The following is a 40581-nucleotide window of genomic DNA, read 5'->3' on the forward strand; positions in this document are numbered from 1 at the left end:
AAACTCCAGCCCGCTGGCACAAAACAGACTCTGTTTGGGATAAACTCCAGTCCGCTGGCGCAAAAACAGACTCTGTTTGGGACAAACTCCAGCCCGCTGACGCAAAACAGACTTTGTTTGGGGCAAACTCCAGCCCGCTGGCACAAAACAGACTCTGTTTGGGATAAACTCCAGCCCGCTGGCGCAAAACAGACTCTGTTTGGGACAAACTCCAGCCCGCTGACGCAAAACAGACTCTGTTTGAGACAAACTCCAGTCCGCTGACGCAAAAACAAATAACATGAACATAAAATCAAAGCTGAAGCACATCTTTCGCATCCCCGAAACAAAATATTCATCGAACGTAATCTTCCGATGGCTGTGGCTGGCATGGCGAGGCAACAGACTGCAAGCCACACTCAACGCAGCCATCGGAATACTCTCGGTAGCCGTGTCGCTCTTCTCCGTGTGGGCCGTGAAGAATGCAATCGACGTAGCATCCGGCGTAACCGAAGGCAACATCTACGCCGCCGTGGCAATTATGGCCGGACTGATATTGATGGACTTCGCTCTGAACATATCCTCCGTGTGGATTAGAAATATCCTCGGAATAAAAGCCCAGAACCGAATGCAACAGCAACTGCTCGACCGCATTCTGCGCTCGGAATGGCACGGGCGAGAAAGCTTCCACTCGGGCGACGTGCTCAACCGATTGGAAATCGACGTGACGAACGTCGTCAACTTCCTCACCGAGGTTATTCCAAACTCCATCTCGACACTCGCCCTGTTCGTGGGCGCATTTCTCTATCTGCTGATGATGGATTGGCGACTGGCCGTGACGATTGTGATTATGGTTCCGGTGGTAGTGATTTTCAGTAAGATTTATGTGAGGAAGATGCGCAGCCTCACCCGCGAAGTGCGCGATTCCGATTCTAAAGTGCAGAGCGTTCTTCAGGAAACAATCCAGCACCGCATGCTAATCAAAACCCTCGAAAGCAACATCGCCGCCGTGGGTAAACTCGAAGACACACAAAGCGAACTGCGAAACAAAGTGGTGAGACGAACGAAATTCTCCGTATTCTCGAATCTGATTCTCAATCTCGGCTTTTCGCTGGGCTATCTCACCGCCTTCACCTGGGCAGCCATACGCATGTCGGCCGGCACACTCACCTTCGGCGGAATGACGGCCTTTCTCCAACTCGTCAATCGCATTCAGAGTCCGGCCCGCCAACTCACCAAACTCATCCCCTCGTTTGTGTCGGTGTTCACAGCCGCCGAACGACTCATGGAACTCGAAGAAAATCCGCTCGAAGAACAGGGCGAACCAATCGAACTCTCCGGCCCTTGCGGAATACGGCTCGAAAATGTTTCGTACGCCTATCAAGACGACGAGGGCAATGTAATTCGCAATCTAACATTCAATTTTCCACCAGGTTCGTGCACCGCCATACTCGGCGAAACCGGTTCGGGAAAAACCACCCTTGTACGAATAATTCTGGCCCTGCTGAAACCGCAAAACGGACGAGCCACCATTTACAACCGAAAGAAAAACTACGAACTTAGTCCGCGCCTGCGCACCAACTTCGTTTACGTTCCGCAAGGCAACACCCTCATGAGCGGCACCATTCGCGAAAACCTTCTGCTGGGCAAAATCAACGCCACCGACGACGAACTCCAACAAGCCCTCCAAACCAGCTGCGCCGACTTTGTGTTCGCTCTTCCGCTAGGACTCGACACCCCCTGCTCCGAACAAGGCGGCGGACTCAGCGAAGGTCAGGCACAACGCATAGCCATAGCTCGCTCCCTGCTTCGCAACCGAAACATAATGCTGCTCGACGAGGTAACCTCGGCTCTCGACCCCGATACCGAACGCCAGCTGCTTCGCAATCTGCTCGCCCAACAAAACAAAACCGTGATATTCATAACCCATCGGCCCGCAGTGATTGAATACTGCGACCAAACACTCACGATTGAAAAAATATGAACCGTTGGCATCTATCCATCCGTCGCGCCGTAAATTTGCAACCGGCCCGACAATCCCCCAACTCGGCCCAAAAATTCAGAACAACATAAAACGAAGAAACATGAAGAAATTAATTCTCACAACAACTCTTGCGCTCGCAATAGCACTAGGTGCAACGGCGCAAACGGCAACCAACACGACGCAAGACCTCGACGCACGATATGCCACAAACATGCTCAAACCGGGAACCAAAGCACCCGATTTCACACTCAAAACACACGACGGAAAAGACATCAAACTAAACTCATACGCCGGGAAATATGTCGTGCTCGACTTCTGGGCCTCATGGTGCCCGGATTGCCGAAAAGATATTCCAGCAATGAAGGCTCTGTACGATGAGTTCCGCGACCAAAACGTGGCTTTCATCGGCATATCCTTCGACACCGACAAAGACGCGTGGGTGCGCACCTTCTGGGACAAATATCAAATGAACTGGACACAGGTAAGCGAACTTAAAAAGTGGAAAAAAGAAACCTTCATCGACCGACTATACCACATCGACTGGATTCCGGCGATGTATCTCATCGATCCATCGGGAAAAATAATTCTCGGCACTGTTGAAATCGAAAAGCTCAAGGCAAAACTCGAAGAAATGGGCAATCGCATCAATCCTCCCGAACCATTCACAATGACAATGCCCGAATATCCCGGCGGACAGCAGGCCATGATGGAATATCTCGCCCGGACGCTCACCTTCACAACGAACCAAAAAAAATGCAGGTTGAAATGAAATTCAACATCAGTTTTAATGTCGAAGCCGACGGCAGCGTAACCGGCGCGCGAATAGTTAGGGTTAACCGGCTCGAAGCTCATTCGCCAAAGTTCGCGAAGCTAAAACCCGCCAGGCAAAAACAAATCCTCAATGCCTGCGCCGACGATTACAAGCGCAAAGCAATAGCACTAATCAACGAAATGCCCCACTGGAATCCCGGCACCGAAAACGGCCGACCCGTTCAAACCAAAATGGCAATGCCTCTAATTTTTAAAGCAGAATAAGTTATGAAAGTAATTAAAACACTCGCCCTCCTGCTCTTCATTCTCGGCACGACAGGAACATCAGCACAAGGCGTGTATATCTATAAAAATGGAAAGAAGCAAGTTTTCCATGCCTCTGAAGTAGACAGCCTAGTGTTCTTCCAAAACGACGACAAAACCGACCCCACCGTCACTCCAGCCGAAATGCCAATGCCGGCAACGCAATTCGGAGCAAGCATAAACGACCTGATGGCCGCCGAACAGGCACGCGGATTCACCGTCGGTAAAACCGATGACACCCACCTTTCAATCACAAAAACCGAAAACGGCAAAACATATAACTGGGTTTACACCTTCGACGAAACAAAGGCCTATAAATACGCCAAATGCAACATTCCCGCCGGCAAAGAAGACGCCTTCAAAGCCACCCTGCGCGCCAACGGATATGCCTTGCAACCCGAAGCCTCGCGCAACTCCGAAATCGAGGTCTATGCAAACAAAACATCGAAAACAGTCATATTCATCGACAACAATTCGGAATATTTCTTCGGCGAATACAACGAATCGCCAGAATCGTGGACTCGCATCGCCCTCCTCAACGACGACAAAACAGGCGCATGGATGCCCTTCAACGGATATCATGCACCGCTCGAATTGCTCCAACTCTTCTCCAGGCGCCTGGGGCATTTGCTGGATAACGAAAACTCCAAACCAACCAACGGAATATACATCTACAAAACGGGCAACGAACAATGGCCCTCGATAAAATATTGGTTCGACGTACAAACCAAATCGAAGCTCGAAGAGGCATCGCTCTACGTCAACCCACAGAATATACCAACGCCGGCCGACCTAACCGCATATCTCAAAACGCTGCAATATCGGTACACCGGCATGACCGATAACGAGGGCTACACCATTTATTACAACGACTCGTTGCGCTCGGCCTGCTATGTTTTGATGACCGACAAAACCGAAGGCAAAGGCACCTTCGAACCACAAATGCACTATGCTTACTCCGACCTAACCGGAAGCATCCCACCCGCAACAGTGAACCTGCCGATGCCAATCGTTGAGTTCGGCACCAAAACACTCAACGAAATCCTCGTTGAATACCGCAAACAGCCCTACTACGTGAGCGAAGAGACAAACGAAATGGGCATCATCGTGAACACCAACTCCACAGATTTCCCGAAAATTCTGCTGATGGAAGACGCCGGCAAATATTTCGCAGCCTTCGCCATAACATTCAACCGACTCATAATACGCGCCCCCTATCTTACGGAATATCTCACCGCCAATGGCTATGAATACAGACCCAAAGCCTCGGCCCTGCCCACCTTCGTGAATAAAGAAAAGAAAGTTATGGCGCAATTCGATATTGCCGACATCTACCAACTGGGCTATTACTCCATATCCTTCCAACCAAACGAAATAGAATAACGACCAACGCCAATTCGGCCGATAAAAAAGCGGGCGTGTCAGTATTTTGACACGCCCGCTTCCTTATAATATCTTCCCCCACTCTAGGGATTATCCACCACCAGCCTACCCTTCTTAATCAGAACCCATATTTGGCCCGAAGAAGAAACCAGCCGATAATGTCGCCGGCGAGCGCCGCCCACAACCTCGCGACCGAACACAAGCGAGCCCGACGATAATCCCAACTCGCTCTCCAGCTCCGGAATAAGCGGAGCAAGCATGGCCGCATAACCATCCAGCTTACGTTCGCGAGCCGCCCGGTTCGTGCCCCGACGACGTGCAAGAAGTATCAGCCAACCGTCTATCACCGCGTTATATTCGGTTATCAATCCAGTCAATCCCGGCGTATCGGGCTCCAAATCGTCGAGCGAATCCATACGCCGAACAATCGCCCGGAGAACATTGTCAACATCGGCACGGAGCAATTTCATGTTGAACGTGCCCGGCATAACATTCTTCTTATAACGCTCGAGATAGCACCTCCCGAACTCCTCATTAGCCTTGTCGAGCCGAATCACGGCCGGCATAATCCCCGTCAGCGCCACATCAGCCGCACGCTCGTCCGACCGGAAATTTTTCACCAAACCATGAATCATCCCGCTCTCCTGACTGTAGTTTTCCACCGCCGCCCGAGGATATTTCCTCAACACATCGTTCAATCTTTCGGCTGCCGACACCATATTTTTATCGGCGTCGAGCAATTTCACTTTCACCATCATCTTCAGCGCCTTATAGGCCTTATCGCGCTCCTTGTCGAGCCGCTGCACATCCTCCGTCCCCTCTAATTTCACAGGCGGAGCGAGCGCCTTCTGCTCTGCCGCGATAGCTCGCTCAAGTTCTGGCAGCAACGGATTAATTTTCTTGATATTCGCCTCCCTCGCCATGGTCAACACGTGCCCGGCAAACTCATAATGCTCCATGTTGTGGAGCAATCCTATTCTAATATTCTTTATTCTCATATTTCTATTTATAAGGTCGAAGAGCATCTATTTACAAACTATTCTACAGATACAAAAATAAGATTTTATGTCTTTATGCAAGTGAATATCGACATAAAACTTTTCTATATGCCTTTATGCAAGTGAATATCGACATAAAACTTCTCTATATGTCTTTATGCAAGTGAATATTGACATAAAACTTCTCTATATGTCTTTATGCAAGTGAATATTGACAAAAATCACGGCTGCCGACCTTTTTCCACGTATAATCAACCTTGTTTTTAATCGTGTTGACCCGAAAAACGTCGAGAAATGATAAGACTTGGAAACAGAAGATGATAGAAACCACATCCGAAGAGGAGCCCGACATCCCGATATCACAAACTCTTCTGCCACCCAAGCCAATTCGGCCGATAGGCCGCATGTAGGGACAGACCCCGTGTCTGTCCGATACACAATGCCAATTCGGTCCGGACCGACCGCATAGCAATATTTCATCCGGTCAGGGGCGGACAGACACGGGGTCTGTCCCTACATGCGGGCTAACGGCCGAGTGGGAGTTCTCCGTCAAACCGAACTCGCGTATAGAATGGTGTGATGAGGTTTTAGAGGATTTCTTTTAGCGGGCGCATAACGAAATCGCGCTTGTACATGAGTGGGTGGGGAATTTGGAGGTCGGGCTCGCTTATTTCCAGGTTGTCGTAGAGAAGGATGTCGATGTCGATTATTCGGTCTTCGTAGCGATTAAGACTGGTTTTGTGTACGCGTCCCAGTTCGTGTTCAATTTTTTGCGTGGTTTCCAGGAGGTCGTGAGGAGCGAGGGGGGAGTCGATGCGGATGCAGGCGTTGATGAATTTGTTTGGACTTTCGTAGCCCCAGGGGGCGGTTTCATAAAACGATGATTGGCGCACAACGGCGCCAACCTTTTCGTTTATTTTTTCGATGGCCTCTCGCATGATTGCTTTGCGGTTGCCGAGGTTCGACCCTAGACCGAGATAGACTTTGTGCTGTTCGGTTGTTGATTCTTTCTGCATGTGGGTCAATCGTCTAAGATGAGAATCGAGTCGCCGAAACATCCGAATCGGTAGCCGTCTTGGACTGCCTGGTTATAGGCTTCCATGACGAGGTCGTAGCCGGCAAAGGCTGCTGTTGCCATGAGTGCGGTTGAGAATGGCTGATAGAAGTTGACGAGCATGGTGTCGGCAAGACCAAATTCGTATTTGGGGAATATGAATTTGTTTGTCCATCCATCGTACTCCTTCAACATTTTGTCGGTTCCGACTGCTGTTTCGGTTGCTTTGAGCATGCTTGCTCCAACAACACAGATGTGTTTTCCGGCTCTTTTTGCTCGGTTTACCACTTCGCAGGCTTTTGCGTTGATGTGCATTTCTTCAGAGTCCATTTTGTGTTTTGTGAGGTCTTCGACTTCTATTTCGTGGAAGTTCCCGAGTCCGCAATGGAGTGTGACGAATGCTGTTCCCATTCCGCGCAGTTCCATGATTTTCATCATTTGTTCTGAGAAGTGCAGGTTTGTTCCGGGTGCTGTGACTGCTCCTTCGTTTGCTGCGAATACGGTTTGAAAGTTGATGATGTCGTCGGCATCGGCATGTGCGAATTGCTCGTCGTCGGCTTTGGGCCGTTTGTCGATGATGTATCTCGGTAGCGGTGCTTCGCCCAGTGTGAAGAGTTCGCGTTTGAATTCTTCGTGCGAGCAGTCGTATAGGAATCGGAGTGTTCGTCCGCGCGATGTTGTGTTGTCAATCACTTCGGCCACCATTGACCCTGTGTCGTCGAAGAAGAGTTTGTTTCCGATTCTGATTTTTCGTGCGGGTTCTACGAGCACATCCCAGAGCCGCATGTCGGCGTTTAGTTCTCTAAGAAGGAACACTTCGATTTTGGCATCGGTTTTTTCTTTTGTTCCGTAGAGCCTTGCTGGAAATACTTTTGTGTCGTTGAGTACGAAAGTGTCGCCTTCGGTGAAGTAGTCGAGTGCGTCTTTGAATCTGATGTACTCTCCTTTTTTAATTCTTCCTCTGGAGTCTCTTTTGAACTTGTCGATTTTCTGTGATTTGCGGTGCAGCACCATCAATCGTGCTTCGTCGCGTCGGGTCACTTTGAATGTTTTGGTGGTTCCGTCGGCGAGTTTGTGTATTCTTTCGGATACGTGTGGGTAAAGTGCCACTTGTTCTTCGGGCAGGGTGAAATTAAATTGCGATAGTTTCATGTATTCTTATATCTCCTTTTTTATTGTTTGTTGGTTTAGCCATTCTTCGAATCGCTCGTAGCTGATGCAGTTTTCAATGCTTATGTTTCCGGAGCGTGTGCGTCGGAGGGCTGTTAGATAGGCTCCGCTTTCGAGTGCTCGCCCGATGTCGCGTGCTAGTGCCCGGATGTAGGTGCCTTTTCCGCAGACAACGCGCAATGAGAGCTGCATTGTTGTTTCGTCGAACTGGATTATTTCTATTTCGTCTATGCGAATGTTCTTTGCGCTGAGCTGAACGTCTTTTCCTTTGCGGCGATAATCGAATGCGCGCTTTCCGTTCACTTTAACGGCGCTGTAGGTTGGGGGAATTTGTTGAATGTTACCCACGAACTGGGGGATGGTTTCTTCAATAAGCTGACGGGTGATGTGCTCGGTTGGAAATGTTTCGTTAACCTCGTGCTCCATGTCGTAACTGGGGGTGGTTGCTCCGAGTTGCAGAGTTGCGACATATTCCTTGGTGTGTGCCTGGAGAGTTTCTATTTGCTTGGTCATCTTGCCTGTAACAAGCACTAGCACTCCGGTTGCAAGAGGGTCGAGCGTTCCGGCGTGGCCCATCTTAACTTTTCCGTTGTTGGCCTGAGTGCAGAGGTACCTAATGTGGGCCAAGGCTTTGAAGCTGCTCACGCTATAGGGCTTATCGATTGGAATAAGGACTCCTTCCTTGAAGTTCATATAAGTGTGGTTATCCTATCATGTTTAAGGATGCTCCCGATAGCAGCATTATGAGGATTATGCCGCCCACGATGATTCGATACCATCCGAAAGCCTTGAAACCGTATTTTGTGAGGAAGGCAACAAACCATTTCATCGCAAAAAGGGCAACAACAAACGAAACGGCGCATCCCACAAGAAGCAAAAACACATTGTGGCCGGTTGCCCATGTAGCGTCGCCTTTGAGTAGGTCGAGCACGTCGAGCAATGTTGCACCTGCCATCGTGGGAACTGCGAGAAAAAATGAAAATTCGGCCGAACGTTTGCGACTCAATCCGCTTGCCATTCCACCTACAATGGTCGCCATCGAGCGACTCACTCCGGGAATAACCGACAGGCATTGAAACAAACCTATCTTAAAGGCTCTATGCTCGTCAACCTCATTCTTTTCGTTATCCTTACTGTTGAAAAGTTTATCGCAGAAAAGCATAAATACTCCACCCACAACAAGCATCACAGCCACTACCCAAACGGAATCGAGAAGCCAATCCAGTAGTCCGCTTTTCTTTGCTGCAAAGCCTATAATTACCGCCGGAATAACGCCCACAACGAGCAACCAATAAAAACGGAACTTGTGAAGCAGAATCTGCAGCGCATTACTTCCCTCTGGAGCCGGTGACGTGTTGAGTCTGAAAAAACGTTTCCAATAAAGGAGTACTACCGAAAGAATTGCCGCAAACTGGATAATGAACGTGAAAGAATGCACAAACATATCGTTTTGCGGAACACCCAGCAAATGCTGCGTGATAATCATATGCCCGGTCGACGAAATGGGTAGTGCCTCGGTAAGTCCCTCGACAATTGAAATGATTATAGTTTGAATAAGTGTCATTTATTCCTTTGTACCCTCTTCGTTTTTCGGGCGATAAATGATTGCTCCGATTATGGAAATGAATCCGATAAAGGTCACAACGGGAGCAACACTTATTCGGCGTGCGCTGAATATTTCTGGATTAAAAGTGGTTTCGTTGGAACTGGCTCCGCTCATTAGGATAAACCCAATGACCACTACAGCCATACCGATTGCCAACAATATATAGTTGGTCTTTCCGAATGCTAAGTTCTTTTTGTCCATAAGAAAATGATTAGCCGGGATTCGGAATCAAGATTCTCCGAGACCCGGCAGATATGTATGTGTTTAAACTTAAATCTTATAAAGATCGCCTGCCTTCATTCTCAAAAATCTGTTCACCGAAAGCCAAGCGCAGAAAACAGTGATAAGTATGCCGAAAGCCAACATAACTAAAGCTGTTATGAACATCACTTCCCAATTGAGTACAACGCTGATTTCTGAGTCATAGTCGTAGAGGAAATACATTCCGATGCCAAGCGAAACAATTGCAATCATAGCCGATATGAACCCTTCACTAACAGCTTGCTTGAGAAACGGCATTCGAATGAAACTCCATGACGCACCAACCAGCTTCATTGTGTGAATGGAGAAGCGGCGAGCATAAATGCTCAGCCGAATGGTATTGTTGATGAGCGAAAATGAAATAATAGTGAGTAAACCTGCAATGACTAGCAACACGAAACCGATTTTACGCAAGGTTTGGTTCACACTTTCAACCAAGTCTTGCCTATAGGTTACATCGCTCACACCTCGTAGTCCTTTCAATTCGAGTGCAATGCGTTTAATGGAATCATTATTGGCATAGTTGGCTTTCAACCGTATCTCAATTTCGGCTGTACAAGGATTTTCACCGACAAATTCAGTCGGGTCGGCTCCTAACTCTTTAGTCACTTCATTCTTTGCTTCTTCTTTGCTTACGAAATCCAAATGGTTGATGTATTGCAATCTCTTGACATATTCACACAGCTGTACTCCCTCCTCATCGGTCACGTCTGGTTGAAGATTCATCGTGAGAGTGAGGTTTTCCTTAACATAAGAACTGAGATTTCTGCTGGTGAAAACGGTCAGAACAACCATCCCTATAAGAATAAGCACCATAGCCGTGCTTATGCACAACGTGACTAATTGAAGACTATGACGATTGCGAGCTTTATTTCGATTTCTTGTCATTATGATATAAGGTGTATTTGCTTCGAAGCGTGGCAAAGGTAAGGCTATTTAAAAGACGTCACAAAGAATTTATATTTTATTTAGGACGCCTTGCTAATCGGGCTTTTGCGATATTTATTCATCGAAAAAAACTTATTCTTGTTCTCGCCGGAGACAAATAAAGGGGATGTGACAGAATACTGTCACATCCCCTTATAATTAGAAGAAACAATATGATTTTATTTGAAATCTTCGAGGACGGATTATTCTATGACAACCAACGGTTCGTCCTCCAATACTGCCTGACCAACTTTGACAACTATCGCGGTGACCTTACCATCTTTCTCGGCCTCAATGTTATTTTGCATTTTCATCGCTTCAAGCACCACAACAGTGTCGCCAGCTTTCACCTCTTGACCAACGCTCACTTCGATGGAGGTTATCGTGCCGGGCAAAGGAGCTTTTATGGCTGCGGATGAATTAATTTCTACTGATTTTGCTTCATCGGCGGCATTGTCGGTTGTTTCGGAAACAGGCTTGCCTAATTCAACTTTCTTTGGTTGCTCAGCAGGTTTGTCGAGCTGCACTTTGAAATCTTCTCCGTTGACATTTATCTTGGCGATGTTATCGTCGCCGATTTCGTTGATTTCAACCTTATATTCTTTTCCGTCGATTATGTATTTAAACTCTTTCATTTGCTTTATGGTTTCTGGGTCATTATTTCAAACTTGGCACTCCACATTGTTTGTTTCGGCTTGATGGTGATGAATCCTGGTTCGGTGTCGTGCACGTTGTTGCCTTCGAATTCGAATAGAGCGGCGGCAATAGCTGCATATATATTTTTGTCCATAGAATATTATTTTTTATTTATTACATGGGCATGCAGCCATGCTTCTTCGCTGGCAAACTTTGTTTTTTATTTGCCAGCTGAGCCAGTCCGCGACAAATACGGAATCGAGTATTACGCGGTTCGATTACATCGTCGATATAACCGAATTGTGCAGCTTGATAGGGATTGGCGAACTTTTCCGTGTATTCTTCTTCTTTCTCGGCGAGAAACTGACGAACGTCACCACCTTCTTCCTTAACCTTTCTGGCTTCGCGGTCACACAGAACAGCCACAGCACCCGATGCTCCCATGACGGCTATTTCAGAACTTGGCCATGCAAAATTCAAATCAGAACGGAGTTGTTTGCATCCCATAACGATGTGCGAACCACCGTAGCTCTTACGTAGAGTTATAGTTATCTTGGGAACAGTGGCTTCACCGTAAGCGTAGAGCAATTGAGCTCCGTGCTGAATGACTGCATTATATTCCTGACCTGTGCCAGGTAGAAAGCCTGGGACGTCGACAAGTGACACGATTGGAATATTGAATGCATCGCAGAATCTAACGAAACGTGCACCTTTTCGGCTGGCGTTCACATCAAGTACTCCGGCATAGGATGCCGGTTGATTGGCTACGATTCCTACACTTTGTCCGTTGAAATGGGCAAAGCCGACGATGATATTTTTAGCGAACTTGGGCTGAACTTCGAAAAATTTGCCGTTATCAGTTACTGCCGAAATCACCTTATACATATCATAGGCCTGGTTGGGGTCGTCAGGTATAATCTCATTCAGCAGTTCTTCCTTACGGTCGATTGGATCGGTGCATTCCACTCTCGGGGCTTCTTCACGATTGTTCGACGGAAGATAGACAAGAAGAGCCTTTATCATTTCCATAGCCTCTTCTTCCGTTTTAGCGGTGAAGCTCGTGACTCCACTCTTCGAAGCATGTACGCTAGCTCCACCAAGATGTTCGGCATCTATATCTTCACCCGTTACGGTTTTCACGACTTTTGGACCGGTTAGGAACATATAGCTCGTTTGCTCCTTCATGACGATAAAGTCGGTGAGCGCCGGTGAATAGACTGCACCACCCGCGCATGGACCAAAAATTCCAGATATTTGTGGGATAACACCTGATGCCAGGATGTTACGCTCGAAAATCTCTCCATATCCAGCCAGAGCCGATATTCCTTCCTGAATACGTGCTCCTCCAGAGTCATTCATACATATGATAGGTGCACCATTTGTCATGGCCATATCCATTATCTTACATATTTTTTCGGCCATAGTTTCTGACAACGAGCCACCGTTCACAGTGAAATCTTGAGCATATACATAAACAAGTCGACCATCGACCGTAGCTGAGCCCGCCACAACTCCGTCGCCGAAGAACTGCTTTTTCTCCATTCCGAAATTATGGCAACGGTGTATTTTAAACATATCATATTCCTCGAAACTTCCTTTATCAACAAGCATGTCTATGCGCTCACGGGCTGTATATTTTCCGCGTGCATGCTGTTTTTCGATGGCTTTCTCTCCGCCGCCTAGGCGTGCCTGTTCGCGTTTAGCCACAAGTGCCTTAATCTTTTCTGTTTGTTTACTCATAAGTTTGATTATTTGCTTTTAATTGTAATCAATATGTACAATTTCGAATCCTTTTATTGATGGAATTGTCGTATGCAAAAGTAATAAGAAATGCCGAATATATCTTCAAAATGATTTCTTACTCAGCTGAAAAGGATCTTACAACGACACGTTTCTAGCTCTTCTTGGCCACTTTTAAAACGGGTTATTTTGAGATTGTATTGATTCTCTTCATCTGTAGATGAAGTTCTGTAAAAACTAAGACTATCGCCTTGATGTGATTCGCTAGTATAAGCAATTTCGAAACGTTTTATTTGATGTTCTCTGTACCAATCTACATCCCACAAATTAAGCACATGCTCGATGTATTTGATTGAATTAATGTGCCCATTTATATCTACGTCGTTATAGTGGGTTTCAATGGTCCTAACCAACTCAGCATTATCATCAATCTTTACACGCGATGGTTTGACAATCGGACAAGGATAGTCCTTGTCGACATATTCGTTTATTAATCCTTCACGAACGGAAAGAATATCGCTCGGCTGTCTGGTTTCTGTGTCGATCATAGCCCAAATACTTTTCCCGTAACCAAAGATTCTTCCGTCGTTATTGGTTATCTTGAAATTCCGACTAGTGAAATAGCGCATAGCGCTATCAATCCATGTCTCGACAATAAACTTTTCATACGCTTTGGGAATTTGATTTAGTTCAATGACTAAACGACTTAATACCCATGTTCTGTGAATAGTATTCAAATATGCCATACCGTAACCTCTATCACTGCTATGGAAATCGGCTGCGTTCAGTAGATGATTACCAAGATGTCCAATGAAGAGGTTATTATTGAGGTCACAATGAAAAGGTTCTGCAAGGAAGTTGTATCTCCCAATTTTAGATAGCTTCTCCATTTATGCTATTGTTTCTTTCTAGTTGATTTTTTGTGTAACTATATGTTTCAAAAAGAGTAATTAAAAAATCCCCGGTGTTGTTAAAACACCGGGGACGTTCAATTATTCTTTTAAATTCTTATTTACTTTTTTCTGACTAACTTGATTTATCGAACGTAAACAACTGCAAGACGGTTCGAAGTATTACCTTGAACACCCTTACCTACAGCTTCGTCAACAATCACACCACGAGTCTTAAGGTAGTCGGCAACAACATTTGCACGATTCTCAGACAGTCTCTGGTTAATTTCAGCACCACCTTCAGGTGAAGCAGTACCAACGATCTGTACATGGCTACCTTCTTTAACACCGTTAAGAGCTGCTTTAGCTTCTTTGGTGAGATCGAATTTACCTTGAGCAAATGTTACGAATACTAGGTCTGAGACGTTGATTTGCTTAACTGGAGCTGCAACTTCCTTGACAACTTCCTTAGTAATAACTTCAGGCTTACGGTTACGAAGCTCATTAATCTGTGCATTCAAAGCATCGATTTCAGCTTGATCACGCGGAACAACGATTGTAAAGTTATGAGTACCATTAGAGTTCTTGAACTTGTAAATGATACCGGCGTTCAACTGAACAAAAGAATTGTGGATGTTGTAAGCAGGCTGATCATTGTTCGTGTAGGATTTGAAGCCATAACGTGCGCTGAAAATATAGTTACCATCATCAGCAGCAGCTTGTCCAAGGAAAGCATAGTTGATAGAAGGTTCAACATAAACCTGCCATTCTTTCTCCTTACCGAGATTGAACTGGAAGTCAATACCAACCTTAGAAGTCATGCGATTTGCAGGCTCATAAGCTTTATTCATAAAGTACCGGTCTGCATAACGAGAATTCATCGCATGTTTACCAGTAGCACGGAATGTATGAGCCCAACCTAAGCCGTAAACAGCGCTAACTTCGAACATACGAGGTTCTCCTTGGTAACCACCAAACCAATTACTGAAGTTTATAGTAGCCAACAATTGAGTGTTGACAGCACGAACAAAAGTACCGGTAGAAGCCCAAGGCTTGTTTGAGAAATAAGCATTTCCTTCAACTGCCAGACCGAATACAGGAGTGAAGTAACGACCAACACGAACACCAGCGTTCGGGTTAAGGTCGCTCATCCATTTATGACCGGTTGTTTTTGTTGCAACTCCGCCGTTTATACCAACGTAGAAGTTATCAAAAGTCTTGCTCTCTGAAACAGTCTGGGCTGAAACAGAAGCTGTCATAGAAGCGACAGCCAACATTAAAACTAACTTTTTCATGTCTCTCTGAATTAAGAATTAATATTTAAAAGATATAATTTTACAATCTATTTACGGCTGCAAAGTAAGGGAAAATAACTTGTACTGCCAAATTCTATCGACAAAATGTTTTTCTTCTGATATTCCATAATACTGATAGCGATATGCTTTTAATTTCCAGAATGATAGTCGTTTAATTTTATTCGTATATATAAGGTTATATTTTTTAGATGATCTCGGTAAACTCTATTCCCCACTGTCACAAAAGGCTCTACAAAACTATTAATGGGGAGCTTTGTTTGCATGTCGTAGAGAAGTCATTTTGTGGAAGGAGAATCGAGAATGGAATATTTACTATTATTGCTCACATACTCGGGGACAATATTTTTCATCATGCGAACGATGGCCATATCATCATATTGCTTACTAAGAAAGATGAGATCTTTGATTTGGCGATTCACAGTTTCATAGTCGTACTCGCGCACCTGGGCTATCCTTATTTTATCGTGAAAACTAGGTAGTGTATTTTCGGTTGTGCTTAGAACTTCTTCGTAGAGCTTTTCACCAGCTCGTAGTCCGGTATATTCTATCTTAACATGTTCGGCGCCCGAGAGTTTTATCATTCGTTTGGCGAGGTCGGCAATTTTGACCGGTTTTCCCATATCGAAAACGAATATTTCTCCGCCTTTGCCGTGTGTTCCTGCTTCAAGAACTAGTTTGCAGGCTTCGGGTATAAGCATGAAAAAGCGAATTATATGTGGATCGGTTACGGTGACTGGACCGCCAGCACGTATTTGCCGTTCAAAGAGAGGAATGACTGAGCCGTTCGAACCCAGAACGTTTCCGAATCGGGTGGTGACAAATTGGGTATAGTCTGGTGATTGAGTCTGGAGTTTTCGGTTGAGGCTCTGGCAATAGATTTCGCATATACGTTTGGAGCAACCCATAACATTAGTAGGATTGACAGCTTTATCGGTTGAAATCATGACGAATTTCTTGACACCATATTTCACACTCAAGTCAGCTATAATCTTTGTTCCGCCAATATTGTTCTGTATACTTTCTGATGGGTTATCTTCCATCATCGGCACGTGCTTGTAAGCTGCAGCGTGGAAGACGTATTCTGGCCTATAGTTTTTAAAAATTTTTTCCATTCGTTCCTGATTCGCTATATTGGCTACAATAGTTTCCACCTTGATATCGGGCCAGCGAAAGTGCATCATCAGGCGTATATCATGCTGTGGTGTTTCGGCTTGGTCTATAAGAATAAGTTGAGCCGGTTTGTAAATAGCTATTTGCCGAACCATTTCAGAACCTATGGAGCCGGCCGAGCCGGTTATCATGATTTGTCGGCCAGATAGAAGTCGGCCAATAGATTCGAGGTCTACCTTTATTTCGTCGCGCGGCAGGAGGTCTTCAATACTTATTTCTTTTAGTTGAACAAGCATATCGTCGTCGGCTTTCCATTCTTTTGTTTGGGCTGTCATGAATATGTGTATGCCAGCGTTAATTAGTATATCCTGCAAACGATTATCAGCACGGAATCGTTCGTTTTGCAATGGTGACACGAGTACAGCCTGTATGCCAAGATGTCGTAGATTTTCTTCGAACTTATCGTCGACGATATACACTCTTTCGCCCATAAGAATACGTCCTTGCAGTGAAGCGTCGTGGGCGATGAATCCTTTAAGGCGAAATCGGCTAGGCTTTTCGTTTCGTATATTCTTGGCCAGGCCTATTCCGCCCTCTTTGACGCCGTAAACGAGAGTCCGCATACCTTTGTTGACGTTGAACATCATGTCATAAATCGATTTCACTACTACTCTAAATGCAATCATTCCAATGGTTGCAATGAGATACATCAGAACAATTTGTCGGCCTTCAAGTCTAACGAATCTAAAGTCCCAGTCGTAGATGAGATAGTGCATCACTTCAGCTATGATAAGCGAGAGCAGCATTGCGAAGCTCACTCTCTGCAGATCGATAAACGATGAGTAACGGATTATGCCGGCATAAGTGTGGAAAACCTTAAAGCCGATAAAATTGAATATCATGTAAACCAATATGGTTTTCGAAAGGATGCCCAAGTTGCCCAACGTGACAGCTCCATGATAGTAGAGCCAAAACACGAATATTCCGGAGAGATAGCAAATTAAACAATCAACCGCTAGAACTGCCCAATATGGCAAAGCATTTCTTGAGAAATACCAATTGAAAATCTTTTCTAATGCTTTCATTCTTTAGTTATTCAATTAAGATTTCGTCTCTTGTCCGATAGAAATTTATGCAAATTTAAGGACAGTAGTCCGTATCTTTGCAGTAAAACAAGGATAAAATGAAAAAATATTTTTTGCTCGCCATCATCTTGCTATGCACCATGAACAGCCAGGCGCAGATTGTGAATGAGCGTAACAAAGAGCGTATAAAACAAACCATTAAAGAAGGATTCGAAGACGTCAAAGAAGCCATAAAACAAAACAACAGCTTGCCCGACGAGCACGAGCAGTGGGATACATATGTTGTACCTAAAGTAGGACTGAATGTTTCGAATATGCCAGGACTAAAAGGAGATCCGAAGCTAGGCCCAGTTCTCGGAGTATTGGTCGAGATGTTTATCACAAAGAATTTAGCCATGGGCGTGGAGGTAGAATACACCCAGCAAGGAACAAGTGGAGTTTATGGTGGTTCGGGTAAAGGCCCGTATTCCTACAGCCTGCAATATTTCAACACTAGCTATCTTGTGAGATGGTATCCCCGGCGGTTCAGCAGATGGAGTCTATACACCGGACTTAAAACCTCGCAACTACTCAGCTCGAACGTCCGACTGAAAGATGAAGCAAAAACTAACATGAAAGATAAAACCAGAAACGGCGACTTCTTCATTCCGCTCGGTATGAGCTATGAATGGCAGAAATGGCAGATTGACATGCGCTACTGCATCTCCATGCTGCGACTCCGAAAGGGCGATACTAACTCTGAACCGTCGCTCGGAGCAGCCAGAAACAACATGTTCCAAGTAACGATAGGATACAGATTTCAGGTACTGTGAAATAGCGCATAAATACGAACTATTCAATTTGAAAAAATACAATGAAGCACTCTATTCTAACCCTCTTACTTTGCCTAGCAACCATCGCATCTGCAGCACAAGAGAAGAAAACAATGAAACTTGTCAACAGCAACGGTATGGAAGCCGTAATAACCAACTACGGTGCGCGACTTATGCGCCTCACTGCCCACAATTGGAACGGGCGCCTCGAACCTATAGTAAAAGGCTATGCACAACCCGAAGACTACGAACAAAATCCTACTCTCGGAGCAACCATCTTTGGTTTTGGCGAAACGAAAAACCATGAACTGGCCCGAAAAATATGGGAAGTAACAGCAGCCGATAACCAAACAATTTCGATGAGATGCAGCATCGACAAAGGCGAAACAACCGTCACCGTGGTTTATACGCTAACCGACCAAAACGCCCTTGATATCGATTACCGGATAACATGCAAACACCCCACCGAACTCAGAATAACCAACGGAATCGTTTTCAACCTAACAGGCGACTGCAATCGTTCGATTCTTAAAGAACATCTCTGGCTCGACTCGCGACACATAAACACCTCCGACCCATCCGGCCGCCCTACCGGTAAGCTAGAAAGCGTCAAACACACCGCGATGAATTTCATCCACCCACACGAACTAGGCGAACGAATCGGATGGCTCGACAACGGATATCATCACGCCTTCCAGCTCAAACATCCCGACGACATACGTCGCCCCGCCGCAATCCTCTTCGACGCCCAGAGCGGCCGCGCCATGACCGTCTATACCAGTGAGCCCACATTGCGCATAAACTCTCACGGCCCAGCCAGCACCGGAATATCCTTTCAACCACTTTCCTGCGGCTATAAAGCCGGAGATACACCCGTCGAAACAACCCTCTTGCCCGGACTGGTTTTCCACAGTGCAACCGTATTCTTATTCACAACCGACCCACCCGTTATCATGAAGCCAGCGCAGGAGAACTCACAGCCAACTCAATAAACTCTAATTAGTTCTAATTTTTTCGCCGATGGAAATGTCGCAAACTAATTTTGCAACATTATGAAAAGAATACTTCCCTCCATATTATTCCTCGTTTTCAGCGCTTCGGTTTATTCGCAAAACACAACCGACACTGTAATAAAGCCCATCGAATCGCGAACCCTACAAGGACCACGCGAGGCCACCGAAGCTGAAAAAGAATATGCCAAACGATTGGCTGAAGACCGCGAGCAACAGGCACAAATTGCAAACAACTTGCCACCGGTCGACATCAACTCGCAAACCGTTACTCCCACCATTTCACGATTTGCCAATCCATATTATTATCCTTATTCATGGTGGTCTCTCCATCAGGGACTCAACGTAAATATATCGGCTTCGGTTTTTGCCAATCTAGGCGATAGCCCTGTTTCCGGAGCTGGATTCGCACAGGACGTATCCTTAATGTACGTAAGCAACCTTTCGTCCAAAGCAACCCTAGCTGTGGGCGGATATCTAAACAATACGACCTTCGGCGGCGAGAACTACACCGTAGCCGGAGTAAATGCCCTATTTGCCTACCGATTCAACGAAAACTGGAGCGCATATGCTTTCGTACAGAAAGCATTCAACTCAAATAATGTTGCCCCATGGTTCGGCGGCTACGGCATATACGCCTATACTCCTTACTCGCCATATAACGCTTACGGTTTAGGCAACCGAGTTGATACCCGTTTCATGGATCGCATCGGCGGCGGTGTAACCTATCAATGGGGAGAGGATAAGCAAAACGTAATATCACTCAATGTAGAGTTCGACCGCCTTCCCAACCGGCGCGACGACCCATGGCGTCGATAAGCATTGCCATCAAGACGATTCTTAATTCCAAATCTCTTGTTTTAAATTAATAATTAAAGACCTGCACGCTCAAAGAATAGATGCGCGCAGGTCTTTATCCATATGGACACATAGTTTTACGACTAAAAATACGTGAGTTCGATTTAAGAATCTGCTTCAGCCTACGAGGACCCACCAATGTATAGTAAACAGCGGAACGCTCGAGTGGGAGTCTCTACTAAACCGAACTCGCGTAAAAATAAAAAAGCCCGACACCGAGTATAGCGTCAGGCCTTTTTGATAGAAGAGTAAAATTATGTAAGTGGCCCTATGAACTTTCTTTATTTGTGTGTCATAGCGCTAGATTAAATACTGACTCGAGATGCTCTCGTTGCGAACAACTCGATTTATCGTTTCGGCGAACATGTCGGCTACCGAAATTTGTTTAACCTTAGAACATCTGTCGGTGTAGGGAATAGAATCGGTGAATACTATCTCTTCTAACGATGAGGCTTCAACGCGTTCGGTTGCTGGACCGCTCATCACGCAGTGCGATGCACAGGCGCGAATGCTTTTAGCTCCGGCGGCCTTCATGATGTCGGCAGCTTTGGTTATGGTTCCGGCGGTGTCGACCATGTCGTCTACTATCACGACGTTCTTGTCTTTCACATCACCAATGATTTGCATGCTGTCGACAACGTTGGCCCTTACGCGTGTTTTGTTGCAGAGAACTAGGGGACATCCGAGGTATTTCGCGTATGTGTTGGCGCGTTTCGAGCCGCCTACGTCAGGACTTGCAATTACCAAATCTTTCAGTCTAAGGCTTTGCAGATATGGCAGCAGCACTCCGCTTGCATAAAGATGGTCAACGGGCACGTCGAAGAATCCTTGAATCTGGTCGGCGTGTAAATCCATCGCCATAATTCGGTTCACTCCAGCCACGCTTAGCAGGTCGGCCACTAGTTTAGCTCCTATGCTAACGCGCGGTTTGTCTTTTCTGTCTTGTCTGGCCCATCCAAAATAAGGCATAACGGCTATTATGTTTCGTGCCGATGCTCTTTTAGCCGCGTCAATCATGAGTAGGAGTTCCATGAGATTGTCGGAATTTGGGAATGTGCTTTGAACAAGGAATACGTCTTTGCCTCGGATGCTTTGTTCGTAGGATACTACGAATTCGCCGTCTGAAAATCGTGTCACTGCAAGATTGCCAAGAGGGCATTCCAAACTGGCACAGATTTTCTCTGCAAGATATCTTGTTTTTGTGCCGGAAAACACTAGAAAGGAGTTGCTGTCGCTCATTTTTTCTTAAAAATTTTATGCTTGTTTTTGTGCCGGCAAAGGTATAGATTCTGTATTATATGTTGACAATTAAAGGTGGAATATACTTCATCTGCATAGAGTTATAATTACATTTGCAAACATGAAGATTAATCCCGAAACTTATTCAGAGCTAGCGTGTCCGACCTATATCTTGAACGAAACAAAACTGCGTCGGAATCTCGAAATAATTAGTCGCGTGAGCCGTTTGGCTGACGTTGAAATAATCCTCGCTTTCAAGGCTTATGCGCTTTGGAGAACCTTTCCGATTTTTCGCGAATATATCGGTGCAACTACAGCGTCGTCGTTGAACGAAGCGCGATTGGGCTTCGAGGAATTCGGGGCGCCCACGCATACGTTTTCGCCGGCCTACGAGGATAGCGAAATCGAGGAGATTGCGCGTTGCTCGTCGCACATAGTATTTAATTCGATGAGCCAATACGAGCGTTTTCGCGAACAGGTTCGGCAGGCAAACAGAGATATAAGCATCGGGCTACGGTTGAACCCGGAATATTCTGAAGTGGCCACGCTGCTGTATAATCCATGCGCTCCAGGAACGCGATTCGGAATTGCTTCCGATAAGCTTCCGAAAAAACTTCCCGACGATGTGAAAGGCTTCCACATTCATTGTCATTGCGAGAGCGGGAGCGACGTGTTTGCCAGAACTCTCAAGCATTTCGAGGCGCGATTCAGCCCGTGGCTCGAGCAAGTTGAATGGATGAACTTCGGCGGCGGGCATCTCATGACCCGAAAAGATTATGACATTCAGAATCTGATAGACATTCTGACAGGTTTCCGCCAACGATACCCGCACCTCAAAATAATAATGGAACCCGGGAGCGCTTTCGCCTGGCAAACTGGCGAGTTAGTGAGCCAGATTGTCGATATCGTGGAGCACGACGGAATAAAAACGGCAATTCTCAACGTGAGTTTCACCTGTCATATGCCCGACTGCCTTGAGATGCCTTATCAGCCCGAGGTTCGTCGTGCCAAAATCGTCGACGATACCAACGCTCGCTCTCCGCGGGTTTATCGACTCGGCGGAAACAGTTGTCTAAGCGGCGACTGGATGGGCTATTGGCAATTCGACCACGATTTACAGGTGGGCGAAAACATCATCTTCGAAGATATGCTGCACTACACCACCGTGAAAACAAATATGTTCAATGGCATACCACATCCCGACATAGCTCTGCTGCATGCCGACGGAGAACTCGAAACGCTACGGCGATTCACCTATGAAGATTATCGCTCGCGAATGGACTGATGGCATGTAGTTTGTAAAATGTTCTGAAAAGAAAAGGAGAATAAAACAATGGCATTCATAGATTATTACAAGATATTGGGTGTAGACAAAAACATACCCCAGAAAGATGTACGAGCCGCATATCGCAAGCGGGCAAAACAATTCCATCCCGACCTCAACCCGAGTGACCCCAAGGCAAAAGCCAAATTCCAGGCGCTCAACGAAGCCTATGAAGTGATTTCCGACCCGGCAAAGCGAGCCAAATACGATAAGTATGGTGAGAAATGGCAAAGCGCCGATGCTTTCGGGGGCGCGGCACAAGGATTTGGTTCAGGCGGAACATATCAATGGAACGGCGGAGGAGCCAATCCTTTCGAAGGATTCGACTTTAGCGGATTCGGCTCGGGAGGAGGCGGATTCAGCAGCTTCTTCCGCGACCTGTTCGGAGGCGGAACGAAACGGCACACAGCCCAGACCGACGACTACGGCGGTTTTAAACGGCAAAACACCGGACAAATGGAGGCGAACGTCGGTATAGACATCTACACCGCAATGCTAGGAGGAGAAGTGATTATCCAACTCGCAAGCGGACAGAAAGTGAAACTCAAAGTGAAACCCCTCACGCAGGGCGGCTCCAAAGTACGATTACGCGGAAAGGGTTACGACAGGGGCGACGGAACATTTGGCGACCTCATAATAACATACAACGTGAAACTGCCCACGCATCTTTCCGAACGACAAAAGGAACTGCTCTTGCAGATGCGCAACGCCGAATAAAAACACATCCCTAATTATAACGTATTATGAAAAGGTGTATAATCATCGGAGCATCTTCCGGATTGGGAAGAGGACTCGCAGAACTGTTGCTCAGCGACGGTTGGATGCTCGGAATTGCCGCCCGACGAACAGAACGGCTAGAAGAAATTCAAAACAAATCGCCACAGCAGGTTATCGCCCAGAAACTAGACGTTACAAAGCCCGAGGCGACACAACAACTCAGGCAACTCATCGAGAAATTAGGCGGTATGGACCTCTTCATCTACTCCGTCGGAATAGGTAAACGCAACCCCGACCTGGAAGAAGAAACCGAAATGGCAACCATGACTACAAACGTTATGGGATTCACACGCACCATCGGCGAGGCCTATCGCTATTTTGCCGCCCAAGGAAGCGGACACATTGTTAGCATCTCATCGGTTGCCGGAACGAAAGGCCTCGGCACCGTCCCGGCCTATTCGGCCAGTAAGGCTCTGCAAAAAACCTACATCGAAGCTCTTGAGCAACTGGCTAACAAACGCGGACTCCGAATTTCGTTCACCGACATTCGTCCCGGTTTCGTGAGTACCGAGATTTTGGTTGGCGACGACTATCCAATGCTGATGACCATTCCTCATGCCACCCGCTGCATTTGGAAAGCCATTCGCCGGAAGCGTCATGTTGCCATAATAGATTGGCGCTGGAATATATTCACCCGCCTTTGGGCCCTTATTCCGCGCTGCATATGGCGTCGTATCAAGCTTTAGAATCATCAGCCCGCTCCTTTGAAATCGAAACACACCCCCCTCCCCTAATTTTCCAATCCTCGGTGCCCATTTATTCAGCACCGAGGATTTTTTCTTATAAGTCCAAGTATCTTTTTAGCGATGGCACAACCGGATTAGTCTAAGTAAATGGCCATGGTATATATGAACAAAGCGGTTATATCCACCCGTTCGTTCACTTTTAGCATTACCTAGCTGAAAAGGATATATGTTATTCTGAACTGTCAAAACCATCTCTCGGAGGAAATTGATGCAGAGTGAGGGTCATGCAATGTTCTCCCGGATAAAATCGACGCAAAATGAGGGTCACGCAACGCTCCCCCGGAGAAAATTGATGCAGAGTGAGGGTCACACAACGCTCTCGCAGATAAAATCGATGCAGAGTGAGGGTCACACAACGCTCTCCCGGAGAAAATCGATGCAGAGTGAGGGTCATGCAATGCTCTCCCGGAGGAAATTGATGCAGAGTGAGGGTCACGCAATGCTCTCCCGGAGAAAATTGATGCAGAGTGAGGGTCACGCAACGCTCCCCCGGATAAAATCGACACAGAGTGAGGGTCATGCAATGCTCTCCCGGATAATATTATGCCGTCCTTGTCGGACGGGAGGGCGGACAGACACGGGGTCTGTCCCTACATGCGGCCTATCGGCCGAGTCCCATAACATTTCTCCTACCTATCCGTCTGTTTTTTACACCAATTCGGGCGGAACGTCCGCATGTAGGGACAGACCCCGTGTCTGTCCGCCTCTCTGCCAATTCGGTCTACCGACCGTATAACATATTTCGCACCTGCTATGTGGTCTGGTATTTGTCGGGCGGAGGGCGGAAAGCAAATCGCCCCTCGGGGTCTGTCCCTACATGCGGCCTGTCGGCCGAGTGGAAGATTCTTTTAAACCGAACTCACATATCCTTCAATATCGGGATGTGACCTAAACAAAGAAAGGGCCCGACAAAAATGCCGGACCCAGACTAACTAATGAAAAACAACTTGTACTTATTTACTTGGGATTTCTTCGAGAGTTTGAACAAGCAGGTTCCAGAAAGGTTCTGCAGAGGAAATTTCAAAACGCTCGGTGGTTGTGTGCGGACTGCGAATGGTGGGCCCTAGGCTAACAACGTCCATACCGGGATATTTGCCCAGGATTATGGAGCATTCCAAACCTGCGTGGTCTACCTGAACAATGGCGTCTTCGCCGTTTTGCTCTTTGTAGATTTTCTTAAGCAGATCCAGGATTTCGCTGTCGGGGTTCGGATCCCAACCGTTATAGCTTGCACTAAATTCGGTTTTCATTCCGGCCATGTTGAAGCAGCTTTCTATTTGTGTGCTGAGATATTCCTTCATATCCTCGCGCGACGAACGTGCAAGAATCTTTATCGAGGCTTTTCCGCCTTCGATGTCGATTATCGCTAGGTTCGACGATGTTTCGACTACGCTCGGATAAACGGGAATCATTCTCAACACACCATTGTGGCATGCATAGATAGCGTCGATGAGATTATCTTGTATTTCAACCGGAAGAAGAGTTTTTGGGTTCTCTACTTCTTCGGCGAAGAACTCGATGTTCTTTTCGACTTCAATGGTTTTAAATTCGTCGGCAACAGCCGCGCGTTGGTTTTCAACGAGTTTCTTTAGGGACTCCAGATTTGCTTTTGGCAAGGCCAGAGTTGTTTCAGCTTTGAAGGGGATGGCATTGCGCATGTTTCCGCCGTGCCATGCAACCAACCGGGCATCAAGCTCGGCGATTGCCTTACGAACCAATCGAACCATTTCTTTGTTGGCATTGGCTCGCCCTTCGTTAATCTCCAGGCCGGAGTGACCTCCGCGCAAACCTTTGAGGGTGATTTTAACGGCACATTCCTGGTCGTTTTCAACCTCTTTGTATTCGAGCGTCGAGGTAACATCTATTCCTCCTGCTGATCCAATCACGAATTTTCCCCATGTTTCTGAGTCGAGGTTCATTAGTATGTCGCCCCGGAGTTCACCTTTGGGCAAGTCGTTTGCCCCGAACATTCCGGTTTCTTCATCCTTGGTGATAAGGCCTTCGATAGGGCCGTGTTTAAGGGTGTTGCTTTCCATGACGGCCATGATGGCTGCCACGCCTATTCCGTTGTCGGCTCCGAGAGTTGTATTGTTTCCGTAAACCCATCCGTCGGTGATATGCGTTTCGATTGGGTCGGTCTCGAAGTTGTGTTTACTATCGGGACTTTTTTGCGGAACCATATCCATGTGTGCTTGCATGGTCACGGTTTTGCGGTTCTCGTAACCGGGTGTTGCTGCTTTGCGCATCAAAATGTTTCCGGCAGGGTCGAGGAATGCTTCTACACCTGCTTTTTGTGCGAAGTCGAGTAAGAACTTCTGCACCTTTTCCAAATGTCCTGACGGGCGAGGAACCTTTGTGAGGTCATCGAAATTGCGCCAAAGGCCTTCGGGTTTTAGATTTCTGATTTCACTCATAATTGTATCTTTTAAAAGGTTATATAAATAAATAGAGTTCTGTTTTGATTATTGCACCGCCACCCGACTTGTGAAGTTGAGCGACATCCATGCGTATATTCCAAGAAAAACAACGAGAAGGGTTTGAATCGTGTGCACTATCAGCACAAAATAGAGGGCTCGCACTTCTACCACTCCATAGAGCAACAACATTGTTTTCACTGCGAAATGCCACGAGCCGGCTCCATTGGGCGTAGGAACAATTACTGCCACCGAACCAACGACAAAGCAAACCAGTGCGCAGATTATTCCGAGGTTAGATGTAGCGTCGAAGCAAAAGAACGTGAGATAGAAGTGCAGAAAATAACTTCCCCAAATAGCCAAGCTATAGAATAGAAAGAGCGGAATGTTGTGAACTTCGCGCAAGGATATGATTCCTTGCCAGATAGATTTGAACGTTTCGCGCACCTTGTCGTAGACCGTCAGCTGGCGAAGAACAAAATAAAGTAATACTCCTACGGCCAGGGCGCAAATTCCTGTGATAAACCATCCCGTCGCAGAGAACATTCCTAGAACATCGTTTATTCTAGTTCCGGTTTTTGAGAAGAATGTTCCGAACACGCGAATCTGCATAATGAACGATATGGCGGTAATAAGTAGCACCAGAATAGTGTCGACAACTCTTTCGGTGACCACCGTTCCCAATGCTTTCGGAAACGAAACGTGGTCGTAGCGATGCAGAACGCCACAACGCGCAAACTCGCCGACACGAGGAATCACCAGACTCAAAGCATACGACAGAAACACAGCATTCACACAATTAGTCTTGCGGGCATGCTCGTTCATCGGCTCGAGCATTTGCTTCCATCGCCATCCGCGAAACGCCTGTGCCAAGATTCCGAAAGGCAACGAAAGCAGCATCCAAGTCCAATTCATCTGATGAAGCAAAACATCCATCATCTTCGAGAAATCGAACCCCCGATACATCCAATAAAGAATGCCACCGCCAAGTATGAGCGGTAGCATTATTCGTGTGAAATTATCGGCTATTTTTCTGGTTTTCATTGCACGGGCAAAGATATGGAATTTGAAAAAAAGGACAAAAAAAGAATACCTTTGCCCGTGTAAACACAGATTATTCATGAAGGCCGTAAAACCCAAGAAAAAACTCGGACAACACTTCCTCACAGATCTCGATATCGCACGCCGAATTGCCAATACCGTCGACACCTGCCCCGACCTACCCATTCTCGAAATCGGACCGGGCATGGGAGTGCTCACCCAGTTTCTTGTCGAAAAGCAACGACAACTCAAGGTTGTAGAAATCGATTCAGAAAGTGTCGCCTATCTAAACGAACGGTTTCCTCGGCTCAGCGATAACATCATCGGTGCCGACTTCCTCAAAATGAATCTCGCCAACGTTTTCCAAGGCCAACCATTCGTGCTCACGGGCAATTATCCCTACGACATTTCGTCGCAAATTTTCTTCAAGATGCTCGATAATAAAGAACTCATCCCCTGTTGCACCGGTATGATTCAGCGTGAAGTGGCCCAGCGCATGGCCGCACAACCGGGAAGCAAAGCCTACGGCATATTGTCTGTATTAATGCAAGCGTGGTATGAGGTTGAATATCTATTCACGGTAGGCGAGCACGTGTTCAACCCACCACCCAAGGTTAAAAGCGCTGTCATCAGGCTAACTCGAAACGCAACAATAAACTTAGGATGCGATTGGCTGCTATTTCGGCGGCTGGTGAAAACCGTTTTCGGTCAGCGAAGGAAAATGTTACGTGTAAGCCTACGTCAAATATTCCCCTCACCTCCCAACGACGATTTTTATCAGCATCCATTTATGATTCTACGACCAGAACAGCTCTCAATTCAACAATTTGTAGAGCTCACCAATATAGTTGAACAACAATTGAAAACACAATGAACAAAGCCGAAACCTATGAAATGCTTCTAAAGCAGATTGAATCGCTCATCGAGGGCGAACACAACGAAATCAGCGTACTCGCAAACGTCTCATCAGCCATCCACCATGCTTTCGACAACTTCTTTTGGACCGGATTCTATCTTGAGACAAATCAAGGCGAACTTTCTCTGGCTCCATTCCAAGGTACTCCGGCCTGCTACAGAATTCCTTCTGGCCGCGGAGTTTGCGGAACAGCTTTCGCTGAGAATCGCACTTTGGTTGTGCCCGACGTCGAGAAATTTGATGGGCATATTGCTTGCAGTTCTCTCTCGCGCTCGGAGATAGTTGTACCCATCATTAGTCCTAAAGGAACACCAATCGGAGTGCTTGACATCGACAGTCGCGACCTCAACACATTCGATGAAACCGATGCTCACTATCTTGAACGTATAATGGACATCGTTTCCCACAACCTCTACTCCTCACGATAAAAGAGTCGCATTCGTCTGCTCGCATTCGGGAAAGCTCATTATTTAACAACAATGATTATGAAAAAACTTTTTCTAGCAATTTGCGCAGCCTTAGGCTGTTCCATGGGCGCCACTGCCCAAAACGCATTCGACAATATGAATGTGAAAGATTTTGAAGCATTGATTACCTCCGATTCCATTCAGGTGCTCGATGTACGAACACCCGCCGAGTTCAGCGATGGTCATATCAAAGGTGCTATCAACATCAACGTGCTCGACTCTTCATTCATGAATGTGGCCCGGCAGAAACTAGATAAAGGCAGAATGATTGCCATTTATTGCCGCTCAGGTAAACGTTCGGCCATGGCTTGTTCACGCCTCGCCGGAGAGGGTTATCGTACAACCAATTTGCTCGGCGGAATAATCGCCTGGACAAAGGAGCAACGTCCCGTGGTTAAATAGGCTTACCACGGGAATCACCTAGCTACACTTAGGACAATCCCGGGCACAGGTAGGTGAGCACAGCCTTGGCTCGGAATACGCCAAAGATAATTTTGCAAGCAATCGAATAACAAAATGTATAACTCTTTAATGTAACTGAATCATGAGAAGTCAATTCATCCTTATGGCAACAGCCCTAGCGGGAGTGTTAGGACTGAGTTCATGCGGCGCTCTTTTAGCGCTCGACACAAGTGGCGGAGTGGCAGTTCGCACAACCGACTACAACCCTGGCTACGGCTACGGTTCATATCGTCTGGGCTACGATGAGGCCCGGAGGCAGGCTCTGTTTCTTTCAGACAAGATGGCATACGAGCTGGCTCTGAACGAGGCACAATTCGAGGCTGTATATGAAATCAATCTCGACTATCTGCTCAACATGCGCGGCGAACGAAGCATATACGGAGACTATTGGGTAAGAAGAAACAGTGACATGTTCTATGTGCTCAACCCGACGCAATACAACGTGTTTGTAAATTATGATTATTTCTATCGGCCGGTGTCGTGGACGAATAATTACTACTCGTACAACATCTACAATTACTACGACAACTCGGTTTATTATTATAATCAGCCGGTTTATTACGACTCCTATCGCGGCGGACGGAACCAGCTTTCCAACAGCTACTATGCCGGCCGATTCGGAGAGCGTACTGGAAGTCCTATTATAATAAATCCGTCTGACAACAACTATCAAGGCAGTCGCGGTTACAAAGACTACAGAGGCGGAGCCGTTGAACGAAGCGGTTCGACTCCTAGTCGTTCGTTCGGAAATGTACAGAATAACGATTACAGATCGCGCGACACTCGCTCTTTCTCTGGCAGCAACAATCAACGTTCGTTCGGAGGTGGTCAAACAGCCCCATCACGTAGCGTGACTTCAAATAGCTTCGGTGGTTCAAGACAGACTTATGACCAGCAACGGTCATCGTCATCATCGTCGACAACCACAACTCCCAGTCGTTCGTTCGGAAACAGTTCATCAACACCATCACGCAGCACCAATACAAACTCTGACAGCTTCGGCGGTTCACGTCAGAACTATGACCAGCAACGGTCATCATCATCGTCGACAACAACTCCCAGTCGTTCGTTCGGAAACAGTTCGTCGACAACAACAACTAGGTCCTACAGTAACAGTTCATCGACAACAACAGCTCCCACTAGGTCATTCGAAAGCAGTTCGTCAACACCATCACGCAGCACCAATACAAACTCTGGCAGCTTCGGCGGTTCGCGTCAGAACTATGACCAGCAACGGTCGTCATCATCGAGCTCTACATCGTCGTCGAGTTCATCAGCTCCCACTCGCTCATTCGGAAACAGCTCATCGGCACCCTCACGTAGCACCAGCTCCGGCAGTTTCGGCGGCTCTCGCCAGAATATCAACAGCAGTACGCAATCTCAGCCATCCAGCTCATCCGGTAGTACTACAGCCCCGAGCCGTTCGTTTAGCTCCACGCAGGTCTACAATTAATCATCAAGAGGAAATCCTGCCAGGCCGGTGTGTGTTGATGCAAATCAAGCTCGTTGATACCAGTCAAAAAGAATGCCTCGACTATATAAAAACCATCCGTTCAGGCATTCAACAAGATATTCGTCAGCCTATCTTTGCCACACGATTTTAACAGAAAGGATTGTTTAAATTATGGATAGATTAGTAACAATGAACAAAAAGTTCGATACAACGGCTGATATTCGCTACATGCAAATTCAGAATGCCCGTCGCAAAGCTTTAGACCCGAAAACAAAACGGATTTAAGTTTCCGAAAGGCAGAACAAGATTAAAACAAAAACTCAAAAGGAGGATGTTCCAGTGAATCGGAATATCCTCCTTTTATTTTCTCTGATTATACTATTTCTCTAACCATTCTACTGGTTATTATTAATTATAATTTCTCGCATTGACAATGCCTTGATTAGTATTTTATTTTTAGAATAGGCATTGATAATGCTCTTATTATAATTTTATTTCAACTACTCGCATTAATAATGCTCTAACTAGAATTTTATTTTAGCAATACGCATTATCAATGCCTTAACTAATATTTTATTTTAAGCACTCGCATTGATAATGCCTTAACTAATATTTTATTTTAAGCACTCGCATTGATAATGCCTTAACTAATATTTTATTTTAAGTACCCGCATTGATAATGCCTATAGTATAAATAATATTTTACATATACCGATAATATTTCTATATGGATAAAATGATTCATACTATCGGAGCTAAAATATCCGTCAACTAAACACTTTAATCTAGCCGGCCGATTAAGTTCACGTTCCGTGTCATATAAATATGTTCTATACCATTGCGTTCAGAACTCTAAAATATTAATAGAATACGCGAGTTCTGTTTAGGAGAAGTTCCCATTAAGCTATCGACCGCCTGTAGGGACAGACCCCGTGTCTGTCCGAGCCCCATTCCAATTCGGTCTACCGACCGTATAACATTGACGGACGGACGAACAGGCTGGCAGATGGGCGGACAGACACGGGGGCTGTCCCTACAGGCGGGCATTCCGCCCGAGTTAGCACCCATGTCTATCATTCATAAACACCTCTTCCGTCGGCGGAAGAGGTGTTTTGTTTTTTAAAGCTCCACAATAGTAATGCCGCTCCCGCCGAACTGCACGTGTTCGTCGTGGAAGGAACGAACGTTGGAGAGGGTTGAGAGATATTGACGAATCATTTGTCTAAGGATTCCATTGCCCTTGCCGTGGAGGATTCGAACCTGTGAAACGCCAACTAAAATGGCGTCGTCAATGAAATATTGTACCTGCGTGAGAGCCTCCTCCGTACGTTCGCCGCGAACATCGAGCTCGGATTTGAAGTGTTTGCGATGCTGGTCGATTGTTTCGCGCGTTTCGCGACTGTAGTTGAAGGCTTGGAATTGCTTCTTTTGTTTTTCAACGGTAGATGTATCGGCGTTTTCGAGTCGTGCAAGCTGCACTCTTGTTCGAACGCTGCCGAATATAACCGTGGCCTGATTGCCATCGATGTGTTCCACCCTTCCAATGGAGTCGAGCCCCTTCATCTTTACTGTCGCGCCGGGAACAATCGTCGATTTGGTAAGGTGACGAGAGGTTGCGGCGGCTTTGTGCTGTTCGGCCTTACGTTGTTTGTGCTGTTCGTGTCGGTCGCGACGGTTTTTAATTCTTTGAAGTTCCTTTTTGAAGTCATCGGGATTCATCAAACCGCTGTCGAGCGATGTTTGGGTGGCAGAATGTGGTTCGTTGACAGTGATAACTGCCGATTCATAATCGGTCAACTGCTGACGGATACGCTTAGTTTCTTCCTTCTCGGCCTGCTTTTCGCGAATCTCGCGTATGGCATTCTCGATTCGCTTATTGCTTTCGCGAAACATCTCCTGCACCTGTTCTTTAGTGCGGTTTAAAATCTCTTTCCTACTGTTTTCCAGCTGCGAAATCCGCTCTTCGTACTGTTGAATCTTCCTCTCAAGTTCCTTTTCACGACTGTGAATGGTTTGCCGCTTGGCTTCCCAATATCGTTTGTCACGCACGATGTCTTGCAGATACTTGTCACTTTGAATATAGTCGGTTCCGACGATTTCAGAAGCCTCGTCGATGACAGCTCTGGGCAGTCCGGTTTTGCGAGCAATTTCGATTGCGAACGAACTTCCGGGTCTGCCGATTGCCAACTGGAATAAAGGCCGCATTTCGTGGCGGTCGTAGAGCATGGCACCGTTGACAACGCCAGGATGCCCTTCAGCAAAGTGCTTCAAATTCTGATAGTGAGTAGTTATCACAGCCCAAGCTTGCCGCTGCCAGAACTGTCTGAGAACAGACTCGGCTATGGCTCCGCCAATCTGCGGTTCGGTGCCAGTACCGAACTCGTCGATAAGAATGAGCGTACTGTCGTTGGCCTGCCGAATCATTTGCTTCATGTTAGTGAGGTGCGATGAATATGTGCTGAGGTCATTCTCGATGCTCTGCTCGTCGCCGATATCAATCATTATGTTGTCGAAGATTCCCACCCTGGAACGGTCGGCCACGGGAATAGCCAGTCCGCATTGCAACATGTATTGAAGTAAGCCCACGGTTTTCAAACAAACCGACTTGCCACCTGCATTAGGACCGGAGATAATAAGGATTCTTTTCTCGGGAACTAGTTGAATGTCGAGCGGAATTATACCCGTCCCTTTCCGTTCGAGTGAGCGTTGCAGAAGCGGATGGACAGCACGAATCCAGTCGATAAACGGCTCGCTATGCACCTCCGGCTCAAAAGCCTTGAACAGTTTGGCGAGCTCGGCCTTGGCTCGGATGAAATCAATCTTCGCCAAGAAACGATAAGAGTCTAGGAGTTCGGCTGTATGCGGGCGAATCTTCTTAGTGAGTTCGCGAAGAATCCTTATAATCTCTCGCCGCTCCTCATTCTCGAGTTCGCGAATCCGGTTGTTGGCCTCTACCACTTCAGTGGGCTCAACATACACCGTGCGACCAGATGCGCTCTCGTCGTGAACAATGCCCGAAATCTTACGCTTCAGTCCTTGGGCAACAGGAATAACCAGACGCCCGTCACGTAACGTCGGAGCAACATCGTGCTCGACAACTCCATCACTCTGGGCCGACCGCAATATGGCGTGCAATGTGCGTGAAATACTGTGTTCTGTTCGGGAGAGCTCGTTACGAATCTGTAGCAGCTCGGGGGAGGCATTGTCACGCATATTGCCAAGTTTGTCGATTATCTGCGCTATTCGTTGCACCAATTCCGGGAAAGTAGCAATGCCATCTGCCAACGCGTAGAGCGCCGGATAAGCAGGCTTCACCTCGTCGTGAATTATTTCTTCGCCCCGACTCAAAAATGCAATGATGTTGATAATCGTTTCCATGGAACGCTTCAAATCGAACAACTCGTCAATCTCCAAATGCGTTCCCTCTAAACGAATACGTGTAATGCTCTGCCTCACGTCGAAGAAGTTATCCAGCGGAAAATCATCGGCTTCCTCCCCGATGCGTCGAAACTCGCGAAGCTCTTCCAATCTACTATTTATATAGTTGCAATCGGTTGTGAAACTCATTTCGTCCACTTCCTCCTTACCGAGCGTTGACAAACAACGCTCTTTTAAAAGCAACCTGATTTCGTTGAAACCAATCTTATCTTCAAAATTATCCGGATAAATCATTTCTTACCATTCTTTAATCCTCCTCCTGACCACATTTCAGCCCGAAGGTTTGCAAAATTAAACAGATACCCATAATTAATCGTGAACATCAACTCAACAAAACTCATAGCCCTATAGAACTACAAACTCGCAAGCTGGAAAACTACTAACCTTTTGACGTATGTCAACAATGATGACGATATAAAGCTTTTCATGCCATAATATTTTCAACTACAAGCATTGCTTACCTACCTTTGCATTGTTCAAACGGACACTATACTTGGTAGTTAAAGTTACGTTCAAAGAAAGTCTCAATAGGTATTAGTTCTGTAGGTAAGAGAATAGATTGTTTTTCAGGATTTCAAATAGGATTAATTTAGGTAATTAAGATTGTTCAGAGATAATAAAGCCACTTACATGATACGTTGTTTTTAAGGTTTAATTGATTAAAGTTTACAGGAGAGACACTTTCAGGCTGTCTGTTGACAGTCAAGAGTGCACAACAGAGGATAAAAGCCTCAAGTTGTGCACTTTTTTCGTATATAGGGAATAGTTGTCTTCAGACCTAATGACCGATTGGGAGTAATAAATAGAGTACAATACCCTTGTATAAGGGTGTAGTACACCTTTGGTGAAGGGTACAGTACACCTTTAGTGAAGGGTGTACTGTACCTTGGGCGAAACGTCGAGTTCTGGAGAATAACATACTGAAAAGCATTCACCTTCTTTTATATGGAACTCGCGTAGAATGATAGTGGGAGGAAAACGACGTAAGTTGTTTTCCTCCCACTTATTGAAGAGCTAGAAGAAAAGGGTTAGGCCGGTTGACTCCAATCTTCTTGCGTTTTTCGAACGTAGCTTTGATAGCGTAACTTGGCCATATCTTCGGCTGCTTTGAAAAGCTCGTCACCTTCGTTAGGATAGGCTTTCTTCACGGAGAGGAAACGAACTTCGCTCATGAGGAAGTCTTGGAACTTCGACCAATCGGGAGCTTTCGAATCGAGCGAGAAGGGATTCTTACCTTCATTGGCCAGCTGTGGATTGTAGCGCCACAGCTGCCAGTAGCCGCATTCAACAGCACGTGCCTCCTGAGCCTGACTGCGACCCATACCTCCCTTGACCTTCAGACCGTGATTGATACAAGGAGAATAGGCGATGACGAGCGATGGACCGGGATAGGCTTCAGCTTCGCGGATGGCTTTGAGAGTTTGGGCGTTGTCTGCACCCATGGCTATTTGGGCAACGTAGACATAGCCGTAAGTAGTTGCCATGAGACCGAGGTCTTTCTTGCGAACACGTTTTCCTTTTGCAGCAAACTGTGCGATGGCACCTAGCGGAGTAGATTTGGAACTCTGTCCGCCAGTATTGGAATAAACCTCAGTATCGAGTACGAGGATATTTACATCTTCGCCCGATGCGATGACGTGGTCAAGACCGCCGTAGCCAATATCGTAGGATGCACCGTCACCGCCGATTATCCACTGGCTACGTTTAACCAAATAATGATCGAGCGTTTGAAGTTCTTTGCAAACAGGGCAATTTGCAATGGTAGCGCCGTCGTTAATTACTTGTCTAAGCTTCGGAGCCAGCTCTTTTGTCTTATCGGCGTCGAACATGTTGTCAATCCATTCTTGCATCAATTCCTTGGCGTTAGCAGGCGTGTGCTCATTTTCGATTGCCTGATTGAAAAGATTCACGATACGTTCGCGCATCTTCTTATTTCCCAACTCCATACCTAGGCCGAACTCGCAGAAATCCTCAAATAGCGAGTTGTTGAATGCCGGGCCTTGTCCCTGTGCGTTTGTGGTGTAGGGAGTGGATGGCACGGAGGCCGAGTAGATAGATGAGCATCCGGTGGCATTGGAAATCATTTCGCGGTCGCCAAAGAGCTGAGAAATTAACTTGACATAGGGCGTTTCGCCGCATCCGGCACATGCGCCCGAAAACTCGAAGAGCGGTTGAGCGAACTGTGAGTTTTTAGCGTTTGCGCTGATGTCTACGAGGTACTGCTTGCTGGTAACGTTCTTTACAAGATAATTCCAGTTGGCTGCTCTATGTTCGGCTTCTTCCTCGCCGGCTACGAATGGCACCATTGCGAGGGCTTTATTGCCTTTCTTACCAGGGCAAACGTCGGCACAATTGCTGCATCCGGTACAGTCGAGTACTGAAACTTCGATTCGGAATTGCATTCCTTTGAGCTGTTTCGGCGCGAGAATGTCTAGCGTAGTTTCGTTGAAACCGGCCTTCTCGGTTTCGTCGAGTACGAATGGGCGTATGCAACCGTGTGGACAAACGTACGAGCATTTGTTGCACTGTATGCAGTTATCGGCTGTCCATTCAGGAACGAAGGCTGCTACACCTCGCTTGTCGAAAGCTGCCGTGCCTACGCTCCATGTTCCGTCGGCTGTGCCGTGGTTTACGAAGTCGGATACTTTTAGAAGATCGCCTGCCTGAGCGTTCATCGGTCGAACCAGTTCTTTTACGAATGCCGGAGCGTCGTCGGTCTTGGCGGCATCTTCAGGCAGATTAGCCCATGCCGGGTCAACGGCTAACCTTTTATATTCATTGCCGCGGTCGACGGCTGCATAGTTCTTATCGACTACATCTTGACCTTTCTTACTGTAGCTCTTCTCGATAAACTTCTTCATCTGGTCGACGGCAAGATCGAGCGGAATAACTTCCGTGATACGGAAGAAAGCCGACTGCAAGATGGTGTTGGTGCGATTACCAAGACCTATTTCCTGAGCAATCTTGGTTGCGTTGATATAGTAGACGGTGATATTATTCTGTGCAAAATACTTCTTCACCTTATTTGGTATGAAACTGATTAGTTCTTCACCGTCGAACACGGTGTTGAGCAGGAATGTTCCATTCTTACGAAGCCCGCGAGTCACATCATACATGTTGAGATATGCTTGAACATGACATGCAACGAAGTTAGGCGTGTTTACCTGATAGGTTGAGTGGATTGGCGAATCACCGAAACGTAAATGCGAACAGGTGAATCCGCCCGACTTCTTGGAGTCGTAGGAGAAATAGGCCTGACAATGCTTATCAGTGTTGTCGCCTATAATCTTAACGGAATTTTTGTTTGCTCCCACGGTTCCGTCGGCCCCGAGTCCATAAAATTTAGCCTCGAACATGCCTTCGCCACCAAGCGGAATTTCCTCGACCTCGGGCAGGGATGTGAAGGTTATGTCATCCACGATTCCTACAGTAAAGTGGTTCTTGGGTTCAGGAAGTTCAAGGTTATCATATACGGCGATTATCTTGGCCGGTGTGGTGTCGGCCGAACCTAATCCATATCGTCCGCCAACAATGAGGGGTTTGTTTTCAACATCGTAGAACGCACTCTTCACGTCAAGATAGAGCGGTTCACCTTCTGCTCCGGGTTCTTTGGTACGGTCGAGCACGGCTATACGCTTCACGCTTTTCGGAACGGCAGCAAGAAGATGCTTCACCGAGAACGGACGATAGAGATGCACGGCTACCATACCTACTTTCCGGCCTTGACTAGTTAGATAGTCGATGGCTTCGCGAGCAGCTTCAGTTGCCGAGCCCATAAGAATGATAATGTTTTCGGCATCAGCGGCACCGTAGTAGTCAAACAAATGGTACTCCCGACCGGTTATCTTCGAAAGCTCGCCCATGTAGTGCTCAACGATTTCGGGCACGTTTTCATAAGCCGAGTTACTGGCTTCGCGATGGGCAAAGAACGTTTCGGGATTCTCGGCTGTGCCTCGAACAACAGGACGTTCGGGAGTCATTGCGCGGTCGCGGAAGCGTTTGATATCAGTTTCATCAACTAGCGGACGAATATCGTCATCGCTCAGGCTTTCAATTTTATGATATTCATGCGACGTGCGGAATCCGTCGAAGAAATTGATGAACGGAATCGATGTTTTCAGCGATGCCAAATGGGGGACGGCTGAAAGGTCCATAACCTCCTGAACAGAACCCGAACAGAACATTGCAAAACCGGTTTGACGACAGGCCATCACATCCTGATGGTCGCCGAAAATGCAGAGTGCATGGCTTGCCAGTGTGCGGGCCGACACGTTGAAAACGCACGGTAGTTGTTCGCCCGCAATTTTATACATGTTCGGAATCATCAGCAACAGTCCCTGCGATGCGGTGAACGTTGTTGTGAGGGCGCCTGCCTGTAACGAACCGTGTACTGCTCCGGCTGCTCCGCCCTCTGATTGCATTTCTTGAACGCTAACGGTTTGTCCCCAAAGATTCTTCCTACCGCGGGCCGACCATTCGTCGACATGCTCGGCCATCGGTGACGACGGCGTGATAGGATAGATTGCTGCTACTTCGGAGAACATGTAACTCACGTGAGCGGCGGCCTCGTTGCCGTCGCAAGTGATAAACTTCTTTTCTTTAGCCATTTTCTTAACCTATTAAATGAATAATTATTTTATAATGTTTATGTGTATCGTTATCTTGGAATCGCTTTGTCATCGTCAGTAGAGAAATCCTAGAAGCCAGAGCGGAATTTTATTGCCTATCCCTACTTCGGTGTTGTATCGGAAGTAGAACATTCCTTCTTCGAATCGTATTTTATGCTTCTCGGCGTCGTACACTCTAAATCTCTTCTCGCCATCTATGAGATAGGTTCCTCGCTTCTTGTCCTGATTCACCTTATGGTCTTTCCAAAGAGCATTCACCATGAATGTTTCCATCACGTTCGACTGTTCGGCAAGGATAGGATAGATGGCGTAAATCAGGTTCGAGTTATTCATCATCACCCGGGCTGGCTTCTTTGGAAAATCCTCTCCTATAGGATAGAGGATATTTAGCAAACGGGCGTCGGAGAGGTATTTTATGTAGTTCATCACCGTTGCCCTACTCGTGTTTATTTCCTTCGCAAGATTACTGATGTTAGGTGTTTGTGGCATTTCAAGCGAGAGGTGATAGAAGAGCTTCTTGATTTTGGTAAGATATTTCAGCTCAATTTGTTTTATGAGCAAAATGTCGACCTCGGTCATCATATTCATTGTCTTCAGAAGATTCTCCGAGAAATTGCGATTTTCCAGAAAGAAGGGATAGAATCCGTGATGAATATAGTTTTGGAAATGCTCAATCGGTCTAACCTTCGGGAGAATCTTCTTCACAATCTGTTCGTGATTCATCAGAATATCATCAAGCGAATAAGGTTCAAACTGTTCGCCGGTTTCTAGATTCAAGAACTCCCTGAACGAAAAACCCGTGAGATTATATCCTTTCACTATTCCGTTGAGTTCCGGGTTCTCCTCTTTAAGTCGCATAACGCTCGACCCCGTGAAAACTATCTTCAGCTCCGGGAACAAGTCGTGACATCTTCTGAGTTCACTACTCCAATTGGGTTGTTTGAATACCTGGTCGATGAGCAACACTCTACCTCCGCCATGATAGAATTCTCCGGCAAAGTCGGCAATTCCTCGTCCATGAAAGTAGAAGTTGTTCATGTTCACATAGAGACATTGCCTGTCACGTGACCCAAATTTTTCCTTTGCATATTGCAACAGGAAAGTGGTTTTTCCTATTCCGCGAGTGCCTTTAATACCAATCATACGATGATTCCAGTCGATTTCGTCCATCAATCGTCGTCTAACCGGAGCGTCTATATGCTCTACGAGATAGTTGTGAGTGCGGAAAAATGCATCCATCTTGTTCATTTGTGTTGCCAGAGCCCTTTTCTCTTATAGCCATCCTGAATTCAACGAAAAGAGTCTGCTTTGTTGCTTGCAAAAGTAATGTATTTCAATAAGATTGCAAACCACGGATTACAACATCCTATTTTCACAGCTCGAATTAGCATTCGTAGAGTCGTACCCTATCGTTTGAATTAGCATACTCAAGATGGGGTTGGCGAGAAGCCTTTGTAACCTTACAAAATCGATATTACCATCGGCGGGAACGTTTTGTAAGATGCAGAAAGGAAAAAACCAACGGTGGGAAGACTTTGTAACATTACAAAATCGATATTACCATCGGCGGGAACGTTTTGTAAGCTGCAGAAAGGAAAAAACCGGCGGTGGGAAGACTTTGTAACATTACAAAATCGATATTACCATCGGCGGGAACGTTTTGTAAGCTGCAGAAAGGAAAAAACCGGCGGTGGGAAGACTTTGTAACATTACAAAATCGATATTAACCATCGGCGGGAACGTTTTGTAAGCTGCAGAAAGGAAAAAACCAACGGTGGGAAGG

The 40581-nt window shown here is 46.5% G+C and carries 33 protein-coding genes; 14 read left to right on the forward strand and 19 right to left on the reverse strand.

The window, feature by feature from the left end:
- Positions 1-280: 280 nt before the first annotated feature.
- The 4 genes from HMPREF9140_RS05580 to HMPREF9140_RS05595 all read left to right on the forward strand — a co-directional run bounded on the left by HMPREF9140_RS05580 (position 281) and on the right by HMPREF9140_RS05595 (position 4420).
- The gene (locus HMPREF9140_RS05580) at positions 281-1963 is read left to right on the forward strand and encodes an ABC transporter ATP-binding protein (protein ID WP_006952455.1); all 1683 of its coding nucleotides are present in this window, start codon (positions 281-283) and stop codon (positions 1961-1963) included.
- Positions 1964-2063: 100 nt separating this feature from the next.
- Positions 2064-2732 carry a peroxiredoxin family protein gene (locus HMPREF9140_RS05585; protein ID WP_006952457.1) on the forward strand — a complete coding sequence of 223 codons (669 nt, stop codon included), beginning with the start codon at positions 2064-2066 and terminating at the stop codon, positions 2730-2732.
- A complete protein-coding gene (locus HMPREF9140_RS10920) occupies positions 2729-2998 on the forward strand; it encodes a hypothetical protein (RefSeq protein ID WP_006952459.1) in 270 nt (89 codons plus the stop codon). Before HMPREF9140_RS05585 ends, HMPREF9140_RS10920 begins: the two co-directional genes overlap by 4 nt.
- A 3-nt stretch (positions 2999-3001) precedes the next feature.
- Entirely contained in the window at positions 3002-4420 is a 1419-nt protein-coding gene (locus HMPREF9140_RS05595) for a hypothetical protein (protein ID WP_006952462.1), read from the forward strand.
- Between the two features lie 83 nt (positions 4421-4503).
- Here the strand turns inward: HMPREF9140_RS05595 and HMPREF9140_RS05600 are convergent, their stop codons facing one another.
- The 13 genes from HMPREF9140_RS05600 to HMPREF9140_RS05655 form a co-directional block, all read right to left on the reverse strand.
- Positions 4504-5418 carry a DUF6261 family protein gene (locus HMPREF9140_RS05600; protein ID WP_244858982.1) on the reverse strand — a complete coding sequence of 305 codons (915 nt, stop codon included), beginning with the start codon at positions 5416-5418 and terminating at the stop codon, positions 4504-4506.
- Between the two features lie 587 nt (positions 5419-6005).
- Positions 6006-6434 carry a 2-amino-4-hydroxy-6-hydroxymethyldihydropteridine diphosphokinase gene (gene folK, locus HMPREF9140_RS05605; protein ID WP_006952467.1) on the reverse strand — a complete coding sequence of 143 codons (429 nt, stop codon included), beginning with the start codon at positions 6432-6434 and terminating at the stop codon, positions 6006-6008.
- 5 nt (positions 6435-6439) lie between these two features.
- Complete coding sequence (locus tag HMPREF9140_RS05610) at positions 6440-7624, reverse strand: S-adenosylmethionine:tRNA ribosyltransferase-isomerase (protein WP_006952468.1); 1185 nt, start codon at positions 7622-7624, stop codon at positions 6440-6442.
- Positions 7625-7630: 6 nt separating this feature from the next.
- Positions 7631-8335, reverse strand: coding sequence for a tRNA pseudouridine(55) synthase TruB (gene truB, locus HMPREF9140_RS05615; protein ID WP_006952469.1), 705 nt, complete (start codon positions 8333-8335; stop codon positions 7631-7633).
- Positions 8336-8345: 10 nt separating this feature from the next.
- Positions 8346-9206: an undecaprenyl-diphosphate phosphatase gene (locus HMPREF9140_RS05620; protein ID WP_006952470.1), complete on the reverse strand. Its 861-nt coding sequence runs from the start codon at positions 9204-9206 to the stop codon at positions 8346-8348.
- Positions 9207-9449 carry a DUF3098 domain-containing protein gene (locus HMPREF9140_RS05625; RefSeq protein ID WP_006952471.1) on the reverse strand — a complete coding sequence of 81 codons (243 nt, stop codon included), beginning with the start codon at positions 9447-9449 and terminating at the stop codon, positions 9207-9209. It abuts the gene before it with no gap.
- Positions 9450-9518: 69 nt separating this feature from the next.
- A complete protein-coding gene (locus HMPREF9140_RS05630) occupies positions 9519-10397 on the reverse strand; it encodes a cell division protein FtsX (RefSeq protein WP_006952472.1) in 879 nt (292 codons plus the stop codon).
- 242 nt (positions 10398-10639) lie between these two features.
- The gene (locus tag HMPREF9140_RS05635; RefSeq protein ID WP_006952473.1) at positions 10640-11071 is read right to left on the reverse strand and encodes a biotin/lipoyl-containing protein; all 432 of its coding nucleotides are present in this window, start codon (positions 11069-11071) and stop codon (positions 10640-10642) included.
- Between the two features lie 5 nt (positions 11072-11076).
- Positions 11077-11226 (reverse strand): hypothetical protein, encoded by a 150-nt coding sequence (locus HMPREF9140_RS10595; RefSeq protein WP_006952474.1) that lies wholly within the window; start codon positions 11224-11226, stop codon positions 11077-11079.
- Positions 11227-11246: 20 nt separating this feature from the next.
- Complete coding sequence (locus HMPREF9140_RS05640; protein WP_006952475.1) at positions 11247-12812, reverse strand: acyl-CoA carboxylase subunit beta; 1566 nt, start codon at positions 12810-12812, stop codon at positions 11247-11249.
- A 122-nt stretch (positions 12813-12934) separates the two neighbouring features.
- Positions 12935-13702, reverse strand: coding sequence for an acyl-[acyl-carrier-protein] thioesterase (locus HMPREF9140_RS05645; protein ID WP_006952476.1), 768 nt, complete (start codon positions 13700-13702; stop codon positions 12935-12937).
- A 146-nt stretch (positions 13703-13848) separates the two neighbouring features.
- A complete protein-coding gene (locus HMPREF9140_RS05650; protein WP_018572280.1) occupies positions 13849-14997 on the reverse strand; it encodes an OmpA family protein in 1149 nt (382 codons plus the stop codon).
- A gap of 296 nt (positions 14998-15293) precedes the next feature.
- Positions 15294-17213 carry a polysaccharide biosynthesis protein gene (locus tag HMPREF9140_RS05655; RefSeq protein ID WP_006952480.1) on the reverse strand — a complete coding sequence of 640 codons (1920 nt, stop codon included), beginning with the start codon at positions 17211-17213 and terminating at the stop codon, positions 15294-15296.
- Between the two features lie 98 nt (positions 17214-17311).
- Between HMPREF9140_RS05655 and HMPREF9140_RS05660 the strand changes: the two genes are divergently transcribed.
- Genes HMPREF9140_RS05660 through HMPREF9140_RS05670 form a run of 3 tightly spaced genes read left to right on the forward strand, consistent with a single transcriptional unit; the run spans position 17312 to position 19854 of the window.
- Positions 17312-18025, forward strand: coding sequence for an outer membrane beta-barrel protein (locus tag HMPREF9140_RS05660; RefSeq protein WP_006952481.1), 714 nt, complete (start codon positions 17312-17314; stop codon positions 18023-18025).
- A gap of 41 nt (positions 18026-18066) precedes the next feature.
- Positions 18067-19017 carry an aldose epimerase family protein gene (locus HMPREF9140_RS05665; RefSeq protein ID WP_006952483.1) on the forward strand — a complete coding sequence of 317 codons (951 nt, stop codon included), beginning with the start codon at positions 18067-18069 and terminating at the stop codon, positions 19015-19017.
- Between the two features lie 60 nt (positions 19018-19077).
- Positions 19078-19854 carry a hypothetical protein gene (locus HMPREF9140_RS05670; protein WP_006952485.1) on the forward strand — a complete coding sequence of 259 codons (777 nt, stop codon included), beginning with the start codon at positions 19078-19080 and terminating at the stop codon, positions 19852-19854.
- Positions 19855-20193: 339 nt separating this feature from the next.
- Here the strand turns inward: HMPREF9140_RS05670 and HMPREF9140_RS05675 are convergent, their stop codons facing one another.
- On the reverse strand, positions 20194-21132 hold the full coding sequence (locus tag HMPREF9140_RS05675; protein ID WP_006952486.1) for a ribose-phosphate pyrophosphokinase: 939 nt from the start codon (positions 21130-21132) through the stop codon (positions 20194-20196).
- A gap of 121 nt (positions 21133-21253) precedes the next feature.
- Here HMPREF9140_RS05675 and nspC point away from each other — a divergent pair, with 121 nt between their 5' ends.
- Genes nspC through HMPREF9140_RS05690 form a run of 3 tightly spaced genes read left to right on the forward strand, consistent with a single transcriptional unit; the run spans position 21254 to position 23919 of the window.
- Positions 21254-22417 carry a carboxynorspermidine decarboxylase gene (gene nspC / locus HMPREF9140_RS05680; protein WP_006952487.1) on the forward strand — a complete coding sequence of 388 codons (1164 nt, stop codon included), beginning with the start codon at positions 21254-21256 and terminating at the stop codon, positions 22415-22417.
- A 48-nt stretch (positions 22418-22465) separates the two neighbouring features.
- Positions 22466-23173, forward strand: a complete 708-nt coding sequence (locus tag HMPREF9140_RS05685; RefSeq protein WP_006952488.1) for a DnaJ domain-containing protein — start codon at positions 22466-22468, stop codon at positions 23171-23173.
- A 26-nt stretch (positions 23174-23199) separates the two neighbouring features.
- Positions 23200-23919 carry an SDR family NAD(P)-dependent oxidoreductase gene (locus HMPREF9140_RS05690; RefSeq protein WP_006952489.1) on the forward strand — a complete coding sequence of 240 codons (720 nt, stop codon included), beginning with the start codon at positions 23200-23202 and terminating at the stop codon, positions 23917-23919.
- Between the two features lie 1013 nt (positions 23920-24932).
- Here the strand turns inward: HMPREF9140_RS05690 and HMPREF9140_RS05695 are convergent.
- Both HMPREF9140_RS05695 and HMPREF9140_RS05700 read right to left on the reverse strand, forming a co-directional pair.
- Entirely contained in the window at positions 24933-26393 is a 1461-nt protein-coding gene (locus tag HMPREF9140_RS05695) for an aminoacyl-histidine dipeptidase (protein WP_006952491.1), read from the reverse strand.
- Positions 26394-26441: 48 nt separating this feature from the next.
- Positions 26442-27437 (reverse strand): lysylphosphatidylglycerol synthase transmembrane domain-containing protein, encoded by a 996-nt coding sequence (locus HMPREF9140_RS05700; RefSeq protein ID WP_006952496.1) that lies wholly within the window; start codon positions 27435-27437, stop codon positions 26442-26444.
- A 76-nt stretch (positions 27438-27513) separates the two neighbouring features.
- Here HMPREF9140_RS05700 and rsmA point away from each other — a divergent pair, with 76 nt between their 5' ends.
- The 4 genes from rsmA to HMPREF9140_RS05720 all read left to right on the forward strand — a co-directional run bounded on the left by rsmA (position 27514) and on the right by HMPREF9140_RS05720 (position 30732).
- Positions 27514-28308, forward strand: coding sequence for a 16S rRNA (adenine(1518)-N(6)/adenine(1519)-N(6))-dimethyltransferase RsmA (gene rsmA, locus HMPREF9140_RS05705; protein ID WP_006952497.1), 795 nt, complete (start codon positions 27514-27516; stop codon positions 28306-28308).
- Complete coding sequence (locus HMPREF9140_RS05710; protein WP_006952498.1) at positions 28305-28778, forward strand: GAF domain-containing protein; 474 nt, start codon at positions 28305-28307, stop codon at positions 28776-28778. Before rsmA ends, HMPREF9140_RS05710 begins: the two co-directional genes overlap by 4 nt.
- Before the next feature lie 57 nt (positions 28779-28835).
- Positions 28836-29219 carry a rhodanese-like domain-containing protein gene (locus tag HMPREF9140_RS05715; RefSeq protein WP_006952499.1) on the forward strand — a complete coding sequence of 128 codons (384 nt, stop codon included), beginning with the start codon at positions 28836-28838 and terminating at the stop codon, positions 29217-29219.
- A gap of 142 nt (positions 29220-29361) precedes the next feature.
- Positions 29362-30732: a hypothetical protein gene (locus tag HMPREF9140_RS05720; RefSeq protein WP_006952500.1), complete on the forward strand. Its 1371-nt coding sequence runs from the start codon at positions 29362-29364 to the stop codon at positions 30730-30732.
- Between the two features lie 1119 nt (positions 30733-31851).
- Here the strand turns inward: HMPREF9140_RS05720 and HMPREF9140_RS05725 are convergent.
- The 3 genes from HMPREF9140_RS05725 to HMPREF9140_RS05735 form a co-directional block, all read right to left on the reverse strand.
- Entirely contained in the window at positions 31852-34404 is a 2553-nt protein-coding gene (locus tag HMPREF9140_RS05725; RefSeq protein WP_006952502.1) for an endonuclease MutS2, read from the reverse strand.
- Between the two features lie 794 nt (positions 34405-35198).
- On the reverse strand, positions 35199-38777 hold the full coding sequence (gene nifJ, locus HMPREF9140_RS05730) for a pyruvate:ferredoxin (flavodoxin) oxidoreductase (protein WP_006952503.1): 3579 nt from the start codon (positions 38775-38777) through the stop codon (positions 35199-35201).
- 75 nt (positions 38778-38852) lie between these two features.
- Positions 38853-40037 carry an ATP-binding protein gene (locus tag HMPREF9140_RS05735; protein WP_006952504.1) on the reverse strand — a complete coding sequence of 395 codons (1185 nt, stop codon included), beginning with the start codon at positions 40035-40037 and terminating at the stop codon, positions 38853-38855.
- Between the last annotated feature and the right edge of the window lie 544 nt (positions 40038-40581).

The sequence above is a fragment of the Prevotella micans F0438 genome, assembly GCF_000243035.1.
GTDB lineage: Bacteria > Bacteroidota > Bacteroidia > Bacteroidales > Bacteroidaceae > Prevotella > Prevotella micans.

Bases quoted from the DNA above. Each gene is read 5' to 3' on its own strand.
- HMPREF9140_RS05580 (WP_006952455.1), top strand. From the start codon at position 281: ATGAACATAAAATCAAAGCTGAAGCACATCTTTCGCATCCCCGAAACA.
- HMPREF9140_RS05690 (WP_006952489.1), top strand. From the start codon at position 23,200: ATGAAAAGGTGTATAATCATCGGAGCATCTTCCGGATTGGGAAGAGGA.
- truB (WP_006952469.1), bottom strand. From the start codon at position 8,335: ATGAACTTCAAGGAAGGAGTCCTTATTCCAATCGATAAGCCCTATAGC.
- HMPREF9140_RS05595 (WP_006952462.1), top strand. From the start codon at position 3,002: ATGAAAGTAATTAAAACACTCGCCCTCCTGCTCTTCATTCTCGGCACG.
- HMPREF9140_RS05655 (WP_006952480.1), bottom strand. From the start codon at position 17,213: ATGAAAGCATTAGAAAAGATTTTCAATTGGTATTTCTCAAGAAATGCT.
- rsmA (WP_006952497.1), top strand. From the start codon at position 27,514: ATGAAGGCCGTAAAACCCAAGAAAAAACTCGGACAACACTTCCTCACA.
- HMPREF9140_RS05735 (WP_006952504.1), bottom strand. From the start codon at position 40,037: ATGGATGCATTTTTCCGCACTCACAACTATCTCGTAGAGCATATAGAC.
- HMPREF9140_RS05700 (WP_006952496.1), bottom strand. From the start codon at position 27,437: ATGAAAACCAGAAAAATAGCCGATAATTTCACACGAATAATGCTACCG.
- HMPREF9140_RS05585 (WP_006952457.1), top strand. From the start codon at position 2,064: ATGAAGAAATTAATTCTCACAACAACTCTTGCGCTCGCAATAGCACTA.
- HMPREF9140_RS05620 (WP_006952470.1), bottom strand. From the start codon at position 9,206: ATGACACTTATTCAAACTATAATCATTTCAATTGTCGAGGGACTTACC.
- HMPREF9140_RS10595 (WP_006952474.1), bottom strand. From the start codon at position 11,226: ATGGACAAAAATATATATGCAGCTATTGCCGCCGCTCTATTCGAATTC.
- nifJ (WP_006952503.1), bottom strand. From the start codon at position 38,777: ATGGCTAAAGAAAAGAAGTTTATCACTTGCGACGGCAACGAGGCCGCC.
- HMPREF9140_RS05720 (WP_006952500.1), top strand. From the start codon at position 29,362: ATGAGAAGTCAATTCATCCTTATGGCAACAGCCCTAGCGGGAGTGTTA.
- folK (WP_006952467.1), bottom strand. From the start codon at position 6,434: ATGCAGAAAGAATCAACAACCGAACAGCACAAAGTCTATCTCGGTCTA.
- HMPREF9140_RS05665 (WP_006952483.1), top strand. From the start codon at position 18,067: ATGAAGCACTCTATTCTAACCCTCTTACTTTGCCTAGCAACCATCGCA.
- HMPREF9140_RS05715 (WP_006952499.1), top strand. From the start codon at position 28,836: ATGAAAAAACTTTTTCTAGCAATTTGCGCAGCCTTAGGCTGTTCCATG.
- HMPREF9140_RS05710 (WP_006952498.1), top strand. From the start codon at position 28,305: ATGAACAAAGCCGAAACCTATGAAATGCTTCTAAAGCAGATTGAATCG.
- HMPREF9140_RS05645 (WP_006952476.1), bottom strand. From the start codon at position 13,702: ATGGAGAAGCTATCTAAAATTGGGAGATACAACTTCCTTGCAGAACCT.
- HMPREF9140_RS05610 (WP_006952468.1), bottom strand. From the start codon at position 7,624: ATGAAACTATCGCAATTTAATTTCACCCTGCCCGAAGAACAAGTGGCA.
- HMPREF9140_RS05660 (WP_006952481.1), top strand. From the start codon at position 17,312: ATGAAAAAATATTTTTTGCTCGCCATCATCTTGCTATGCACCATGAAC.
- HMPREF9140_RS05650 (WP_018572280.1), bottom strand. From the start codon at position 14,997: ATGAAAAAGTTAGTTTTAATGTTGGCTGTCGCTTCTATGACAGCTTCT.
- HMPREF9140_RS05685 (WP_006952488.1), top strand. From the start codon at position 22,466: ATGGCATTCATAGATTATTACAAGATATTGGGTGTAGACAAAAACATA.
- HMPREF9140_RS05630 (WP_006952472.1), bottom strand. From the start codon at position 10,397: ATGACAAGAAATCGAAATAAAGCTCGCAATCGTCATAGTCTTCAATTA.
- HMPREF9140_RS05725 (WP_006952502.1), bottom strand. From the start codon at position 34,404: ATGATTTATCCGGATAATTTTGAAGATAAGATTGGTTTCAACGAAATC.
- HMPREF9140_RS05640 (WP_006952475.1), bottom strand. From the start codon at position 12,812: ATGAGTAAACAAACAGAAAAGATTAAGGCACTTGTGGCTAAACGCGAA.
- HMPREF9140_RS05635 (WP_006952473.1), bottom strand. From the start codon at position 11,071: ATGAAAGAGTTTAAATACATAATCGACGGAAAAGAATATAAGGTTGAA.
- HMPREF9140_RS05625 (WP_006952471.1), bottom strand. From the start codon at position 9,449: ATGGACAAAAAGAACTTAGCATTCGGAAAGACCAACTATATATTGTTG.
- HMPREF9140_RS05675 (WP_006952486.1), bottom strand. From the start codon at position 21,132: ATGAGCGACAGCAACTCCTTTCTAGTGTTTTCCGGCACAAAAACAAGA.
- HMPREF9140_RS05600 (WP_244858982.1), bottom strand. From the start codon at position 5,418: ATGAGAATAAAGAATATTAGAATAGGATTGCTCCACAACATGGAGCAT.
- HMPREF9140_RS05695 (WP_006952491.1), bottom strand. From the start codon at position 26,393: ATGAGTGAAATCAGAAATCTAAAACCCGAAGGCCTTTGGCGCAATTTC.
- HMPREF9140_RS10920 (WP_006952459.1), top strand. From the start codon at position 2,729: ATGAAATTCAACATCAGTTTTAATGTCGAAGCCGACGGCAGCGTAACC.
- nspC (WP_006952487.1), top strand. From the start codon at position 21,254: ATGAAGATTAATCCCGAAACTTATTCAGAGCTAGCGTGTCCGACCTAT.
- HMPREF9140_RS05670 (WP_006952485.1), top strand. From the start codon at position 19,078: ATGAAAAGAATACTTCCCTCCATATTATTCCTCGTTTTCAGCGCTTCG.